We start from the raw sequence: 56404 nt of genomic DNA on the forward strand, positions 1-56404 counted from the left end.
CCCGAACCAAAGGAGGATTTCATGCCGACATTTGTAAAAACCGCAAGCATTCTCGCCGTTTCCCTGCTCACCGCCGGCAGCGCTCTGGCCGACAGCCGCCATCACGGAGGCAATACCGGCGGGGCACATATGGGGGATGAAAAGCCTCAGATGCAGGGCGACCACCACGAGATGATGATGAAACACATGATGCGAAAAATGATGCAGATGCACGGCGGCTTCGCCGGGCCGTTTCGGACCTGACACTGGACAAATTGATCCCGTCCGAGGCCGCAAAGGAAAACTTCTGAGCCCCTCCCGCCGCCGGGCCTGCATTGATCATTTGCGCAGCCAGATGAAGGTTTCCGAGCGTCGCGTTTGCCGCGTTGTGGGTCAGCACCGGTCCACAGAGCGGCGATTGCCTCAGGGGCGTGCTGACAAGGAACGCCTGGTCGCCGGTATGATCGAGCTGACACGTCAATACGGCCGATATGGCTACCGCCGGGTTGCGGCCTTGCTCCGGATCGCCTACTGAAATGAACCGCACCGGGTTTGCCGGAGTCTTCAACTCCTGAGTAGGATGAAGCCGCAATGAGCAAGACAACAAATTAGTATTCTCCTGAGGTCCGCAAGCTGCGTCAGGCGAACGAGATCCTTCGCAAGGCGTCAGCGTCGATCACGCCACTAGAACCGGTGGTGTGACGTGCTCGACTTTGCGATGGCGGAGCTCGACCGCCGGTCGAAGTGATAGTGTCCTTTATCCGCTGCCTGGCAGCGCATGCCTCCATGCGCGAGAGGCGACATGCATCGCGGTGAGCATGGGGTCGAGCCGATCTGCATTCGCCATTGCCGCTGGGACCAACGGCGCGGCATGGCTCATTCCTGACGATTGCCCCTTCCACGTATTATGAGCACCTGACGAAGCGGGCTGATCCGGCCCGGTTGTCGGACCGTGCCCGGCTGATGAAGAGCATGGGTATTCAAGGCGCTCGCCATTGTCCTCGGACCAATGGCGGACAAAGGCTCGCTCCGGGGCAAGCCGCACAAGACCACGGTGCCTGACAAGAAGGCGCCGTGCCCGCTGGACAAGGTGAACCGGCAGTTCCGTGTGCCCGCGCCCAACATGCTCTGGGTCAGCGATTTCACCTATGTTGCCACCTGGAAGGGGTTCACCTATGTCGCCTTCGTTATCGATGCCTATGCCCGTAAGATCGTTGGTTGGCGTGTCAGCACCTCGGCGCATGCTGGGTTCGTTCTCGATGCTCTGGAGCAAGCTGTTCACGAGCGGCGGCCGACAAAGGCAATGGGGCTTGTTCACCACTCCGACCGCGGCAGCCAATACCTGTCGATCAAGTACACAGAGCGGTTGGGAGAAGTTGGTATCGAGCCGGCTGTCAGCAGCGACGGAGACAGTTACGAGTTCAAGCTGGTCCGCGCAGCGGATCAAATGATCCGGGGGATAATTTGAATGCGCAGAACGCCTTGGCCGAGACGATCAACGGCTTGTTCAAGGCCGAGGTCATTCACCACAGCGGCCCTTGGCGCAACCTCGAGGCAGTGGAATACGCAGCACTCGAATGGGTGGACTGCTTTAACAACCGTCGTCTGCTTGAGACTATCGGGAACATTCCGCCGGCAGAAGCAGAGGCCAATTTCGATGCGCCTATGGAAACTGAGGAACGAGCCGCGTAACTAACCGCAATCAGCCTCCGGCAAACCCGGTGCGGTTCAAACTAAATATGGCAGAGACCCATGAACTTCGTCTCAAGATCGACGCAGGCGCAGCGCATTCCGGCGCGCGGCAGTTTAAGGGCGCAATTGAAGCTGTACGCGCGGCTGTTAGGGGCCTTGAAAAGGATAGTGCCGGGGCGTTCACGAAACTCCGCAGCATCAAGCCCGAAATTGATGTTACTCCGCTGACGCGGGCCACCACCGAAACGAACAAGCTCACCAGCGCCAGCGACAAGGCGCAGCAACCATCCTTGCGTCCGCCTGTGCCCTGCGCACGTCTGAACAGGCGGCGCAGCGCCTCGCTCTCCGCATGGGGGACCTTGGCAATACTGCCGGTATCGCTCAGCTTGAAGCCACCCTGCAGCACATGCGCATCGTCCCTGACCAATGCCACGTCTACACTCGGTGTAGTCGCAGCCAAGTCGCAGTTTGACGACCTCCGCAGCTCGCTGTTGCAGACCACCGTCACCGCCGAATATTCGCGCGGAGAACAGGCCCAGCTTGCCCGCGAGATGGAAGAGGCAAGCCGCTCGGCTGCGACGCATGGCGAGACGCTGGACCGTCTCCGCGCCAAGTACAATCCGCTCTACTCCGCTTCCAAGCAGTAGGAATCCGAGCTTGAAGCCATCTCATTTGCCGAACGCACAGGCGCGATTTCGGCGCAGTTGGCGGAACAGGCCCGCGCCCGTGCTGCCCAGCAGTTGGGGGCCGCGTCAGTGGCGGTTGATCAGCATACCGCCGCGATGCAGCGCAACTCACCGGTTCTGGCATGGCGACGAGCACCATTCCCGTGGCGGATACGAAGCCGTCTATCGCGAGGATGACGCCTGCAAGCTTGCCGATGCCGTGGCCGAACTGGCGCTGCTGTCAGATATGACCCTGGCGACCCTGTCCGCCGCTGGTGCGGTGCGCCAGGTCGGGACACTGATCGACAGCTTAAGGGGCCAACGCCCCATCCCCGTGACAGGATCACCACGGGCGGGCGTGCCGGATACTCCTTTCTGCTCCGATCAGCACGCCTCTTGACCGAGCCAAAAGAACGAGCGGATTTAGAAACCGCCCGCTATAAATGAAGTGGAGAAGGAGGTGCCGTATCATGACCCTCCCTCGCCTTGACCAAGCGGAACAGTCAGTCGTTCATACGATCCTGAGAGACGCGTTCGATGACAGCTTGGACCTCGGACAACTTCCAACGAGAGGATTTACCCAGCTTGAGGGGCTTCGGAAATGCCTTGTTCTGAATATCACGGTAAATGCTGGCACGTGACCGCTGAAGCATTTGCACGAGGGTCGAAATGCCAATCAGGGCTTCGGGCGTGGGTGATGTCGGCTGCATGATGACCTCCTTGTATCTATGCGAAAGGGAGATCGGTCCATGTTTGCGCGATGCAAAAGAACTCAGGACGGCTCAGTTAGAATTCCATTCCGTTGCTTCGCTTGCTTCGCCGACTGCTGCGAGCGGTTGCCGTCGCCACCCTGCCAGTGGACAATCTCGCCTACGGAATCGGGCGGCGCTTAACAGTCGATCAATCTCGCCACCCCGGCGCCACCCCGGAAAGGTTTCCGCGGAGCGAATACCACCCCATATAGAAGGAAGTCTCCGAAAACATTGGGGAAATAATGGTAGCGGAGGAGGGACTTGAACCCCCGACACGCGGATTATGATTCCGCTGCTCTAACCAGCTGAGCTACTCCGCCACTCGCTGTGTGGAGGCGATTTACGGAATGGGGCCGGTGGGGTCAAGCAGGAAAATCGGCTGTGCAGGATTTTCTGCTCAAAAAAATGCACCGTTTTAAAATTTTACAATATTTACAGAACCTTAAATCACCAAACAAAATGACGACAAAGACAGCCACTGTGAAACCATCGCAGCCTTGGCACCCGAGCGTTAGGCTGACTGGACGCCTCCTCCCCCACCTCACCCGCTGCGAAGCGAAACCCGCGCTTTCGCCGCGTTTTTCAGAATCGCATGCTGCGCCGAGCAGCGGCGCAGTCACCGCGCAAGCGCCGCCTTCATCGCAGGATCGGGGAAACAAGTCGGAGACTGCCCCGTGGCTTCCTGCCAGCGCCCGATTGAGCGGCGGGTCTTGTAACCGGCCAGCCCATCGGCGCCGCCAACATCATGCCCCTGCCCTATGAGCGTACGCTGCATGGCGGCAACATCCGAACGCAGCAGCCCCCCGACGGAGCCCCAGCGGGCGTGAAAGTCACCGACACCGAACTGGATACGGTCCCCCACATGCCCCACGAACAGGGCGTATAGATCGCTCATGTTGTAATCTTTCAGGACATAGAAATTTGGCGTCACCACGAAGGCGGGTCCGTATCGCCCGGCAGGCATCAACAGATACCCCTGCTGACCGCGTTCATGCTCAGGAAAGGGACGCCCGGAGACACGGGTGATCCCCATTTCCTCCCAATCGGAAATAAGGCGGCCCTGATCCGGGCCTTCCAGCGCGCAAGAGACGCTGCCCGGAACTGAAACCTCAAACCCCCAGTCGCGCCCAGTTTGCCAGCCATGCCGATGCAGATAGGTCCCGATCGAGGCGATGGTGTCGGCCTCTGACCCCCAGATATCCGCGCGGCCGTCGCCGTCGCCGTCTACGGCATGTTGCAGAAAGTTTGTGGGCATGAACTGCGGCTGGCCAAGGGCGCCAGCCCAGCTGCTCTTCATTGCATGGGCGGGCACGTGACCTGCCTCCGCGATCTGCAGCGCCGCGATCAACTCGGCCGAGAAATAGTCCGCGCGCGTGCTCATGAAGCCCTTGGTGGCGAGGACCTGAAAGGCGTCATGCGGAATGGCCGCCCGCCCATAGGCGCTTTCCCGCCCCCAGATCGCGAGGATGATCCGCCCGGGCACGCCGGTCTCCCGTTCGACCCTTGTCAGACTTGCCTTGTGGCGCCGGGCCATCTGGCGCCCGGTCACCGTGGCGCCATCAACCGTGCCACGCCCGAAGTATTTCCCAGGTTTGCCGAACTCGGCCTGCCGCTGCGTTTTCGGCGTCTTGGCCGGGGCGCCAGGGGGCACCAGATCGGGCAGCTTCCAGTTCAGTGTCACGCCGTCAAAGGCGGCCTTGAACGTGCGACGCGAGACACCCGCCTGCCGAGCCTGCGGCCAGACCTCCTGCCGCAACCAGGTCTGGAACTGGCGCTCAATGGCGGCGTGGTCCTGGGCCAAGGCCGAGCCGAGGCCGCCCAGCAGCAGAAAAACAACGAGCAGAGCACGCAAAACCATGAGGGACCTTCCGGGAAACAAACATCCTCCTGATCCCACCCGATCACGGACCCCATGACAAGGGCTGAGCCTCAGCTCTCCGCGTTAGCCTCGGCCAGAACCCGCCGGGCCACCCGGAAGCACTCCAGCGCCTGCGGTACACCGCAATAAATCCCGATCACATGAATAATCGCCCGCAGTTCATCCTGTGTGACACCATTGTTCAGCGCCCCTTTGCAGTGAGTTTCCCACTCCTGCATCTTGCCCAGCGCGCCGATCATGGAAAGGTTCATCATCGACCGGGTCTTGGCATCGATGACATCATCGCCCCAGCCAAACCCCCAGCACCAGGCGGTCATCGCCTCCTGAAAGGGGCGGCTGAAATCATCCGCAGCGGCTAGATTGGCATCTACATATTCCGCCCCAAGGGTGGCGCGGCGCTGCTCAAGCCCCTTTAGAAACAGATCTTCGTCAAATGTGCTCATGCTGCGGCTCCGTGAATGCAGGATTTGGCGCCGGGCGCAGATAGCCCGGCTCAGCCAAGATGCCACTGATCTCAGCAGTATGGCCAGCATTGTCACATCAGAACGATGGATCAGGGCAGCGGAGCAGTCCGGAACAGACGGATCTTCAACCCGCCATGTGCGACCGGTGCCCCGAAGGGCAAAAAGGGCAGTTGAGTCGCCATTGCCAGACCGGTTTCGCTGGTCACGATACCCACCTGCCAGCCGGAAAAACGCTCTTTCAGGACCTGCCCCAGCGCGCCGTAAAGCGCGAAAAGCAGTTTCTTGTTGCCGATCCGCGCCCCATAAGGCGGGTTCACGATCACCAGCCCGGGCGCCCCCTCGGGCGGCATCAGATCGCTGACCGCAGCCTGCGAAAAGGACGTGCAGCCTGCAACACCCGCACGGGCGGCATTGGCAGTGGCCATCTCCACCGCGCCCGCATTCCGGTCGGATCCGTAGAACCGCAGCGGGGTCTCCTGCGAAACGACTGCGGCTTTCATCGCGGCAAAAGCATCCGCATCAAATGTCGCAAGTTGCTCAAAGGCAAAGCTGCGGCTGCGCCCGGGCGCCAGCCCCATGGCGATCTCGGCGGCCTCGATCACGAAGGTGCCGGAGCCGCACATCGGGTCCACTACTGTCTGGCTTCCGTCGAACCCGCATTCGCGCAGAAACAGCGCCGCCAGATTTTCCCGCATCGGCGCCTTGCCCACGGCCGATTTGTGGCCACGCTTGTGAAGCCCCTCGCCCGAAGTATCGACGCTGAACTGGCACAGGTTGTCCTCAATCCGGCATTTCAGCGTCACACCTGCGCCGCTCATCTCATCACTGGCATTGGGCGGAATGATCGTGGCGCCCAGCTCTTCGGACAGGGCCCGTTCGATCCGCTGGGCGGCAGCGCCTGCGTGGTAGATTTTTGACTTCTTGTTGGTCGCCACCTCGACGCGGATCGGAACATCCGCGCGCAGTACATCCGCCCACGGAAATTTCCGGGCGCGTTTGTCCAGTTGCGCAAGGTGGAAGGCCCGGAAAGCACCGATCCGCGCCAGCACGCGCGCCGCGCCGCGCAGGTACAGGTTGGCGCGCCAGACCTCGGGCCAGCCGCCCTGCACCGTGACACCGCCGGGAACAGCCCGGGGATCGGAAAATTGCAGCTCACGCGCCTCGGCCAGCAGGGCTTGTTCAAGCCCCGGCGCCGCGGTCAGAAAGATCTCGAATGTGGATTCATCTGTCATGGCACCTTCCTTAGCCGGAAACTCAGAACACCGCGACGGGAAAACGCGATTCTCCCAGCGCCCTCGCCATCCCCACAACAAGAGCTACCAATCCGGTTGATGCTGCGGTGCGGCAGCGGATTTTCGCTGCGCCCGCACTGCAAATAGGTATCTTCAGATCAACTTTAATCACAACATTGTCAGACACTTACATCATTACTAATTTTTTAGTTTGACAATCCGCCGCACCCTATGAAACTCCTGTAGCAGTCAGGTGCGAGCAACGCACATCTGGCCTTACTGACTTTAGGGAGGAGAAAGATGCGGAAGTATCTTTTGTCCGCAGCAGCGGTTTGCGCCGTGGTTGCGGGCCAAGCAGCATATGCCGACGAGGCAGCTGCCAAGAAATGGATTGATGAAGAATTCCAGCCATCGGCCCTGTCCAAGGAAGAACAACTGTCCGAGATGCAGTGGTTCATTCAGGCGGCAGAGCCTTACAAGGGCATGGAAATCAACGTGCTGTCCGAGGGCATCCCCACGCACAGCTATGAATCGGAAGTTCTGACAAAAGCCTTTGAAGAAATCACCGGCATCAAGGTGAACCACCAGATCCTTGGTGAGGGCGAAGTCGTTCAGGCGGTTCAGACCCAAATGCAGACCAAGCGGAACCTCTATGACGCCTACGTCAACGATTCCGACCTGATCGGCACCCACTCGCGTCTGCAGCTTGCTTATAACCTCAGCGACATGATGGAAGGCGATTTCAAGGCTGTGACCAACCCCGGTCTCGACCTCGACGACTTCATGGGCACCCAGTTCACCACCGGTCCCGATGGCGATCTGTATCAGCTGCCCGACCAACAGTTCGCGAACCTCTACTGGTTCCGCAAAGACTGGTTCGACCGTGAAGACCTGCAAGCGGCCTTCAAAGAGAAATACGGCTACGATCTGGGCGTTCCGGTTAACTGGTCCGCTTATGAGGACATCGCTGAATTCTTCTCGGAAGATGTGAAGAACATCGATGGCGTCGATATCTACGGCCACATGGACTACGGCAAACGCGCGCCTGACCTTGGCTGGCGGATGACCGACGCCTGGCTGTCGATGGCGGGCGCAGGCTCCAAAGGTGAGCCGAACGGTGTGCCGATCGACGAATGGGGCATCCGCATGGAAGCAGGCACCTGCAACCCGGTTGGCGCCAGCGTCACCCGCGGTGGTGCCGCGAACGGCCCGGCTGCGGTCTATGCGATCCGCAAATGGGACGAATGGCTGCGCAAATACGCGCCTCCGGGTGCGGCGTCTTATGACTTCTACCAGTCCCTGCCCGCCCTGGCCCAAGGCAACGTGGCACAGCAGATCTTCTGGTACACCGCCTTCACCGCAGACATGGTGAAGCCGAAGTCCGAAGGCAACAACACCGTCGACGACAGCGGCACCCCGCTGTGGCGCATGGCGCCCTCGCCGCATGGCCCCTACTGGGAAGAAGGCCAGAAGGTCGGGTATCAGGACGTGGGTTCCTGGACCTTCCTCAACTCCACTCCGCTGGACCGCGCGCAGGCTGCATGGCTCTACGCTCAGTTCGTGGTGTCGAAAACCGTGGACGTGAAGAAATCCCACGTGGGTCTCACCTTCATCCGCGACAGCTCGGTCAACCACGAGAGCTTCTCTGAACGTGCCGAGAAACTCGGTGGTCTGGTGGAATTCTATCGTTCGCCCGACCGCGTGGCATGGTCGCCGACCGGTGTGAACGTTCCGGACTATCCGAAGCTGGCCCAGATCTGGTGGCAGCAGATCGGTGACGTAAACTCCGGCGCCTTCACGCCGCAGGAAGCGATGGATCGTCTTGCTCAGGAAATGGACATCACCATGAGCCGGATGCAGCGCGCTGACGAGCAGGCCAACATTTACGGCGGCTGTGGTCCGCGTCTGAACGAAGAGAAGGACGCGGAATGGTGGTACGCCAATGGCGGCGCCAAGCCGAAGCTGGAGAACGAGAAGCCTCAGGGCCAGACCGTCAACTATGACGAGCTGGTTGCCCGCTGGGCCAAGAACTAAGGGCTCCCTCCCCGCCGGGCGGCTCTCCGCCCGGCCGACCCACCCCGAAGCGGCCCATGTCCTGCTTCGGGGCATTTGCAAACCCCACGGAAGCGCGGATCGCGCTTTGGCTCTCTCGCCGACGCCCGCAGCGGCGCAGCGCAAGCGGGCCCATTCTCCGGAAAGACCAACCAAGATGGCTCTTGAACTTAAAAACGTGGTCAAGCGCGTCGGCGCGATTGAGCACATAAAAGACACGTCTCTGATACTGGAGAGCGGTCACTTCAACGTCCTTCTGGGCGCCACCGGGTCGGGCAAGACCTCATTGATCAAACTGATGGCCGGGCTGGACCCGATCGCCAGCGGCGGCGTGTGGATGGAAGGCCGGGACGTGACCCGCCTCAACACCCAGAAACGCAACATTAGCCTGGTGCACCAATTCTTTATCAACTACCCGCACATGACGGTTTTTGAAAACATCGCCTCCCCCTTGAAGGTCGCAGGCATGGCAAAATCCGAAATCGAAGGCCGGGTAGAAGACGCCGCGGATATCCTGCAGCTGCGCCCGATGCTGCACCGGCGCCCGCATGAACTCTCTGGCGGTCAGCAGCAACGCTGCGCCCTTGCCCGCGCGATTGCCAAGGAAAGCCAGGCGGTGTTCCTGGACGAACCGCTGGCGAACCTCGATTACAAACTGCGCGAAGAACTGCGCGACCAACTGCCAGAGCTTTTCGCCGGACGTGGTGCCGTTGTAGTCTATGCCACCTCGGAACCCGAAGAGGCGCTGCTGCTGGGCGGTAAGACCGCGCTGATGCGCGATGGCCGCGTTACCCAGTTCGGCCCCACCGCAGAGATCTACCGCGACCCGCAAAACGTGGCCGCGGCCCGGGTGTTCTCGGATCCGCCGATCAACACCGCCGAAATCACCAAACAGGGTAACATGGCCCGGCTGACCCCGGATGTGACCTGGGTTCTGGAGGGCGCCGCCGCAGATCTGGCGGATGGCACCTATACCGTCGCGATCCGCCCCTATCACGTGCTGCCCGTCGCCACCACGCAGGCCACAGTCCGCATCGCCGGACGCGTGCAGGTGACCGAGCTTTCGGGCTCCGAAAGCAGCGCCCATTTCGATCTGGGCCTTGGCAGCACTCAGGGCAGCTGGGTCTCCCTTTCGGCCGGGGTTCACCCCTACCAGGTCGGTGAAATGCATGATTTCTATATGGATCCATCCGCGTGCTATTTCTTTGCACCCGATGGCTCCCGCGTGGCGTGAGGCAAGACTATGGCAAAAATTACCCTTTCAAAACTACGCCACAGCTACCTTCCGGCGCCGGCCTCCGCGGCCGACTACGCCCTGAAGGAGATCGATCTCGACTGGTCCGACGGCGGCGCCTATGCGCTGCTTGGCCCCTCGGGTTGTGGTAAATCCACCCTGCTGAACATCATCTCAGGGCTTCTGGTGCCTTCCGAAGGTCAGATCCTGTTTGATGGCCAGGACGTCACCAAACTGCCCCCCGACCAGCGCAATATCGCGCAGGTGTTCCAGTTCCCGGTGATCTACGACACCATGACCGTTTACGACAACCTCGCCTTCCCGCTGCGCAATCGTGGCCGGGACGAGGCCATCGTACGCGAACGCGTCATGGCGATTGCCGAGATGCTCGAAGTGACCGAGATGCTGGATCAGAAGGCCGCTGGGTTGTCACCTGACAACAAGCAGAAGATCTCAATGGGCCGTGGCCTGGTGCGCGAGGACGTGAACGTGGTGATGTTCGATGAACCGCTCACCGTGATCGATCCGCATCTGAAGTGGAAGCTGCGCTCCAAGCTGAAAGAGCTGCACCAGCGCGTGAAGGCGACGATGATCTACGTCACCCACGACCAGACCGAGGCACTGACCTTTGCCGATCAGGTGGTGGTGATGCAGCTTGGCGAAGTGGTGCAGATCGGCACGCCGGTTGAGCTGTTCGAACGCCCCGCGCATACGTTTGTCGGCCATTTCATCGGCTCGCCGGGTATGAACATCCTGCCCTGCACCTTTGACGGAGAGGCAAAGATCGAAGGCCAGCACGTCGCCCTCGAAGGCCCCGTGCGCGGCACCCCTAATGGCAAGACCGAGATCGGCATCCGCCCGGAGTTCGTCTCGCTCTCAGACAGCGGCCTGCCCGCCACCGTAACCAAGGTGTCCGACATCGGCCGCCACACGGTGGTCGAATGCAACTGCCTTGGCCACAAGGTCAACGCCGTGATCGAGGAAGGCGCCGCCCCGCACAAAGGCGATGAAACCCACCTCGCCTTCCGCCAAGACCAGACCCGCCTTTACGTGGACGGCTGGCTCGCCACAGACCCGGAGTAACAGCAAATGAAAACCGAAAACCAAAAAGCATGGTTCTTTGTGCTGCCGGTCCTGTTGCTGGTGGCCTTCAACGCGCTCATCCCGATGATGACCGTCGTCAACTACTCGGTGCAGGAGACCTTCGGCGACAACGTCTTTTTCTGGCAAGGGCTCGACTGGTTCGAACAGATCCTGCGCTCCGACCGGTTCCACGCCGCCCTTGGACGACAGTTCCTCTTTACCTTCCTGATCCTGATCATCGAGGTGCCCTTGGGCATCGCGATTGCGCTGTCGATGCCACGCAAAGGGTTCTGGGTGCCGGTCTGCCTCGTGCTGATGGCGCTGCCGATGCTGATCCCCTGGAACGTGGTGGGCGCGATGTGGAACATCTTCACCCTCCCCGATATCGGCCTTCTGGGCTATTTCCTGAACCACACGCTCGGCATCAACTACGACATGACGCAGGATCCGGTCGCGGCCTGGGTGACCATCGTCACCATGGACGTCTGGCACTGGACCTCGCTGGTGGTGCTTCTGTCCTATGCGGGTCTCGTCTCGATCCCCGACGCCTATTATCAAGCGGCCAAGATCGACGGCGCCTCTAACTGGGCGGTGTTCCGGTTCATCCAGCTGCCCAAGATGAAAACCGTCCTGACCATCGCGATCCTGCTCAGGTTCATGGACAGCTTCAACATCTACACCGAGCCTTTCGTTCTGACCGGCGGTGGCCCCGGCAACTCCACCACGCTCCTGTCGATCGATCTGGTGAAAATCGCGCTGGGTCAGTTCGACCTTGGCCCTGCCGCCGCGATGTCGCTCATCTACTTTGCAATCACGCTTCTGGTCAGCTGGCTGTTCTACACGCTGATGACCAAAGACGATCAGAATTAAGGGAGGGATCAGATGCAGAAACGTTCCATCGTCCCCATCGTCTATATCCTGTTCCTCATGCTGCCGATCTACTGGCTGGTGGCGATGAGCTTCAAGACAACCAATGAAATCCTCGCAGGATTCTCGCTCTTTCCGCAGACCTTCACGCTGGAGAACTACAAGGTCATCTTCACCGATCCGACCTGGTACTGGGGTTATATCAACTCGATCCTCTACGTGACGATCAACACGGTGATTTCGGTCGCGGTGGCCCTTCCGGCCGCCTATGCCTTCAGCCGCTACCGCTTTCTCGGTGACAAGCAGCTGTTCTTCTGGCTGCTCACCAACCGGATGGCCCCGGCAGCGGTCTTCGCCCTGCCCTTTTTCCAGCTCTATTCGGCCGTCGGGCTGTTCGACACTCATCTGGCTGTGGCGCTGGCGCACTGCCTGTTCAACATCCCGCTCGCGGTCTGGATTCTCGAAGGTTTCATGGGCGGCATTCCCAAGGAACTCGACGAGACCGCCTATGTGGATGGCTATTCCTTCCCGCGGTTCTTTGCCGTGATCTTCATCCCCTCGATCAAGGCCGGGGTCGGCGTTGCTGCCTTCTTCTGCTTCATGTTCTCCTGGGTGGAGTTGCTGCTGGCCAAAACCCTGACAGCCGTGGCGGCCAAACCCATCGCCGCCACCATGACCAAAACCGCCTCCAGCGCCGGCTATGAGCTGGGCCTTCTGGCGGCGGCGGGCACATTGACAATCATTCCGGGCGCCATCGTGATTTGGTTCGTCCGCAACTACATCGCAAAGGGTTTTGCGATGGGGAGGGTTTGACATGCTATCATGGATGGCCTGGACCTGGCCGACGGCGCTGGTCTTTATCGGTATCTTTTCTGCAATCGGCGTTCTCATCGCGCTTGAGATCCGCCACCCCGGCGGCGACCTGCGCAAGGGGGTCCTGGGGCTCGAAACCACTCGCGGCGACCGGCTGTTCATCAGCCTCCTCGGGACCGCCTATATCTTTCTGGCCTGGCTCGGTCTGATCGGCATGCCCCTGTGGATCCCGCTCGGCCTGTCTATCGCCTGGGGCGTCTTCTGCTTCTGGAAGGTGTGACGGCGGGCCCGCCCGGCGGGTCAAGGAGGCCGAAGGCCCCGCCAAAGGCGGCTTGTCCTTGACGCGCAAACCTTCAATACCCTTGAAAACGGCCTTGAGAGGCAGATCTGCCCCTCAAGGCCTTCTCAGCAAATCGGGCCTTTTCTGCTGGTGCACAGAGGTCTCTGCCCTACGAACCCTGGCAACCAGAAATCTGCGCGCCTGGCTTCTGCTAAAAAAATAGTTTTCAACCCCTCCCCCTTTCCCCTAGCATAAGCGGAAGACCAAAATGGATCAGGCAACTGCGCGCATGCGAAAGAAACAGGACAAATCGCTCCTCACCGAAGTGGAACTGGAGTTCATGACCGTGGTCTGGGAAACCGGCGGCGGCACCGTGCGCGATATTCTGGCCGAGCTGAACAAAGTGCAGGAACGCGCCTATACCTCGGTCGCAACGGTCTTGAAAATCATGGAGCAGAAGGGTTTTCTTACCAGTGAACGGGCTGACCGGTCGCTGGTCTACCGCCCCGCTGTTCCCAAGGCAGAGTACCAGAAAACATCTCTGAAAAACCTTTCGAGCAAACTCTTCAACGGAGCCCCGGCCGCCCTTGTTGCCCGGCTTGTCGATGATGAGGACGTGACCGACGAAATGCTCGAAGAGATGAGAGCGCTTCTGGAGGAAAGGCTGGGGGACAATGCAACCTGATGCTCTACTGAATGCCTATCTTGATCTGAACCTGCTGCTGTTTGCGGGCGCGGCGCTCTGGCTGGTCGCGCGAAAACTGCTGTCCCGCAGCGCTTTCGGCTCAACCTACCGTCCGCAATTGCAGCTGCTGAACACGGTGACGCTGCTGCTCGCACTGTCTCCGCTGCTGGTATTGGCCCTGACCAGCCTGGTCTTTGCCCATCCACCCAACCTGTCGGACCTTCTGGTTGCGCAATATCTGCAGGGTCATGTCGGGATGAGCGCAACCCGGTTCGAGGATCTTCTGGGCCTGCGCGAGGATCTGGTTCGCACCCTGACCAGCGATCGACCTCTCTGGGCACAGGCGACGCTGGCCGCTCTGGCAGCTGGCGCGGCCTTCTGCACGGCGCAATTGGCGGTGTCGGTCCTGCGCCTGCGGAGCAGCCTGCGGCAGGCCTTTACCTGGAAACGCATCGGCAGCGTGCGGGTGCTGTTGTCTGATGAGGCCCGCGTCGCCTATTCCACCCGCAGTCTTTTTTCGCGCTACGTGGTTCTGCCGACCGCCCTGCTGGAGGATCCGCAGGATCTGCGCCTGACCGTCGCGCATGAATTGCAGCACTTCCGGCAGCGCGACATCGAATGCGAATTTCTCCTCGATGCGCTGCGACCGCTGCTGTTCTGGAATCCCGCCTTCTACCTGTGGCGCCGCGAAGTGCGGCTGCTGCGTGAATTTGCCTGCGATCAGGCGATGATGGCACGGCCTCATTTCGATCTGCGCGCCTATTGCGAATGCCTGATCCGCGCCTGCGCCCATGCGGCCAAGGACCCGGTACTGTTTGCCCGTCGCAGCCCTGCGGTGGCCCTGGTGGATCGCCGCGAAACAGGTCGTGGCGCATCAGCGCTGGAACGCCGCCTGCTCGCCGTGACCGCTGACCAGAGCGCAAAAGCCAGCCCGCTGGGCTGGGCCATCATCTCGGGCCTGATGGTTGCTGCGGTGATGACAACAGCGCTGTTGCTGCAACGCCCTGCCGACTGGAGCCATGATCGGATCATGCTCTCAACCATCGTGAACCTTGAGCGCATGGCCAGCCGAGCGGCCACCACGCCGCAGACCGCCTCCGCCGCCCTGACAGGCAGCTTCACGACCGCTGGTTTTGGCACGGACCGCCCGTAAAAGGCAGGCACGTCCCTCCACCGCCTTTCCTCCCTGCTTGCCTCTGCAAGCGATTTCCGCACGCGACCTGTCCTGGGTCTGCAGCGGATAATTGCGGCCAAACCTTTGCAGAACCCACAAAAGATCCTATCAAGGCTTCAGGAGGAGCCAAATCGAATGAAGCTGAACCCCGTCGATATCTCGAAAACCGCCTCGGCCTCGTCGATCGTTTTCGAAGCCCTGCGCAAGGCCATCATCGAAGGTGACCTGAAAGAGGGCGAACCGCTGCGGCAGGATGAAATCGCCGGGCTGTTCAACACCAGCCGGATCCCGGTCCGCGAGGCGATCTCGCGGCTTGAGGAACAGGGGCTGGTCAAGACCCAACGGTACAAGGGCGCGGTTGTGTCTGGCCTTTCCCCGGAAGAGGCGCAGGAGATCTTTGATCTGCGGGCGCTGATCGAACCCGAAGTGATCCGCCGCGCGGTCCCGCAGATGACGCCAGAGGTCCTGGAGCAGGCCCGCCAGTGTCTGGAAGCGTTTTCCGCATCGGACGATCCCCTGACCTGGGGTCAGCTGAACCGGGATTTCCATTCGCAGCTCTACGCGGCTAGCGGCCTGCAATATCATCTCGATGTGATCGACAATGCCATGGACCGGGTCGACAGATATTTGCGCGCACAGCTGGTGCTGTCCAACGGCATGCAGCGCGCCCATGAAGAGCATCTTGCCATTCTTGAGGCCTGCAGCACCGGCGATGCTGCCCTCGCTGCGGAACTGACCCGGGCGCATATCGCAGATGCCTGCACTTCGCTGGTGGAAAACATCGCCAACCTGCGCTGACGCCCAGCACACCAATGAACTGTCCAAAGTTTACCGGCAGTCATGGCCTCCGCAGTGCCCTGAAATTGCTCTGAACCTCGGCAAATCGGGCGTTTGCGCAGCATCACATCAGCCTATGAACCAATATTTTACCGCAAAACGGGAAAATATTTCCGCGGAACGGTGAATGATTGTAGAACTACCGCACGGCGCGTCAGGGGGCAGAGCGCGCTATTCACTCATTCTTCCACTGTCTGACCTGGCCTCGGTCTGGAGAACGCTCGATTGAACGTGACACCCCGCAGAGTTGTCTTTCTGGGCGCCGGAGCGATCGGGTGTTTCCTCGGTGCGCATTGGGCAGCGGCCGTGCAGGCGGCGGGCGGGCGTATAGGCCTGATCGGACGGGCCGCCACTTGGGCACAGATCGGTGCCGGACCGCTGCGACTGACCGGCGGCACGGCGGCGGACACTGACTTGTCGCTTCTGGATCTGCACGACAGCCCCGAGGCCTTGTCAGAGGCCGATCTTATCGTGCTGACGCTCAAATCCATCGGGCTGGAGCGGGCGATCGAAGAGATCCGCGCCTACGCCACCGAAGGAACGCCGATCCTCTGCCTGCTGAACGGAGTGTCCGCGGTGGAGCAGCTGCGTGCCGCCCTTCCCGCTCATCCGGTCATCGCCGGTATGGTGCCCTTCAATGTAGTCTGGGCATCCGGCAACCACCTGCATCGGTCCAGCGCCGGGCAGCTGAAGTTGGAACGCACGCCAGTCAGCGCTGCCCTTGCCGAGATCATTGCGGCCACCGGCGCCCCGGCAGAGCTGCAGGATGCGCTGAAGCCCATTCAATACGGCAAGCTGCTGTTGAACCTGATCAATCCGATCAACGCCCTCAGCGGCCTGCCACTTCATGCCATGCTCTGCCAATCGGGGTACCGCCGGATATACGCGGCCACGCTGCGCGAAGCGCTCCGGGTCTATGACGAAGCAGGGGTTACCTGGCAGACCGTCGGTCCCCTCTCCCCGCGGCTGGTGCAATGGTTGCTGCGTTTGCCGGACGCGCTGTTCAATAGGACATTGCTGCGGCTTCAGAAACTCGATCCGGCGTCGATGACCTCCATGGCCGTCGATCTGGCCGCGGGCAGGCCCACCGAAATCGATGCGATCACCGGCGAAATCCTGCGCCTGGCCGCAGCTGCCGACTGCCCGGCGCCCATCAACACTGCCCTGTTCAATCTGATCAAAGCCCAAGAGGCCGCGCCGACGCCAAAGCAAAGCCATTCGGCAGCTGCCCTGGCCCAACTGCTGAGACTGTAAGATGACCCCGTCCGCACAAACACCCATGGTCTTTGGTCCGCTGAAAACACGGAACACGCCGAAACAGGCCCGCGCTGTCCAGCGGATCCACATCATTCTGACCGCGACGGCAGATCTCTTGTCAGATCATCCCGTGCAAACGATCACGACCACACAGATTGCCACTCATGCCGGGATCCCGGTCAGCTCCATTTACCGCTATTTCTCCGATGTGGAGCATGTGTTGCGCGAGCTCTACCTGCAAAGCGCGCAGGAACTGCGGGACAAGGTTCTGGAGACGCTGGAAAACACCGAAACAAGACCGGGCTGGCGCGACAGGTTGCATCACATCATCCTTACCCAGAGAGACTATGTACGGAACAATCCTTACTACCGTTTGCTGCTGATGTATTTCGTCTCGGCCCGCCCAGCAGTCGCTGCCCGAGACCGGGAACGTGAATACACCACCGAACTGATGGAAATGCGCTGGAAACGCGGTCAGGACGGGTTTCATGGTGGCGATCCAAAGGTGGTGGCCCAGACGGTACTGCAGATCGCGGTTGCCATGGAGGATATGATCGCGGCTCAGTCCAACCCAGAAAACGCGGATATCTACGCGCAGGAGTTTCTCACCCTGCTGGATTCCTATCTGGCGAATTACTTAGAGGACTAATCCCGGTCATCAGGCAATGCTGTCCGCCCGCCCCACTTGGCGGCCCGAAAAAATACAGCCGCCCAGAAACGTGCCCTCGAGCGCGTTATAGCCATGATAGCCACCGCCGCCGAACCCGGCGACCTCCCCCGCGGCGAAAAGGCCGGGAATGGTCTTGCCATTGGCATCGACCAGTTGCCCATTCAGATCGGTCTGAAGCCCGCCCAGCGTCTTGCGGGTAATGATGTTAAGCCGGACCCCGATCAACGGACCGTTGTCGGGATCCAGGATCCGGTGCGGCTTTGCCGTGCGCATCAGCCTGTCGCCGCGATAATTGCGGGCCGCGTGGATCGCCATCATCTGGGCGTCTTTTGAGAACGGGTTGTCGATCTGCGCGTCCCGGGCAGTGATTTCGGCCCGTATTTTTCCGGCATCCAGCAGGCTGTTCCCTTGCAGCGCATTCATCTTAGCGATCAGAGCCTCCAGCCGGACAGCAACGACAAAATCCTCGCCGTGCTCCTTGAAGGCTTCCACGTTGGGGGTCGCCTTCTTGTTCAAGAGCCGCTGTTTTAGGACCTGTTTCCAGCTTTTGGAGGCAAGGTCCGGGTTCTGCTCTGATCCGGATAACGCAAATTCCTTCTTGATGATTTTCTGCGTGGTGATGAACCAGGAATAATCATAGCCCGTGGCCAGAATGGCCTTCAGCGTGCCAAGACTGTCGAAGCCCGGCATGGCAGGCGGCGCGAAACGGTTGCCGGTCGCATCGAACCACATTGAGGAAGGTCCCGGCAGGATCCGGATGCCATGGTTCGGCCAGATCGGATCCCAGTTCTTCACGCCTTCGGTGTAATGCCACATGCGGTCGGCGTTGATCACATGGCCACCGGCCTGCTGGGTGATCGCGACCATACGGCCGTCCACATGGGCGGGAACGCCTACGATCATGTGTTTTGGCGCGGCCCCCAGCCGGTCCGTCGGCCAGGCCTTGCGCACCAGTTCCAGGTTGCCACCGATCCCGCCCGAGGCCACCACCACGCTGGCGGCGCGCAGTTCAAAATCGTCAAGGACCTCGCGGTTGGTCTTCTGCCCGCGGGCGCTGGTGTCTTCGGCAAGAACCTCGCCGCTGATGCCCGTGCAGGCGCCGTTCTGCATCAGCAGATGTGAACAGCGGTGGCGGAACTTCAGGTTGATGCGCCCCGCCTTTTCATGCTCCCTGACGCGGCGCTCGAACGGCTCCTGCGTGCCGGGACCCACGCCCCAAGTCAGATGGAACCGTGGCACCGAATTGCCATGCCCCGAAGCAAAGGAGCCGCCCCGCTCGGCCCAGCCGACGATCGGAAACCAGCGCATGCCCATGTCATGCAGCCAGGGCCGCATCTCACCGGCCGCAAAATCGATATAGCTTTCGGCCCATTTGCGCGGCCAGAGGTCTTCGTCACGGTCGAAACCGGCGCTGGCCATCCAGTCAGAATAGGCCAATTCACGGCTGTCACGGATCCCCATGCGGCGCTGTTCGGGGCTGTCGATCAACATCAGCCCGCCCAGCGACCAGAAGGCCTGGCCGCCAAGAAAACCTTCGGGTTCCTGATCGACGATCATGACCGTCTTGCCCCGGTCCGCCAGTTCGGCGGCGGCCACCAGTCCGGCCAGCCCCGCCCCGACGATAATGACATCTGCCTGTTGCTCAGCGTGTTTCATCGTTTCCCCTCCCGACGCGCGGCAGGCTGCGCAACTCCTCAATTGCACCCGGATTCCCCGATCCCTGCCCCGCTGTGCCCCGCATTTGCGATTGAAACCCGAGGCTTCGATCAGGCTAGCAGCTCAATCCGCGACTGCCCAGAATAACCACAGGGCAGCCATCCCGCCCGATTTTGGCCTTTTTGACACAGGTCGCGACCGACGTATTCATGCTCTCGACGGCGGTCGTAAACACGGCATAAAATCCCGCCAAACGGGAACTCTAAACAGGTGAATAACTGGTGGGAAGCAAGGCAGAGTTGGTGCGGTTTTGGTTCGAGGAAATCTGGTACCGGAACAACGACCAAATACAGGACGAGATGTTTTCAACCGGTGCAAAGGCGAGTGGCCCGGTGTCCAATCTGGCAGACAAGGATTTCAGGTCCATCGATATCGTCTCGGCCCTGAAAGCGCGCCTTGAATGCACACCAGAGGTTTCCTTTTCCGTCTTCGAAGAGCTAGGCGACTGTGTAATCACCTGTTTCACGGTAGCTGTCACGAAACACCCCACACGCCCGCCTTTTGATTTTGACGGCCAGATGATGTTCCGGATTAAAGACGACAAGATCGCCGAAATTCACTCGAACCTCAATTATATCAAGATGTTCGAAGGCCTTGGCCAGATGCCGCAGGATACGTTGCTGATTTCCCTGACCGGGGCCGAAATGCAATGGAAATGACGCGTAGCGCGTCCTGACCTTCCGGGATCAGTCCTCTGGATCCGGAGAGTTCGGCGCCTCGTATGATCCCCCCATGGCAGCGCGCGTCTGTGCGAAATCCAGCAGTTTGACCTCGATATTGGCATTGACCGACCCGTCTTCAAAGGCACCGTGCAGATCGCGCAGCCCGGCAGGCAGGCCGGTCAGCTGTTCGATGGCCTCATCCACATGGCTGACCGCGTGGATCTGGAACTGCCCGGCGCGCACCGCCTCCACCACCTCGGGTTTCAACATGAGGTTCTCCACATTGCTGCGCGGGATCAGAACCCCCTGACGGCCTGTCAGCCCCTCGGTACGGCAGACCTCGAAAAACCCTTCGATCTTCTCATTCACGCCGCCAATGGGTTGCACATCGCCCATCTGGTTCACCGATCCGGTCACCGCAAAGGACTGTGAGATTGGCACCTCGGCAAGGGCCGACATCAGGGCGCAGAGCTCTGCCAACGACGCGCTGTCGCCTTCGACGCCGCCATAACTTTGCTCGAAAACGAGACTGGCCCAAAGCGACAGGGGTGCGTCCGGCACATAGCGCGCCGCCAGATAGCCAGAAAGGATCAGCACCGCCTTGGAATGGATCGGACCGCCCAGCTTGGCCTCGCGCTCAATATCAACAACACGTCCGGACCCTACGCGAACGCGGGCGGTGATCCGCACCGGCGCGCCAAAGCTTTCTTCGCCCAGCGCCGAAACGGTCAGCCCGTTGATCTGACCGATTTCACTGCCCCGGGTGGAAATCAGGATCTGCTCCCGCGCGATCATCTCGCGCATCCGGTCGCGGATCAGACCACGGCGTTCTTCGGCAGCAGTGATGGCGCCATTCACATGTTTTGCCGAAATGGCCTCAGCGCCCTCCTGGCGGGCGTAGTGATTGCCTTCACGCAGGATATCCCACAAGGTCTCGATCCGAAGGCTCAGCTTTTCCTGATCTGCCGAGGCGCGCGAGGCAGCATCGATCAGCGCCGCCACACCATCAGCCGTCACCGGGCGCAGCGCCTCTTCCTTCACCAGCGCCGCAACCCGGCGGGCAAACAGCGCAACGCTGTCCGCATCGCGCACCATGTCAGGCCCGAAATCAGCGGTCACGCGGAAAAACTTGTCGAAATCTGGATCGTATTCCGCCAGCAGCATGTGCAGCATACGATCCCCAACCAGCACAACGCGTACATCCAGAGGGATCGGTTCGGGTTTCATCGTGGTGGTCGAAATCAGCCCCAGCCGGTCGGCCGGGGTGATCACATGCACCGCCTCTGTTTCCAAACAGCGCTTCAGCGCATCCCAGGCCAGGGGCTCCGCCAGCACCCGGCGGGCGTCCAGCACCAGAAACCCCCCGTTCGCCCGGTGCAGCGCCCCCGGTTTGATCTGGGTGAAATCGGTGACCAGCACCCCCTGCATCGCCATATAGTCGATCTGCCCGGTCAGATTGGCGAGAGTCGGCAGGCTTTCCTCGACCACCGGCGCCCGGTCGGCATCGCCATCATGGGTCACCACCACATTGACATGATAGCGGTGAAACTGCGGATCCTCGCGTAGGGCAGCCAACCCGGCGGGAAACGGCGCCTTGGAGCGCCCCAGGTCCAGTGACAGGAAAAGATCCGCATGGGCCACCAGATCATCCCGCAAAGCCGTGAAATACGGACCAAGCTCGTCGATCTCGACGAAACCGCGACAGGCCCTGTCGACGGCCGCATCCACTGCGATCCGCGCCATTTCCGCATTGAGCCGGGTCAGCGCATCGCGCTGTTCCCTCTCCAGTTCGGGCTGGTCCAGAAGGAAATCCTCCAGCTCGCTCTGAATTTCCGCAACGGCGTCGCGGATCTGTATCCGCTCTTCTTCGGGCAGCTTTTCGATCACCTCCGGTTTGACGATCTCATCGTCGCGTTTTGCGGCCAGGGAAAACCCCATCGGCGTACTCAGGATCGCGACATTCCTGGCTTCGGCCTTCTGACGCAGCGCATCAAAGGCCTCTTCGCGCCGCGCATTGTAATCCTGCTCCAGCGCCATCCGCTTGTTCTGATAGTCTTCGGACACCAGCAGCGCCGGGATATGATTGGCCAACTCCTCAAGCAGCCGGGCCATCGCGTTGCGCAGCCGCACGCCCTGCCCACGCGGCAGACAAATGGCGTTGGGCTGATCGGCGTCCTCAAAGTTTTGCACATAGACCCAGTCCTTTGGAATGGGGCGGCTGGCGGCCTCTTCCTCCAACACGCGCAGCACGGCGGATTTACGGCCACTGCCCCGCGGGCCTTGCACATAAAGATTGAACCGGCGGTGTTTCATCTGCGCCGACAGGCGGATCGCCTCCATTCCCCGGCCCTGCCCCAGCGGCCCTTCAAGCGGCTCAAGATCGGCGGTGGTTGCAAACTCGAACTCGGCCGGATCGCAGACCCGTCTCAGCTCATCGGGCGACAGTGCCGTATCAGACATGCAGGCTCCTGATTTGGTTCAGCATGATTGTGGGAAAGGTGGCATACTTGCGATCCCCCCGCCAGTGCCCAAGCACAAGCCGTAGGTGAAAACGCAGATAGATACGATCCTTGAAGTACCCACCGGGCGTATTGCCTTGAACCCGTCTCAGGACGTTTCTGCGGAGGCTGCCTTTGCCGCCGCATCCAGAAGGCGGACGACCTCTTCATCCGAGGTCTGCGAAAAATCGCTGTAAAAACGCCCAATTGAGCCGAAAGGAAAGGGCATTTTCAGACAGATCAACTCGTCCACCTCGTCACGCAACGCCTCAGCGACATCCCGCGGGGCCACCGGAACCGCCAGCACCAAACGCGCCGGTTTGCGCGCACGCACAGCCCGCAGCGAGGCCCGGACCGTCGCGCCGGTGGCGATGCCATCATCCACGACAATCGCCGTCCGCCCCCTGAGCGGCACCTGCTTGCGTCCTTTCAGATAGACCTCCCGGCGGCGCCTAATTTCCTCCAGCCGGGGCCGGGACATCCGTTTGATATCCGCCGCGGCAAGTCCAAAGGATCTGGCGATTTCCGGGTTGGTGACGATCTTTGGATCAGAGCCATTCACCACCGCTGCCACAGCGAGTTCGGGCTGTTCCGGGGCACCGATCTTGCGGACCATGATCAGATCCACCGGGGCATTCAGCACGCGAGCAACTTCAGCCGCGACCGGAACACCGCCGCGTGGCAGCGCAAGGATCACCGGGTCTTCATACGCTTTGCCGGACAGTTCGGCCGCAAGGGCCTGTCCCGCATCTGTTCGATCTTTGAAAAGCGTCATTGCAGCCGCCTCCTGTCGCATGCCCGTATCCGCATTCGCTGGCTATGAACCGAATGTGGATACAGGAATACTAGGGTCGGGCTGCGCTGTCCTTGATCGACCTCAATCCGCCCTGACAGCTGCCACTGAGAGCTGCTCTGCCCCTTGCCACCATACCTCACAGTCCTGCACCGTGACCTGAGCGGAGAGGCCGATCCCGACCAGATGCGTGTCACCGGGCACGTCAGCCGGAGTAATGCTAACGTCCTGCCCAACCACCTGAATAAGCCAGCCCCGCCCCGGCCTGCCACGCACGAACCCCTTGATCCGGAACAAGCCGGGTGGGCGGGTTTCAACGATCCGGGCGAGTTCCTCCCGGCTGAGAACGATATCCGCACTGTGATGCCAATGCATGTAATCCGGATGTGCCCTGCCCCCCCGCTGCGGCTTGCTGCCGGGGTCCGGCTGCAACAGCAGCAGTTCGGCCACATGGGCTGCATCGCTCAGCAGAACCGGGGCCGACCGGCTGTCGGCGGCCAGCCCAAGGGCCACCGCCGACGGAATTTCTTCGGTCTTGCTGACCAGCACCAGATCAGCGCAAGCCACCTGATCGCGGATCTGCGGGCCGATCAATGTATCGCTGGAAAGGCTCTGATAGCTGCCCGCATCGACCACGGTCACGATGCCGCCAAAACGCATCTCTGGCTCTGCCACGGCGGCATTGGCAATCTTTTGCGGATCAGCAATGCCGCTGGCCTCGACGATCAGGTGATCCGGGCGCGGATTGCGGTCGAGCACATCGGCAATCGCCATGAAAAGGTCCGCGCCCATGGTGCAGCAGACACAGCCATTGGTCAGGGTCAGCGTGTCCTCATCGGCGCTGTGCAGCAGTTCGGCATCGATATTGATGGCGCCGAAATCATTGACCAGAACCATCAGACGCTGGCCATGCGGCGCCGACAGAAGGCGGTTGATCAGCGTGGTCTTGCCCGCGCCGAGGTACCCCCCGATCACGGTCATTGGCAGGCAGCTGTCAATCATGGCGGATCACAGCAGATGCACCTGACCGCCCGACACCGTGCCCAGAACCGGCACGTCCTTCAGCGCCATCGGGTCCACCGCGGTCGGGTCCTCCCCCAGCACTGCGAAATCGGCTTTCTTACCAGTCTCGATACTACCGATCTCATCATCGAGCCGCAGCGTATAGGCCGCGCCAAGGGTGATCGCATGAAGCGCCTCTTCCACGGTGATCTGTTGCGCCGCGCCCAGGGTTCGGCCGCTCATGGTCTGGCGATTGACGGCACACCAGGCGGTAAACAACGGCGCCAGCGGCGTTACCGGCGCATCGGAATGGATCGTCATATGCACACCTGCGTCCAGCGCGGCTCGGCAGGCATCCATCCGCGTGGCGCGATCCTCACCAATGGTTGCAGCCGCGTGCTGATCGCCGAAGTACCAGATATGATTGGCAAAGATATTGGTGCAGATCCCCAGCTCCGCGCAGCGTTCGAACTGATCACGTCCCATCATCTGGCAATGTTGCAGCACATGGCGATGCCCCTGCCCCGGCGCCCGGCGCAGAGCCGCCTCGATGGCGTCGATGGCGACCTGCGAAGCTTCGTCGCCGTTGACGTGGATATGCATCTGCACGCCTTCACGCTGCATCACTTCGCACAGGGCGTAGATCTGATCGGGTGCAGTGTTCCAGATGCCATTAGGCTGTCCGCCCACGTAGCCGGGCCATTTCACCCGCGCGGTCCAGCCCTGGATCGAGCCATCGGTCATCAGCTTGACCGCCCCGAGGCGCAGCTTGTCGGTGGAGCGGGCGCGCAGATCCTTGGCCCGGGCGGCGATCAGTTCGGGCGTTGCCCCCATTGCACCCTGCGCAGGCACGATGCGGACCGGGAAATCCGGTGCGCCCGTCACCTCCAGCATGACATCCAGATCGCTGTCTTCCATGGTAGAGAAGAGATCTGCGATGGTGGTGACGCCCGCGCGTTTGGCGACCTCACCATAGGTCCGGATCGATGGCGCCTGCTGGGCCAGGCTGCGGAAATCGATGCCAAGCCGACGCATTACCGGGAACATTGCTGCCATTTCCTGCAACTCGCCAGTCGGGCTGCCGTCGGGACCCTTTAGAACCCCCTCGGCATTGGTCTCCCGGCTGTATCCCGCCAGTTCCAGCGCCTTTGAGTTCACACACATCAGGTGGAAGTTGGAATAAATGATGGCAATCGGGCGGGTGGTGCTGATCTCATCCAGATGGTGCCGATTCAGCCGCTCGGTGGGCAGGAAAATCGGATCAAATCCCCAGCCGATCAGTGGCACGTCCTCACCCAGAGATCCGGCGTACTCCGTGAGGCCGGAAATCACCTCGCCTATGTCCGTCATGCCCGACCACATACGCCCGTCGGGGTCGATCCGGTCGTGATATCCGGCATAGGCATAGTTCCACATCGCCCCAGCCATCATATGAGCATGACCTTCGACAAAACCGGGCATCAGCACCGCATGACTGAGGCTGTCATCGCGTTCGACAGCGCCCCATTGCTGCGCGCAATCGGCATCGCCAACAGCCAGAATTTTACCGTCCTGCACCGCGACATGGGTCGCTACCGGAGTGTTCGGATCCTGAGTGATGATTTTTTTTGCTTTGAAAACAGTGATTTTTGACATGGAGCACCTTTGGGTTCCCCTTTGGGATATCCAAGCTTTGAACATTGGAAAAATGTAATTACTGTCGAGGTAACCCGCAAAAAATGCAGGAATTGATATGCGTTTCACGCTCAAACAACTTCGCTACTTCGATGCGGCGCTGCGGACCGGTTCCATCGCACGGGCCGCTGTCGAGATGAATATTTCGCAATCCTCGATCACCGCAGCCATCGACATGATCGAGCAAACGACAGGCACCGAACTGTTGCGGCGGCTGCCGGCGCGCGGGATCGTCCCGACCAGCAGCGGACTGGCAGTGGGCGAGCGGGTTCAGGAGTTTCTTGAACAATCCAGGATTTTTGAATCGGATCTGATGTCCCTGACCGGTGATCTGGCAGGGACTCTGCGGATGGGTTGTTATGCCCCGACCGCACCCTATGTGCTGCCGCCGATCCTGAAGCGGATTTCCGAAGACTACCCGTCAATCAGCATCGAGCTGAAAGAGGGCGACATGCAGTCGATTGCTGATCTGCTGAGTTCGGGGGCCATTGATGTGGCGCTGACCTACCGGCGCACCACGCCAGAGGCGCAGCCTTTCATTCCGATGTTCCGGGCCACACCGATTGCACTGATCCCCGACGAGTCACCCTTGGCCCAAAAGCCGGAGGTCGACCTTCAAGATCTGGCGGAACTGCCGATGATCCTTCTGGACCTGCCGGGAACGCGTGCCTATTTTTGCAGCCTTTTCGAAGCTCGGGGCCTGCGCCCGAATATTGCACATACCACCAAAAGCTCGTCTGTCCTGCGGGGGCTTGTTGCCGCGAACTTTGGCTATGCGCTGATGAATATCTGCGGCCCTAACGACCGCGTCGGACAAAGCGGCTATGTCGCCCGCCCGATCAAGGGCGATCTGGAATCACCACAATATGGAGTGGCTTACACGCCTGCGTCACAAAAATCTGCCATCGTGAAATCGGTTCTGGCCTCCTGCCGCGAGGTGGCGGAGCGCGGGGATTTTGATGATTTACTGTTTTCCAACCCGCAGGAAACACCCTCCTCTGCTCACATCTTCCGCTAAAAAATGAGACTTTCACCCCTGCAAAAGACTGTTTTCTGAGACGAGTGAGCGAGACTAGCCTGATTGAAACAGCAAAAAAACGATCAGGGAGATCCAGATGAAACTCATGTCACGCCTCTTGGGCGCGGCCGCATTTGCCGCACTATCCTCTACCGCCCTGCCCGCATTTGCCGACGGCGGCACGCTGGTCATCGCCTCCAGTCAGGTGCCACGACACCTGAACGGCGCGGTGCAATCGGGCATCGCAACCGCCGTGCCGTCGACGCAGATTTTTGCCTCGCCCATCCGTTATGACGAAAACTGGGAGCCGCAGCCCTATCTGGCAAAAAGTTGGGAAACCTCCGAGGACGGCTTGACCGTCACGCTGAACCTGGTCGACAATGCCACCTTTCACGACGGAGAGCCGATCACCTCGGAAGATGTGGCCTATTCTATCCTGACCACAAAGGAAAACCACCCTTTCAAATCCATGTTCGCACCGGTCGAAAGCATCGACACGCCGGATGCGCATACGGTTGTGATCAACCTCAGCAATCCGCACCCGGCGCTGCTGCTGGCGCTGTCGCCCGCGCTGGCTCCAGTCCTGCCCAAGCACGTATTCGACGATGGGCAGGACATCAAATCCCACCCGATGAATTCCAAACCTGTCGGCTCCGGCCCCTTCATGCTGGAAGAATTCAAGGCAGGCGAGGCCATCGTTCTGAAGAAGAACCCGAATTTCTTCCTGGACGGGCGCCCCAAGCTGGATGAGATCATCGTCCGCATCATCAAGGATCCCTCGGCGCTGCTGATCGCGATGGAAAACGGCGAAGCGGATATGTACCCCTTCATGGCCGGCAGCCAGGAAATCCGCCGCCTTGAAAAAGCCGACCACCTGGGTGTCACCGCCGAAGGCTATGCTGCAGTTGGTCCGCTCAACTGGCTGGCCTTCAACACCGCCTCGCCCAAGCTGAGCGACGTGCGGGTGCGTCAGGCGATTGCCTATGCGGTGGATCGCGACTTCATCACCAAGGCGTTGCACAGAGGCGTTTCCACGCCGCAACGGGGTCCGATCATCGAAAGCTCGCCCTTCTTTGACGAGAGCATCCCCGCCTATGATGCCGATCTGGACAAGGCAAAGGCCCTGATGGCCGAAGCCGGGTTTGCTGACGGGATGGAACTGACCATTGATTTCATCCCCGGCCCCAAGGAACAGCAGCAGTCGATTGCCGAATACATGAAATCGCAGCTGAAAAAGATCGGTATTGCCGTCACCGTGCGCGCTGCGCCAGATTTCCCGACCTGGGCCGGCCGGGTTGGCGGACATGACTTTGAACTGACGATGGATATCGTGTTCAACTGGGGCGATCCGGTGATCGGGGTGCACCGTACCTATCTCAGCGACAACATCCGCCAAGGTGTGATCTGGTCCAACACCCAGCAATACGCCAATGCAAAGGTTGATGAACTGCTGAACGCCGCCGCCATCGAAAGCGATCCGACCAAGCGTAAGGAGCTTTATGCCGAGTTCCAGCAGATCGTCGCAAAGGACCTGCCGGTCTACTGGATCAACGCGCTGCCCTATCACACGGCCTACGACAAGAAACTGATGAACGTTCCCACTGGCATTTGGGGCACCATGCACCCGATGGACATGGTCTCCTGGGGCGAATGAGTCCGGGCCTGATCGGCTGGACCGGCGGGCGCCGACAAACAGAATACTGGCGCCCGCCCTCTTTCTTTCTGCCGGGGACATGTAATGAATGCTTCGTTTTTGATACGCCGTATTGGCTATGGGCTGGTCCTGATGCTGGGTGTGGTGGTCCTGAACTTCCTGCTGATCCGCCTGGCGCCGGGTGATCCGGCAGTGGTGATTGCCGGAGAAATGGGCGGCGCCACCGAAGAGATGCTGGAAAGCATCCGCGAAGAATACGGGCTGAACAAGCCGCTGATCACGCAGCTGGGCATCTATGTCGGCAACGTGGTGACAGGCGACCTTGGCGAAAGTTTCTTCTTCAACCAGCCTGTTGCCACCCTGATCGCCCAGCGCATCCTGCCGACCATCCTGTTGGTGGTCACGGCTCAGGTCCTGTCGATCATCATCGGGGTTTTCCTCGGCGTAATTGCTGCCCGCAAGCCCAATGGCGTGATGAGCGCCTTCGTCTCGGTCTTTGCCACCATCGGATATGCGGTACCGGTGTTCTGGACCGGCATCATGCTGATCATCCTCTTTGCCAGCGTTTTGCCGATCTTCCCTGTCGAAGGCATGCAATCGGTCAAGCTGCGCGATGCGGGGATCTTTGTGCAGGCGCTGGACGTGCTGCATCACCTCGCCCTTCCGGCCTTTACGCTCGCCATCATCTATCTGGCGCAATACGCCCGGCTATCGCGTGCCTCGATGCTTGAGGTGCTGGGATCCGATTACATTCGCACCGCCAAGGCCAAGGGCGCCTCGCAGCGCTCGATCCTGTTCAAACATGCGCTGCGCAACGCGGCCCTGCCGATCCTGACGGTGGCCGGCCTGCAATTCGGCAACCTGATCTCGGGCGCGCTGCTGGTGGAGACCGTGTTCAACTGGCCCGGCATGGGGCGGCTGGCCTTCGATTCCATCCTGCGCCGCGATTACCCAACCATCATGGGGGTCCTGTTCTTTGCTAGCGCCATGGTGGTGATCGCCAATATCCTGACGGACATGAGCTACCGGCTGGCCGATCCGCGACTGAGGGGGAAAAGCTGATGTCCGACAACACCGCAACCGACACGTCTGCGGCCGAGCATCAGGCCCAAAGCCCGGCACTGGAAGCCTGGCGGATGTTCCGCCGCAACATTCCGGCCTTGTTCGGGGTGATGCTGCTGACCCTAATCATCGGCGCGACGCTTTACGGCACCTTCTTTTACAGCGGCGATCCCTTCGACATCGTCTGGGCTCCGCATGAACCGCCCGGGGTGACGCCCGAGTTTGCCCTTGGCACCGACTATCTGGGCCGGGACATCATTGCGGGCATGCTGACCGGGGGCGGGCCGACCCTGGCGGTCGGGGCGGTTGCGGCTGCGATCACCATGGTGATCGGCATCGCGATGGGCGCCTTGGCGGGGTACTATGGCGGCTGGGTCGACAACCTCTTGATGCGCGTCACCGAGTTCTTTCAAGTGCTGCCCGCCCTTTTGTTTGCCATGGTGCTGGTGACGCTGCTGTCGCCCACCCTGTTCACCATCGCCTTTGCCATTGGGGTGGTTAGCTGGCCGCAGACCGCGCGCCTGACACGGGCCGAGTTCCTGAAGATCAAGAACCTTGAGTACGTCACCGCCGCCCGTGCGATCGGCGCCCGGGACAAACGCATCATCTGGACCGTGATCCTGCCCAATGCCCTGCCGCCGCTGATCGTCTCAGCCACGCTGACTGTGGGAGTCGCGATCCTGTTCGAAGCAGGGCTGAGCTTCCTTGGCCTTGGCGATCCAAATGTCATGAGCTGGGGCCTGATGATCGGCGCCAACCGCGAATACATTCTGGACGCCTGGTGGCCGGTCACTTTCCCGGGGCTTGCGATCTTCTTTACCGTCTTTGCCGTCAGCCTGATCGGAGACGGGCTCAACGATGCCTTCAATCCAAAGCTGAGGGAACGATGAACCACCTTCTCGAAATCGAAGACCTGCGCGTCACCTTCAATACCCGCTATGGCGAAGTCACCGCGCTGGACAGCATTTCGATGCATGTCAGCGCCGGTGAAACCCTGGGCGTGGTGGGCGAAAGCGGCTGCGGAAAATCCATCACCGCCCTGTCGGTCATGGGGCTGATCCCAACCCCGCCCGGCCGCATCGCCGGTGGCGCGATCCGCCTCAATGGTGAGGATCTGACCCGTGCCTCTGAATCCCGGATGCGTGCCCTGCGCGGCTCGGAAATGGCGATGATCTTTCAGGAGCCGATGACCTCGCTCAACCCGGTGTTCACTGTCGGGGATCAGATTGCCGAGGCCATTATGCTGCACCAGAACGTCAGTCGCGATCAGGCCCTGCGGGATGCGGTGGCGCTGCTGGACCGGGTCGGTATCCCGTCGCCCGATGCACGGGCGCGGGATTATCCGCACCAACTGTCTGGCGGCATGCGCCAGCGCGTGATGATCGCCATGGCCGTAAGCTGCCGCCCAAAAGTGCTGATCGCGGATGAGCCGACAACCGCGCTGGATGTGACGGTGCAGGCGCAGATCTTTGACCTGCTGAACGAAATCCAGCGCGATTTCGGCTCCGCCATCATCCTGATCACCCACGACATGGGCGCAATCAGTGAAATGGCGGACCGGGTGGCGGTCATGTACGCCGGGCGGGTCATCGAGGAAGCCAGCGCCGACGATGTGCTGGACTATCCGCAGCACCCCTATGCGCGCGGGCTGATCTCCTGCATCCCGGCCCTCGGCAAAGGCGATATGCCGGAGACCTTGGCGGAAATCCCCGGCGTGGTGCCGCCGCTGCATTTGCTGGGGGCGGGCTGCGCTTTTGCTGATCGCTGCGCCCATCGCACCGATCGCTGCACCCGTGAAAAGCCGCTTCTGACCACCCATGGCCACCATCCCGCGGCCTGCCACGCGGTCGAGGAGAACCGGATATGACAACGCTTCTGGATGTACGGGATCTGAAGGTCCGCTTTGCCCTGCCGAAACCTTCGCTTTTTGCACCGCAACCCTTTCTGGAGGCGGTGCGGGGCGTGTCCTTCACGCTGGAGCGGGGCCGTGCCCTTGGCATTGTCGGCGAAAGCGGGTCAGGCAAGACCACCGCGGCCATGTCGACGATCCGGCTGGTGCCTGCGGCTGGGGGCGAGATCCTGTTCGACGGTGAAGACCTGCTGCAACTGGATGACGAGGCGATGCGCGCTCGTAGGCGTGATATTCAGCTGATATTTCAGGATCCCTATTCCTCGCTCAACCCGCGGGCACGGGTGGTGGACATCGTGCGCGAGCCAATGGACCTGATGAATATCGGCGATGCCGACAGCCGTCTGGCCCGGGTCAAGGAGCTGTTCGAACTGGTCGGCCTGCGCCCTGATCAGCTGAACCTCTTCCCGCACCAGTTTTCGGGCGGGCAGCGGCAGCGGATTTCCATCGCGCGCGCACTGACCACCAATCCCCGGCTGCTGGTCTGTGACGAACCTGTCAGCGCCCTCGACGTGGCCATTCAAGCGCAAATCCTGAACCTGCTGGCGCGGCTGAAACGGGAACTTGGTCTGTCCTACCTGTTCATCAGCCACGATCTGGGCGTGGTCCGGCACCTCTGCGATGATGTGGCTGTGATGTATTTGGGCCAGATCGTGGAGCAAGCCAGCCGGGAGGAGCTGTTCGACAGTCCGAAACATCCCTACACGCAGGCCCTGCTGGCAGCGGCGCCCTCTCTGGCGCGGCGCAAGTCCAAAGGCTATGTGCGACCGCTGAAACTCTCCGGCGATCCGCCCAGCCCGATCAATCCGCCAAAAGGCTGCGCCTTTGTGGACCGCTGCCCGCTGGCGCAAGACCTGTGCCGACAGGAGCAGCCTGTCCTGAAACCCAATGGGGCCAGCCAGGTCGCCTGCCATTTCGCAGCCGTATAAGGCCCGCAACCCCGTTACGGGGCTGCAGAGCTCCGTCTCTCTTATCCCGCTGCCGGGATCATGAAGCCGTCAAAGAACTGGCTGAGCGCCTCATGGGCATCCAGTGGCAGAACCTGGGCCACGTGCTGATCCGGACGCACCAGCACCATGCAGCCCTGGCTCCGATCAATACCGCGCATGTCAAAGATATCCTGCCCCGATTTCAGATCCGGGCAGAAGACCTTCTCGTAATCGCGCAGCCCGTAGCGTCCCTTTAGAGGCCGCAGGAGTGAGGGCATGTCCCCCGGCGTCAGGCTGCGGTGCTCCTGCTGCAGCACGGCGCGCAAATCCAGAACGGAATCGATATCTGCCCCCTCTGCCGTGTAGCGTCGTAAGGGTGAGGCAGCGTCGCTTTCCAAATACTGACATAGCGCATCCAAAGCGCCGCCTTCCTGTCCCCGGTCATCGGCCGCGGCAAAGGCGAAGAGACGCCAGCGCCCATCGGCCCGCACCACATGGCCCAGCTGCAGGGGACGCGCATCCGCCAGCCGGATCACCGGCGCCGAATGGAACCGCATGCCCAGAGGAAAACCGCTGGCCAGTGCCTGATGGGTGTCCGCTCCGGTCAGAACCGAGGGCGCGTATTGGATGGCCGTGCCGGCAGTGAACCGCCCATGCCGCACGAAATATTTCTGGAACTCCTCGGGATCGACGCCGCCCTCAGAATCGCCGGTCTTGGGCTTGGCGCTAAACATGCGGGCGAATTCACGGTCGAAATCGATCAGCATCTTTGCTACCCCCTGCCGTTCGGCAGAGTAGCTGTGCAGGATTTCGGGCACCGCCTGCTTGCGCAGGACAGCGGCCAGCTTCCAGCCCAGATTGAACCCGTCGCGCATGGAGACGTTCATGCCCTGCCCCGCCTTGGGACTGTGCGTGTGGCAGGCATCCCCGGCGATGAAGACGCGCGGAAGCTGACTGTCGATGTTTTCGGCCGGAACGTCGTCGAACTTGTCGCACAACCGCTGACCGATCTCATAGACCGACCACCATGCGGTTTCCTTCACCTCTAGGGTATAGGGATGCAGGATCCGCTGCGCCGCCGCGACCAGTTTGTCCAGAGTGATATTGCGGCTGGCGACCCGCTCATCCTCTTTCAGCTTGTCCAACTCGATATAGAGCCGGACCATGTAGCCGCCCTCGCGCGGGATCACCAGAAGGTTGCCCTCTTCCGCCGAATGCACGGTGGCCTTCATGCGGATGTCGGGAAAGTCGGTGACGGCCAGAACATCCATCACGCCCCAGGCCTGATTGGCGGAATCGCCAGTCAGTTTGCGCCCGATCGCCTCGCGCACGCTGCTGCGGGCACCATCGCAGCCCACCACGTATTTTGCACGCAGCTCATGGGTTTCGCCCTCATGGCCGGGCGCGGTGCTTTCCAGCGTCACGGTAACCGGGTACTCCGCGTCCCCGGTCACCGTCAGATCCTTGATGCGCTGGTTATACCAGGGCGCCATCGCCGTGGGCGCATTGGCCATGGTCTCCAGAAAAAAATCATGCACCCGCGCCTGATTGAGGATCACATGGGGGAATTCCGACAAGCCATCCTCGGTATCCTGAATGCGGCCACTGCGGGTGATGCAGCCGGGGTTTTCTGCATCCGGGCGCCAGAACGAGGTTTCATTGACCCAGTAGGCTTCCTTCAGAACCTTCTCGCTGAAGCCAAACGCCTCGAACATCTCCATCGAGCGGCAGGCAATCCCATCCGCCTGCCCCACCTGGATGGGGCCGGCGCGTTGTTCAACGATCCCGGTGCGGATGTCCGAAAACGCAGCCAGCTGGCTGGCAAGCACCAGCCCCGTGGGGCCGGTACCGACAATCAAAACGTCCAGCGTGTCGGGCAACGGCGCCGTATCCCCCCCGTTTTGGGTAAGGTCCGTGTGCACCGCGGGGTCGCCCGGGCGAAATCCGTTCAGGTGATATTGCATGCGCTTTCCTCCACGAGCTCGGCACTTGATAAGCTTACTTACATTTTGAAGGCGCCGCCTGTCAATTATTATATGCATACTTACTTTATGCCGAACAACGTGCCGAAATCCCAAGTGTACGCAGCAGAAAGCGCCCCGCCGGGGTCCCCCAACAGGCCGAATGCAGGCTTTCAATGTCCTTGAAGTGGTGGGTTACCAGCGCTTCAGCGCGTCTTCATCGGCGTCCTTGGCAGCGACCCATTCGGCCTCGCCATCCCGCAGGACCTCTTTCTTCCAAAACGGAGCCCGGGACTTCAGGTAATCCATCAGGAACTCGGCCGCCTCAAAGGCGTCCTTGCGGTGGCGAGCGGCGGTTGCGACCATCATGATACGCTCTCCGGGTTCCAGCCGCCCGTAGCGGTGGATCACCAACGCATCCGCAAGATCCCAGCGCGTCATCGCCTCGGAGGCGATTTTTTCCAGCGCCTTCTGCGTCATGCCGGGATAATGCTCAATCTCCATCGCGGCCATGTCGCCGGTGTCTGCATCGCGCACGACGCCAGTGAATGTCACCACAGCCCCGGCCCCGGCCACTGCATCGGCAAAAGCTTCGGTGACCGACCCAAGATCAAAAGACGCTTCCTGCACCAAAACGCGCATCGCTTAGCCCCCCGTCATCGGCGGGAAAAAGGCTACTTCCCGAACACCCTCAAGCGGGGCATCAAAATCGGAAAGCTCCTGATCCAGCGCCACCCGCAGGGCCGAGATATCGGCAAAAGCTGCCGCATAGCGCGGCTCCCGTGCGCGCAATTCCTCGACCAGATCCGACACGGTTGCCGCCGTGGTTTCAACGCGCTCGCGCGGCAGGCCGATCCGTTCACGCACCCAGGCAAAATACAAGACATCCATCAGCGCGTCTCCTTCAGAAATGGCAGGGCCTTTTTCAGATAGTCGGCCCCGGTGATCAGGGTCAGCGCCGCTGCAATCCACAGCAGCCACAGCCCGATGCGGCCGGTCCAGACCATGCCTTCGAATTTCCACCTGAGGCCGGTTACATCTTCGACCTCTCCTGCAAGGATCTGCCCCAGCAGCTCATCATCCATCCCGAAGGAGGACATCACCAGATAGTGCTCGAACACCCCTTGGCAAAACAGGGTGGCGATGGCCGTCATCTGGGCCGTCGTCTTCCACTTGGCCAGTTTGGTGACCTTCAGCGTGCCAGCCGTATCCCCCAGGTATTCCCGCAGGCCAGAGACGAAAACCTCACGAAACAGGATGACCGTCGCGGGCAGCACCAGCCAGGGAGCCCAATGCTCGGCCGCGTAGCCAACAAGGATCATCAGCGCGATCACCACCATCGCCTTGTCCGCAATCGGATCCAGCATCGCGCCGATCTTGGTCTCCTGCTTCCAGGCACGAGCCAGATAGCCGTCGAACCAATCGGTCACCGCCGCGCCGACAAACAGCAACAGCGCAAACCAGTCCGCAAGCGGACGGCTGAAGTAGAGAAACATGATGGCAAGACCGGGCGCAGCAAGCAGCCGCACGATGGTCAGGATATTGGGCAAGGTCCACGTCATGGACGCACATTATCCGGCTGTTTCACAAGTGGAAAGCAGGCTTAATCAAATTTTGACGTGGTCCGGCAAAGACCGGCCGCGACCAATTGTGTCGCTGCAGATCCGCTGCGCCGGGAATGTGGTCCGATCACCCAACCGAAGTATCCAAAAGTGCGCCCTTCTTTTCACCGTGGTGACTGGAATGATCGAACTTCCGGTGCACCTCGTTCAGGCAATTGCGGTCATCAAAGATATGGATATTGATGGCCCGCATCAGATCTTCCTGAGCAAGCTTAAGAGCTTCCGCCTCGGTCTCTGCCAGACCGCTCCCTTTGAGCTTGTCGAGCTCCTTGGCGATCTTCTCGCATTCCTTCTTGGCCTTGATCAGATGTTCCCCCTCATGCGCGAGGCAACAGGCATAAAAGCGGTACCATTCGATCAGTGCTCGGGGGGACAACCCGCTGACCGAGCGTTTCGGGCAACGCACCGTGGTGTGCAGGGTCAACTTCAGCGTTGAAACCTTGGTCGTGACCTCGAACCAGCCGGTCTTCTTGTCGATCTTTGCCTTGCCATCCGCCACGTATTTGCCCTTGGCGGTCAGGCACTCCAGCTCCGTGGTGGTCAGAAAGGTAACCTTCTTGTTGTCGTTGGGATCCTTTGGTCCCTTGCTCTTGATGCTTTTAGCAATATCCGGCAGCGTCTTTCCGGACACAGAATACGTGTCGTAGGCGACGGGCTTTACGGTCAGGGAAACAGCCATGGCTCCTCCGGGCGGCTAGGGACGCGCGCCCAGAATAGCATGTTTCCCCCCTACCCCAAAATCAGACGCCTAGCCTTGCGCGTGGAAGTGGTCGTAGATCCGCTCTGCCAGCGCCTCGGAAATGCCGTCCACCGCCTTGAGGTCAGCCAGATTGGCGCGGCTCACCGCCTTGGCGCTGCCGAAATGAGCCAGCAGTGCACGTTTCCGGCTGGCGCCGACACCAGCCACCTCATCCAGCGGTGTCGCCCCCATCGCCTTGGCCCGTTTAGCCCGGTGGGTACCGATGGCAAATCTGTGCGCCTCGTCCCGTAGACGCTGGATGAAATAAAGCACCGGATCGTTGCGCTGCAGGGCAAAGGCATTCTCGCCCAGCCGGTGGAACTCTTCCTTCCCGTGGTCGCGATCCACCCCTTTGGCGACGCCGACCATGGGAATATCCTGCACGCCGTGTTCTGCCATGATCTCCGCCACCGCCGACACCTGCCCGGCGCCGCCGTCGATCAGCAGCAGATCCGGCCACAGCCCCTTTTCCCGGTCGGGATCCTCTTTCAGCAAGCGAGAGAACCGGCGGTTCAGCACCTCTTTCATCATGCCAAAGTCATCGCCAGGTGTCAGGTCGTCGCCCTTGATGTTGAATTTGCGATAGGCATTCTTCATCAGCCCCTCGGGGCCCGCGACGATCATGCCACCGACCGCATTGGTGCCCTGGATATGCGAGTTGTCATAGACCTCAATCCGATTTGGCGGACCGTCTAGGCCAAAGGCTTCGGCCAGCCCTTTCAGCAGCTTGGCCTGCGTCGCGCTTTCAGCCATGCGGCGGGCCAGGCTTTCGCGGGCATTGCGCACGGCACCAGCCACCAGTTCAGTCTTTTCACCGCGTTGAGGGACCATCACCTCGACCCGGCGCCCAGCCTTCTCGCTCAGCGCCTGCTCCATCAGATCGCCATTCTCGATATCATCAGACAGGATCAACTGCCGCGGCGGCTCCTTGTTGCTGTAGAACTGGCCAAGGAAGGCCTCCATCACCTCGGCGGGGCTGTTGTCGGCATCGACGCGGGGATAGAAATCCTGATTGCCCCAGTTCTGGTTCGCCCGGATGAAGAAGACCTGAACGCAGGCCTGCCCCCCCTCCATGTGCAGACCGATGACATCCGCCTCGGCCACACCGCGCGGATTGATGCCTTGCGCCGTTTGCACCTGTGTCAGCGCCTTGATCCGGTCGCGCAGGGCGGCCGCGCGCTCGAACTCCATCGCTTCGGAGGCCGCCATCATCTGTTCCGCCAGCTCCTCCTGGATCCTGGTGGAGCGCCCGGACAGGAACCGCTCGGCATCACGGACGCTGGCGGCGTACTCTTCGGCGCTGATTTCCCCGGTACAGGGGGCCGAGCAGCGCTTGATCTGATATTGCAGACAGGGGCGCGTGCGGCTCTCGAACATTGCGTCCGAGCAGTTGCGCAGCAGGAACGCCTTTTGCAGCTGGTTCAGCGTTCGGTTCACCGCGCCTGCGCTGGCAAAGGGTCCGAAATAGCTGCCCTTTTCCTTGCGGGCGCCCCGATGCTTCTTGATCTGCGGATAGGCGTGATCCTTGGACACCAGGATATTGGGAAAGCTTTTGTCATCGCGCAGCAGCACGTTGTACTTCGGCTTCAGCTGCTTGATCAGATTCTGCTCCAGCAGCAGCGCCTCGGTTTCCGTCCGCGTGGTCAGGAACATCATCGAGGTGGTAAGCGCGATCATCCGTTCGATCCGCGGACTATTGCCCGGCCGGGTATAATTCGACACCCGCGCCTTCAGATTGCGCGCCTTGCCCACATAAAGAACCCGGCTGTCGGCATCGAGCATGCGATAAACGCCGGGCGAGGAATCCAGCGTTTTCACATAGCCCTGAATGACGGCATAACCGCTGCGCGGCGGTTCCGCGGGCGATGCATCTGATGTCTGATCAATCATGTCCTGACACATATGATTCTACGCATGCCGCTGCAATGTTTCCCAGCCTGTTTCAAGAGCGGACAAATCCACCACTCCTGTGGATAAGTGTGAAGATATCTTCGGGCTATCCAGCGATTTCCCTTGTTTTCGACCGGTTTTGGAAGAATGCCTAAAATTTAGGCGAATATATAAGATATTGGTTTTGCTTGGAAATTTTTCCGATGCCTGACAAGGTTTTGAAAACAAAGACACTTTTGTAACGGGTTTGTGATCATCGCGCTGGTGGTGCAAAACTTTTCGCAAAGACCGGTCCGGCAGGGGCTATTCAAGCCCGACAACGTCCGGCGTTTCCCAGGCCAGATGCTGCCCGCCATCGACACAGATCAGCTGTCCGGTAACCGCGGGCGCCTCCAGAAGATAGCCTAGTGCGGCCGTGATATCGCCCAGATTGGCGCCCCGCTGCAGCACGGTTCTGGCCCGCTGATCGTTGAACTGCTGCGGGCTCTGGCGCGATCCCTGTAGGGTTGGCCCCGGCCCGATGGCATTGACCCGGATCCGGGGTGCCAGCCCCTGTGCAGCCGTCTGTGTCAGCGTCCAGAGGGCGGATTTTGCCAACGTGTAGCTGCTGAACTCAGGCGTCAGCCGCCGTACCCGCTGATCGATCATGTTGACCACCAGCCCCCAGGCCTGCGGCTCATTGTTCTCATCAAACGGCTGCTCGACCTCTTGTGCGGCCATCGCTTGCATCAGCACGAAGGGAGCACGCAGGTTGCTGCCGAAATGCCGGTCCCAGCTTTCCCGCGTCGCGGTTTCAAAACTGTCATGCTCGAAGATGGAGGCGTTGTTCACAAGGCAGGTGATCGGGCCGCCCAATGCCTTGGCAGCCACAGGCAGTAGTTCTACGGCTTCAGCCTCATACAGAAGATCCGCCTGCACCAGTTCAGCGCGCCGCCCCAGACCTCGTATCGCATCGGCAGTGGCTTTCGCCTCAGCCTCAGAGGTCGCGTAATGGACGGCAACGTCGAACCCCTGCCGGGCCAGTTTCAGGGCCATCGCCTGCCCCAGACGTTTGCCCGCTCCTGTCACCAAAGCCCGCATGGATGCCTCCCTGATTGCCTGCCTGCTTCTGTGGTCAGAGCAGAACCCACAGATAGAGCACATAAAGCCCGGTCAAGAGACCACCCCACCGGCGCGTGATGTCCATCTTGAAAAAGACAAAAGGAAAGATCAGCAGCGAGGCCGCCAGCATCACCCAAAGGTCAAAGCGCAGGAATTCGGGATCGACCGAGATCGGCCCGACAAAGGTTGCCACACCGATGATGGCCAGCAGGTTGAACATGTTGGAGCCGATGACATTGCCCAGCGCGACATCCGCCTGCCGCCGCAGCGCCGCCATGACCGTGGTGGCGAGTTCCGGCAGGGAGGTTCCTATCGCCACCAACGTCAGACCAATAACGGTTTCGCTGATGCCATACATCCGCGCGATGATCGTGGCATTGTCTACAAGCAAATCCGCGCCCAGTGGCAGGCCGACCAGCCCGAGGACAAGGTAGACGCCGATACGCCAGAACGGCATGTCGGGGTCGGCTTCCTCGATCTCTTCCAGATCATCCGCTGCCTCCGCGTTCCCATTCCGGTTGCGCCGGTGTGCCCGTGCCTCGCGGAATGCGCCGCCCAGTACAATCGCCAGCGCCGCCAGCAGGATCAGCCCCGACCACAGGGTGAACACCCCGACAAAAGCCAACGCGATGAACAGCACCGAGGCGATGAGCATGTAAACATAGTTCTCCTGCGTCGCGCATTTGCTGGTATCCAGCCGCATCAGGATGGCAGGCACGCCCAGTACCAGAAGGATATTGGCTGTATTGGATCCTACGACGTTGCCCATCGCAATGCCGTCGGCACCTTCCATAACCGCGCTGATGGCGATCAGAAGTTCCGGCGCCGAGGTACCAAAGGCCACGATGGTTAGACTGACGATCAGGGCCGGAACGCCAAGGCGCAGCGACAGGTTCACCGCCCCGCGCACCAATGCGTCCCCGGCCAGCAGCAGGATCACCAGGCCCAGTCCACAATACAACCAAGGCATCATCGCCGTGGTCCTCCTTTTCCGCAGGCGCAGGGCCCTTTGCCAATCCTAAAGCGTCCGCAGGACGGGCAACGCGCAGATTTCAGCTGCTTGTGCCCGGGCAGCCGGAGCTTTCCGAACATGGCCATAACCGCCATAACAACCAGGAAAATGGAAACGATTTTGAGCAGCACGTCAGAGGCCAAACCGCGCGAATTCCGCGCGTTCCTCAAGGCCACCCAGGGCATCCTGTGCCATCTGCATGCCGAACCGGCTCAGAAACGGGCGTTTCATGCCATAACGGCGGATCCGCACCTTGTCGCCGTAGCGCTGCTTCAGTTTCGGCAGCAGATGCGCGATCCCGTCAATCAGGCCCAGTTCGGTTGCCCGCCGGGCCAGCCAGACCTCGCCGGTGAACAGCGGTTCATCCTTGCTCAGCGCATCGCCGCGACGGCTGGTCACGTGATGGATGAAATTGGTGTGAATGTCGTTCAACAGTCTTTTCAGGCGCGCCACGTCTTCGGGGTTTTCAGGACGGAACGGATCCAGCATCGATTTGCTTTCGCCTGCCGTGTAGACCCGGCGCTCCACCCCCTGACGGGCCAGCAGTACATGGGCACCAAAGCCCGCGGAAATCACGCCGATCGAACCGACGACGGAACTGTCATCTGCCCAGATTTCATCCGCCGCGGCCGCCAGCCAATAACCGCCAGAGGCCGCCACATCCTCGACAAAGGCAATAACGGGGATCTCTTTTTCCTCGGCCAGGCGCCGGATGCGCGCGCCGATCAGCGAACTTTGCACCGGTGAGCCGCCCGGAGAATTGATCTCCAGCGCCACGGCGGCGGGCTTGCCCTTGCTAAAGGCGCGCTCCAGCACAGGGGCCAACGCCGCATCGCTCAGGCTGCCGCGTCCCGGCATTCCGATCGCGCCGGACAGGCGGACCACAGAAACAAGAGGCGGCTTTTTGACAAAGGGTATGCGCAGGATCATGGCGCCGATGTAGAATGCCCCCCGCCCCGAAACAAGGTCCCCGGGGCAGGGAAACGACCGCAAAGGGAAAAAGCACCTGTGCGCAGGCAATTTTGCAACGCACCACCCCGGGCAAACGTCCAAATGTTGCGGCCCGCCTGCCTGCGCTGTATCGCCCAGCGATCAGGACCGGATGCGCCAGCCGGTTTTGAAAATCCACCAGATCACCGCAAGGCACAGGCAGGTAAAACCGCCGATGGCCAAGAGACTGGTCCCCACCGGAACATCTGCGGTGCCAAAGAAGGACCAGCGGAAGCCCGAGATCAGATAGACCACCGGATTGAACATGGTGATTTTCTGCCAGAGCGGCGGCAACATCGAGATCGAGTAGAAAGATCCGCCCAGAAACACCAGCGGCGTCACGATCAGCAGCGGCACCAGTTGCAGCTGTTCAAAATTCTTCGCCCAGATCCCGATGATGAAGCCCAACAGCGCAAAGCTGAGGCAAGTCAGCAGCAGGAACAGCACCATGGCAAGGGGATGCGCGATGGTCAGATCCACGAACAGCGACGCGGTGCACAGGATCACCACCCCGATGAACAGCGCCTTGGTCGCGGCCGCCCCGACATAGCCGAGGACGATCTCAAGGAAATTGATCGGCGCCGACAACAGCTCGTACACCGTGCCGATGAATTTGGGAAAGTAGATCCCGAAGGAGGCATTCGAAATGCTCTGCGTGATCACGCTCAGCATGATCAGCCCGGGCACGATGAAGGCGCCATAGGCGATGCCTTCGACCTGATCGATCCGGCTGCCGATGGCGGCGCCAAAGACCACGAAGTAAAGCGAGGTCGACAGGACCGGCGACAGGAAGCTTTGCATCAGCGTGCGAAAGAAACGCGCCATTTCAAAGCGATATATTGATGCAACCGCCGTCCAGTTCATAACTCTTCTCCCGCGACAAGACCGACAAAGATATCTTCAAGGCTGGATTGGCGTGTCACCACATCTGACAGCACCAGCCCGGCCGCAGCCACATCGTTGAGCAGCGCGGTGATGCCGGTCCGCTCACCCCTTGTGTCGTAGCTGTAGATGAGTGACCGCCCGTCCGCGCCCAGTTCCAGCCCATGTGCTGCCAACGCCTCGGGCACTTCGGTGATCGGCGATGTCAGCTGCACTTCCAGCTGCTTGCGGCCCATCTGCGCCATCAGATCAGCCTTCTCCTGCACCAGCAGGATCTGCCCCTTGGTGATCACCCCGATCCGGTCGGCAATGGCTTCGGCCTCTTCGATGTAATGGGTGGTCAGGATAATGGTGACGCCATCGGCCTTCAGCTCGCGCACCACCTCCCACATGTCCTTGCGCAGTTCCACATCGACACCGGCGGTGGGCTCATCCAGGAACAGCACGCGCGGCTCGTGGCTTAGCGCCTTGGCGATCAGCACCCGGCGTTTCATGCCGCCGGACAATTCCTTGATCTGGCTCTTGCGCTTGTCCCAGAGGGACAGTTTCTTCAGGATCTCTTCAAGCAGCGCGTCATTCTTGGGCTTGCCGAACAGGCCGCGTGAAAACCGCACCGCATTCCAGACCGTTTCAAACGGTTCCAGATTGATTTCCTGCGGCACCAGCCCGATCAGCCGCCGCGCCGCGCGGAACTCTTGCAGGATATCATGCCCGGCGACGGTGACACTGCCTGATGTGGGCGTGGTGATACCGCAGACGGTTGAAATCAAGGTTGTCTTGCCCGCGCCATTCGGCCCGAGCAAGGCAAGGATTTCGCCCTCTTCAATCTCCAGAGAGGCCCCTTTCAGCGCCTCGAACCCACCTTCGTAGGTCTTGCGCAGATCGCGTATAGACAGGATCGCTGACATGGCCTCTCCCCATATTTTCGTTGAGCGCAGGCTATCCAGCCACTGATCCAGCCACCAGTGGTCAGGCGCGCAGTTGCATGTGCGCCAGCGCAGAGAGAAAGGCTACGGCTGCTACGGTCAGGCGCCGATCAGCCGCCCGTCATTTTCTTGAACCAGCCTTTTTTGCCTTCACCCTCTTCGCCGCCATCCTCGGCGCCGTCTTCCCCAGCGTTTTCCGCTTCGGGCGCCAGATGGGTCTGCAGGTTGACGAAGAACTGATCGGCCATCTTCTTGGCAAAGCCGTCGATGATCCGGCTGCCCAGTTGCGCCAGCTTGCCGCCTACCTTGGCCTCGACCTCATAGCTCAGCATGGTGCCGCCATCAGAGGGTTCCAGGCTCACCTTTGCGCCGCCCTTGGCAAATCCGGCCGCGCCACCCTTGCCTTCACCGGCGATGGTCAGCTTTTCGCCCGGAACCAGATCCGACAGGGTCACCTGCCCCTTAAAGGTCGCCTTGACCGGCCCGACCTTCTGGGTAACAGAAGCCTCGAAGCCTTCCTCCGGGGAGCCGGTTACCTCGGTGGCGCCAGGCACGCAGGCTTTCAGCACCTCGGGGTTCAGCAGCGCGGCGTAGACCTCGGTCGGCGGGGCGGCAATTTCCTTCTGATCACTCATCTGCATGGCGGGTCCTCCGTTATGGCCGGGTGTCGGCAGTCTCTTATCCCTTACAGACCTAGCCGCCACCCTGCCGTCTGCCAAGACGGAAGCGTCACGCGGGTGCAAAGGGCACCCCCTGATCACTCCTCTTCGACCGACGCGACCTCAGGTGTCAGATGTTCGACAACCCGGGCGATCACACTGTCATCCCGCAGGATCTTGCCATGTCCCAGCCCCGCGGTCACATGCAACCGCGCCCCCGGCCAGCTGTCCGCCAAGGCACGCCCTTCCGAAGCCGGCACCACACGGTCCGCATTGTCATGCACGATCAGGGACGGTTGCGCCAACCCACGGGCAAGATCGGTGCCGCGCAGCGCATCGAATGGAAGACCATAACGTTTTTCCAGCAGGGTCTGCGCGCCTTTTGCCACCTTCGGCCCAAAGCCCAGAAGCCGAGCGATCTTGCCCAGATAGGCCTCCAGATCCGTCGGCGGCGCCAATAGCGCAACCCGTCGCACCCGGAGGCCCCGCGACAGTGCGGCCACCGTGGCTGCCGCGCCATTGGAGTGGGCGATAATCCCGGTCAACGGCCCCAGATGCGCCGCGACCTCCTCGGTTACCCACAGCATTTCCGGCAACGAACTGCGACGCCCGGGGGCCGCCCCATGGCCGGGCGCATCAAAGGCCACAACCCGGAACCCCGCCTTGACCAGTGGCCCAGCGAAACCGCCCAGCTGCCCGGCCCGGCCCGACATGCCATGCACCAATAGGATGGTCGGCAGCGGCGCCTCGTCCAGGACCCCACGTCCGCGCGGCGTCGCGCGCCATTCATAAAGTGGAATCTCGACCCCCGATTGCAGCCTCAGGGGCCGCGCAGCCGCTGCCAGCAGCCAGTCCCGTTCCCGTTTCGGCAACTTTTGCCGTCTTGGCCGGGTAAACAGCGTCGCCAGCAGCAAAGAAGCTGCTGCCGGAGAAATAGCCTCCAACATGCCCGATGCCCGCTGGAGCATCGCCAGGGCGGGCGGCGGGCGGCGTTTGGGCGTTGCATTCGATGTGACACTGACCATGGCTGGTCCTCCTGATGTCGGCGCGCGGCGGCTGCAGCCCGGGATTTCACGAGGCCTGCGTGGCTGCCGCAATAGTTAGTTCTTATTTGGAACTCATTATCAGTTCCATTTGAGAACCTTGTCAATCCATGCTAGAACTGCCTCATGAAATGGCATGACATGAAAGAGGCCGCCTGCCCGGTGGCACGGGCGATGGGGGTGGTGGGTGACCGCTGGACCCTTTTGATTTTGCGGGAATGTTTCCTGGGTGTGCGCCGGTTCGACGACTTCCAGAAAAGCCTCGGGATCACCCGGCATCTGCTCGCCGAACGGCTGAAACGGCTTGAAGCGATGGGCCTTCTGGAGCGCCGCCCCTATCAGGAACGCCCCCTGCGTCACGAATACCGACTAACCGAATCGGGCAAGGCCTTTGCCCCGGTGATGCTCGCCTTGCAGGACTGGGCGCGCAGCAATCTTCCCAGTGAGGCCCCCTCTCCCCTCTCCTTTATCCTCAGGGACGGCGGCGAGGAGATCGATCCGGTGGTGACCGACCGACACACCGGACAGGAGTTGAACCACCGGACGGTTCTGATGCGCTACCGCGACCCGGCCAAGCCCATCGACTGATACTCTGCACAGCACCTGTGCAAAGAGAGCGGACTGCTTTGGACGACACTTATCTTGACGTCGAGATTCCCACAAAGTATCTCGACGGCGAGACAAAAGGAGTTCACTTATGAAAATCATTCTTTTCGGCGCCACCGGCGATGTCGGAAGCGCGACCCTGCGCGAAGCCGTGAGCCGCGGCCACCACATCACAGCCGTAGCGCGGGATACCGGCCGCCTTGGCAGCCTGCCCTCCAGCGTCGACGCCCTGTCGCTCGACCTTCTCGGCAACCCCGACGCGGCAGCGGATGCCGCAGCCGGACATGATCTGGTAATCAGCGCCCTGCGCCCCGCTGCAGGGCACGAGGGTGACCTGGTTCCCCTAACCCGCGCCGCGCTGAACGCGGCTGCATCAGCGGGGAGTCCCGCGCTGATCACTGGCGGCGCGGCGCTGCTGAAACTGGCAGATGGCAGCGGCCACACGGTTCTGAGCGCCCCCGATTTCCTGCCGGACGCGGTGCGCCCCATCGCGCAGGCCTGCGCCGATCAGGATTCCCTTCTGGAACAGGACACCTCTGCCACCTGGACCTGCCTGCGCCCGCCCGCGATGCTGTTGCCGGGGCCACGGACCGGCCACTATGAATTTGGCACCGATACGCTGGTCACCGACGCAGAAGGCCAGTCGCAGATCACCTATGCGGATTTCGCGGTGGCGATGCTGGATCTTGCCGAAGCGCCTCAAATCGCCCGTCGCCGCCTGACTGCGGCGTGGACGGCGCCCGCACCGGCCATGCAGCCCGGCTGACGCCAAACCACACTCTATTGCGCCGCCGCGCCGTGCCCCCCCGAGGGCATGGCGCCCGGCCGTTACCGGTTGCCCTTCGGGATTTCCTCCTGCCGGGTCCAGTCGTATGTGCCTTCGTCGCGTTCCCGGACCGCCTGTTTCCACCCCTTTTCCTCAGAACGTTCCTTGAAGGCGATGCCTTCCGGCGAATGGCGGGTGATACCGTCGAATACCGTCGCCAGCCGTTGGGTCTGCATCAAACCGGTCTGCTCGATCGCCTGATTGATCACCATCTTCTGCATGGCCAGTTGGTTGATCGGAACCGTGGCCATGCGGGCCGCCATCTCCTCTACCGCATCGTCCAGCTGCTCTGCTGGCACCGCCTTGAGGACCAGCCCCATATCCGCTGCCTCGCGCCCCGAAATCTTGTCACCGGTGAACAGCATCCGCTTGGCCCGCTCGGCGCCAAGGCGATAGACCCACATGGCCGTGGTCGGGCAGCCCCAGACGCGGGCGGGCATGTATCCGATCTGCGCATCCTCGGCCATGATCGTCATATCCGCGCACAGCGCGATATCCGATCCGCCCGCCACGGCAAAACCGTGCACCTTGCAGACCACAGGCTTCACCGCACGCCACATCGACATAAAATGCTGGGTGTTTTCCCACATGAACCGGTAGTCCTTGATGGGGTCCCATGGCATCGGCTGGGTGGCCTCACCCGACCCGTTGCCCTCAGCATAAAAGGTCAGATCGTAACCTGCGCAAAACGCCTCTCCCGCGCCGGAGAGCACCATCACATGCACGCCCGGATCCGCATCTGCGCGCGAGACGGCCGCCGCAAGATCCCGCGGCATCTGGTCGTCGATGGCGTTCATGGCCTCCGGCCGATTCAGCGTGATGCGCGCGATCCGACCGTCTTTTTCATAGGCAACTGTCGTCATCTCTTCCTCCCTCATTTCCTGAGGGAGGAAAGCACGCCCGGAGGCTAAGACCTAGCCGTGCGAACGCGACGTCAGTAGGGCAGACCCACATAATTTTCGGCGAGCGAAGCCTGCGCCGCATCCGAAGAGAACAGGTAATCGAGATCGGTACACTGCAGGCGCTGATCCACTTCCTGCGCATCCGGGAAGAGATGCAGCAGGTTGGTCATCCACCAGCTGAACCGCTCTGCCTTCCAGACGCGGGCCAGTGCCTTTTCCGAGTAGCCATCCAGCCCGGCGCTGTCGCCATTGAGGTAGTGATCCATAAAGCCATGGTAGAGATAGTAGATATCCGACGCCGCCGAATTCAGCCCCTTGGCCCCGGTGGGCGGCACGATATGCGCCGCATCCCCGGCCAGGAACAGATTGCCATAGCGCATCGGCTCGGCCACGAAACTGCGCAGCGGCGCGATGGATTTCTCGATCGACGGGCCGGTTTCCAGACCAGCGGCCACATCCTCAGGCAGGCGACGCTTCAGCTCTTCCCAGAAAGCATCATCCGACCAGTCCTCGGGCTTGTCCGTCAGCGGCACCTGAATGTAATAGCGGCTCAGCACCTGGCTGCGCATCGAGCAAAGCGCAAAGCCGCGCTCGTGACGGGCATAGATCAGCTCGGGCGAGACGGGTTTGGTTTCCGACAGGATTCCCAGCCAGCCAAAGGGATAGACCTTTTCGTATTCCTTCAGCACATCGCCGGGAATAGATTTGCGGCTGACCCCGTGGAACCCGTCGGCGCCGACGATGAAATCGCAGTCAATTCGGTGCTCGGATCCGTCTTTTTCGTAGGTGACATAGGGGCTTTCGGACTTCAGATCATGCGGCTGCACATTGGCGGCCTCGTGAATGACGGCCCCATCCATGGCATCGCGGGCGGCGTATAGATCGCGCGTCACCTCGGTCTGGCCATAGACCATGACCGTGGCGCCATCTGCGTATTTTTCCAAATCGATACGATCGCTGCGCCCCTGGTGGGCGATATAGAAACCTTCGTGCACCTCGCCTTCGGCATCCATGCGCTCTCCGCAGCCTGCCTCGCGCATCAGATTGACGAAACCATGCTCCAGCACACCTGCCCGGATCCGGCCCAACACATAGTCGCGGGATTGCCGTTCCAGTACGATGCTATCGATCCCCTTGCGGTGCAACAGCTGCGACAACAGCAGGCCCGAAGGACCGCCTCCGATGATTGCGACTTGGGTTTTCTGCACGGTCATAAGCGCGTCTCCGTTTCATGGTGACGGGCAATATGACGCGGGGTCCGGGTTTTGCGAATGGACCATGCGCGCAAGTTCTTGTACATTTCGCACATGACCAGCGCTCTTCAGATCCGCAGCTACAACCTGTTCGGGGAAACCGATGAACTGGCGGACGTGCTGCATGTGGAGACGATCCGCTCCCGCTCCGAGCAGCATGATTGGCAGCTGTCACCGCACCGGCACGCCCGGCTGCATCAGGTCCTGTTCATGACCAGTGGCGGCGGCGTGGTGGATCTGGACGGCGACGCCCATAGCCTGCCCGCCCCCTGTTTCGTCAATATCCCGCGCGGGGTTGTTCACGGTTACACGTTCGAACCAGAGACCAGCGGCTGGGTTGTCACCCTGCCCTCAGACCTTGTTGATCATTGCATCCGCAGCGGCGAAGGCGTGCGCGGCCCGCTGGATCATGCCTGCGTTTTGCCGCTGCCGCCCGACCTGCGCAGCATGGCCGAAACGCTTTATCAGGAATACCACGGCCAGAATTTTGCCCGCGCTCAGCTGCTGCGTTCGCTCGCCGGAACTCTCACCGCCCTTGTCGCCCGCCATATTCACACTGCTGAGGGCGGCGACCGTCAGAATGGTGGCAACCCGATCTTTTCCCGCTTTGAAACCCTCGTGGAGCAACATTTCCGCAGCCGCCGCCCGCTGGCGGAGTATGCACGCGATCTCGCCGTCTCCCCGACCCATCTGAACCGGATCGTGCATCAGGTCACGGGCCAGTCCGCATCGCATCTGGTGAATGAACGCATGCTGCGCGAAGCCCGGCGGATGCTGCTCTATACGTCGCTCAGCGCGGCGCAGATCGCCTATGATCTTGGGTTCAGCGATCCCGCCCATTTCAGCCGCGTCTTCACCAAGGGCACCGGCATGCCGCCGCGCGCCTTTCGCAAACAATTGGGCGACAGCGCCTGACACCGATCAGCGCTTGCTGCCCCCGGCGCCTGGCAGCAAACCATTCAGGATCATTGCAAGATACTGTTCGGCAATTTCTTCGTGGGGAACCGGCCGGTCAGTGCGGTTCCAGAAAGGGATCCAGTTCAGCGCGCCAAACACCCCGGCCGCCACAAGACGCGGATCACAATGGCGGATGACGCCTTCGCGAATACCCTTCTCAATCAGCATCCGCAGCTGAAAATCCACCCGCGCCTTACCCTCGTGCAGGGCCTCGCGCCGCTCGGGCGACAGGCTGTGCGCCCGCACCATGGCCAGGCTGGCGCCAAGATCGGTGGACACCCACTCGCAATAGCCGCGGATCAGTCGCGAAATCCGCTCTGCCACTGGCAGACTGTCATCGCGGCTGATCTCCATCACCTCGCCCAGGAATTCCAGGCTCAGCTGGTGGCAACCGAACAGGATGTCCTCCTTGCTTTGCACATAATAGTAGATCGTGCGCTTGGTGATGTTGAGCGCGGCAGCGATATCCTCAAGCGAGGTCTGCTCATAACCCTGATCGTTAAACAGCCGCGCACCGGCCATCAGCACTGCGCGGCGCTTGATCTCGCGCTGCGCACTGCGGCTGTCTGCCGTTTTCGTCCAGGTTTTATTGCCCATCGTCGCTCTTCCCCCGGCCTGCCCCATACAAGGTCTGACCTATTGACGCCCGGTAATTACACTCATGAGTTACACTCTTCTTGACAGTTTGCCCAGCCCGAACCGAAAGTAACCCGGAAGTGTAATTCCGACTCGCGCAAGGGAGAGAGCCAATGTCTGCACATGTGATGGTTGCCGGGGTGGGTATGACCAAATTCGCCAAACCCGGCCAGAATGAACCCTATACCGAAATGGGCGCTGCCGCCGTGCGCGATGCGCTGCAGGATGCGGGCCTGCCCTATGACGCCGTGCAGCAGGCCTATGCGGGCTATGTCTATGGGGACAGCACCTGTGGCCAGGCGGCGCTCTACAAGGTTGGCATGACCGGAATTCCGGTGATGAACGTCAACAACAACTGCTCGACCGGATCGACCGCCCTGTTCATGGCGCGTCAGGCGGTGGAATCGGGTGTTGTCGATGTGGCGCTGGCGCTTGGCTTTGAACATATGAAACCCGGCGCACTGACCTCGCACTGGGATGACCGGCCCAGCCCGTTTGATGCCTTTGACGCGGAAACCGACGATCTGGTCGGCCAGCCCGAGATCCCGCTGGCGCTGCGCTATTTCGGCGGTGCGGGCAAGTCGCACATGGAGAAATACGGCTCCACCATGCTGGACCTCGCGCGCATCCGCGCCAAGGCGAGCCGCCATGCGGTGAACAACCCGCTGGCCCTGTTTCGAAATGAGCTGTCGCCCGAGGATGTGCTGGAAAGCCCCACCATCTGGGAAGGCGTGATGACCCGCCTCATGGCCTGCCCGCCCACCTGTGGCGCGGCGGCCGCAGTGGTGGTCAGCGAGGCCTACGCCAAGAAGCACGGGCTGAACAGCAATGTGCGCATCGTGGGTCAGGCGATGACAACCGATTACGCCAGCACCTTTGACGCCCACGACATGATGAAGGTGGTGGGCTATGACATGACCGCCGCGGCCTCTAAACAGGTGCAGGAGCAGACCGGCATCGGCATTGAAGACGTCGATGTGGTCGAACTGCATGACTGTTTCGCCCATAACGAGATGATCACCTACGAAGGTCTGGGCCTCTGCCCCGAAGGCGGCGCATCCAAATTCATCGCCGATGGCGACAACACCTATGGCGGTAAATATGTGACCAACCCCTCGGGCGGGCTTTTGTCCAAGGGACATCCCCTTGGCGCGACCGGCCTTGCGCAATGTTACGAGCTGACCCGCCAGCTGCGCGGCACCGCAGGCAGCACGCAGGTGAAGGGTGCCCGCACCGCGCTGCAGCACAATCTTGGTCTTGGCGGCGCCTGTGTCGTCACCATGTATCAGGCGCAGTGAGGCAGCGATGATCGACACCTCATACATCGGCCATGTCACTGAACCTTTCGAGGTGACGGTGGAACAGGGGCGGCTGCGGGATTTTGCCCGCGCCACCGGCCAAAGCGACCGTATCTATTTCGACAGGGATGTGGCGCAGGCGGTAGGCTATCGCGGCGTTCTGGCGCCGCCCACATACCTGTTCTCGCTGGATCTGGACCGCGAAGATTCGTTCTACTTCATCACGCTCTTGAATATCGACATTGCCAAGGTCCTGCATGGCGAGCAGGCCTTCACCTATGGCGCGCCGATCTGTGCCGGGGACACCGTGACGCTGGTGAGCGAGGTCACCGATATCTACGCCAAGAAGGGCGGCGCCATGGAATTCGTGCATCTGAAGACCACGGCGACCAACCAGCTGGGTGAAAACGCAGGCAGCATGACCCGCACAGTGATCGTGAGGCATCCGCAATGACCATGCCAACCTATGCAGAGATCGAGGTGGGCGATCAGCTGCCGCCCCTCACCACCAAGGAGATCACCCGCACCACGCTGGCGCTGTTCGCCGGCGCCTCGGGCGATCACAACCCGATCCACATCGACATCGATTTCGCGAAACGCGCAGGCATGCCGGACGTCTTTGCCCACGGCATGCTGAATATGGCCTATCTGGGCCGCCTGTTGACGGGTTGGGTACCGCAATCGGCCTTGCGCGAAGTCACCACCCGGTTTGTATCGATCACCCAGATTCACGCGGTGATCACCTGCACCGGCAAGGTGGTGGAAAAACGCGACGGCAATCTGGTGGCGCTTGAGATTGAGGCTGCCGATCAGAACGGTGAGGTCAAACTGGCCGGGACCGCCCTGATTGAGCTGCCATAACGACAAAGGACACTGAAGAGATGAGCAAACTTGCAGGCAAGACCGCCTATGTCACTGGCGCCGGACGCGGTATCGGCCGTTCCATCGCGCTGAAACTGGCCGAGGACGGCGCCAATGTGGTGCTGAACGATCTGGACGCGGAACCCGCAAACGCCGTCGTTGCCGAGATCGAAGCGATGGGCCGCAAGGCGCTGGCCATTCCCGGATCAGTCACGGCGGCAGGCTTTGCCGATGATTTTATCCAGGCCGGGATCGACAAGTTCGGCAGCATCGACATCATCGTCAACAATGCCGGCTACACTTGGGACAGCTTCATCGGCAAGATGAGCGACGAACAGTTCGATGCCATGATCGACGTGCATCTGAAGGCGCCCTTCCAGATCCTGCGCGCGGCGTCGCCCTTTATCACGCAAGCCGCAGCAGCCGAGGCTGCCGAGGGGCGCGAGGTCTTCCGCAAGGTGGTAAATATCTCGTCGATTTCGGGCACCGGTGGCAATCCCGGACAGGCGAACTATTCCGCCGCGAAATCCGGCGTCATCGGCCTGACCAAGACGATGGCCAAGGAATGGGGCCGCTTCAAGGTAAACGTCAACGCGGTGGCCTTTGGCATGATCTCCACCCGCCTGACAGAGGCCACGGACGAAAAGAAATCGATCGAGGTCGAGGGCAACAAGATCGGCATCGGGATCCCCAAGAAACTGGTGCAGGGCATGGAGATGATGATCCCCGTGGGCCGTGCGGGCACGCCGGAAGAGGCGGCGGGCGGCGTCTACCTCTTCTGCATCCCCGAAAGCAACTACGTCTCGGGCCAGACCCTGATCGTGGGCGGTGGCCTGTCCGGCACCTGACCCACGCCACACTCTGAAACAGCGCACAGGCCCGCCCCACACCGGGGCGGGAGTTACTACGGGAGACGACATAAATGCTGGAAGGTACCCGCATCATCGAGGTCGAAGGCCTTGGCCCCGGCCCATTCGCCGCGATGACACTGGCCGATATGGGCGCCGATGTGATCTGCATCCACCGCAAGGGCGGCGGCGTCACCCCGGGCATGCCGGAGCGTTCTGTACTGGACCGCGGCAAGCGCTCGATTGAGCTGGACCTGAAGGATTCCGAAGACATCAAGACCTTCATGGCGCTGGTGGAAACCGCCGACGGGTTGATCGAAGGTTTCCGCCCTGGTGTGATGGAAAAGCTCGGCATCGGCCCCGAGGCCTGCCATGCGGTGAACCCGGCCCTTGTCTTTGGCCGCATGACCGGCTGGGGACAGGACAGTACCCTGTCCCATGCGGCAGGGCATGACCTCAACTACATCTCCCTGTCCGGCGCGCTTTGGTATGGATCAAATCCCGGCGATGCGCCGCTGACACCGGCCACGCTGGTCGGCGACATCGGTGGTGGTGCCATGTATCTGGTGGCGGGTATGCTCGCCGGTATCCTGCGCGCCCGCACCAGCGGCGAAGGCTGCGTCGTCGATGCGGCGATCTATGACGGCTCGGCCCATATGATGAACCTGTTGATGAGCATCCGTCAGGCCGGGAACTTTGGCGATGCGCGCGGGCAGAATCTGCTTGATGGCCCGCACTGGAGCCGCACCTACGCCTGCGCCGATGGCGGCTTCATGTCGGTGCAATGCCTGGAACCGAAATTCTATGCCCAGTTCCTGTCATTGCTGGATCTTGCGGAGGATACCGAATTCCAGCGTCAGTTTGACAAATCACTCTGGCCCGCGCTGACCGGGCGTCTGGCCGGTATCTTTGCCAGCCAGCCCCGCGATCACTGGGCAGGTATTTTTGAGGGCACCGATGCCTGCGTCGCGCCTGTTCTCAGCCCCGGCGAGGCGCTGACCCATCCTATGAACGCCCGCGGCACCTGGGTCGAGGCACATGGCGCGCTTCAGGCCGCCCCCGCCCCGCGGTTCTCTGATGCGGGCGACTGGACAGCGCCCGAAAGCCCAGCACGGGGGCAGCACGCGACCGAAATTCTGACCGAACTGGGCCGAAAGAAGGACTGATCCGATGACCGCGCATAGCTCCCCCTGGATGACGGACGAACTGGCGATGCTGCAGGACAGCTGCCGCAGTTTTTTCACCGCCGAGATGACCCCGCACGAGGAACGCTGGCAGAAGCAGGGCCATATCGACCGGGAGTTCTGGAACAAGGCCGGGGAATTCGGCCTCCTCTGCGCATCGGTCCCCGAGGAATACGGCGGCATGGGCGGCGATTTCCGGCACGAGGCGGTAATCACCACCGAACAGTTCCGCGCCGCCGGGTTTTCCGGCTTTGGCAATTCCGTCCATAGCCAGATCTGCGCGGGATATATCCTTGATTATGGCACCGAAGATCAGAAACAGCGGTGGCTGCCCAAGATGGCCAGCGGCGAAATGGTCTGCGCCATCGCCATGACCGAACCCGGCACCGGGTCGGACCTGCAGAACATCAAGACAAACGCCCTGCGCGACGGCAACGATTACGTGCTGAACGGCTCCAAAACCTTCATCACCAATGGTCAGCAGGCGGATCTGATCATCGTTGTCTGCAAAACCGATACCACGCAGGGCGCCAAGGGGATCTCGCTTCTAGTGGTGGAAACCGAGGGCGCCGAAGGCTTTGCACGGGGTCGCAACCTCGAAAAGCTGGGCCTCAAGAGCCAGGACACCTCAGAATTGTTCTTTGACGATGTGCGCGTGCCGCCCGAGAACCTGCTCGGCGGGGTCGAAGGCAAAGGGTTTTACCAGCTGATGAAGGCCCTGCCGCAGGAACGGCTGGTGATCGCGCTTGGCGCCGCCGCTGTGATCGAAAAAGCGCTGGAAGACACCATCGCCTATACCTCGGAGCGGCGCGCCTTTGGTCAGGCGCTGATCGAAATGCAGAACACCCGGTTCAAACTGGCCGAGGCGAAAACCATCGCCCATATCGCCCGGGTATTCCTGGATGACTGCGTCGCCAAGCACCTGCGCGGAGAGCTGGACGCCGCCACCGCGTCAATGGCGAAATGGTGGGTGACGCAGATGCAATGCGATGTGGTGGACGAATGCCTGCAACTGCACGGCGGCTATGGCTACATGCTGGAGTACCCAATCGCCAATATGTACGCCGATGCCCGCGTGCAGAAAATCTATGGCGGGTCGAACGAGATCATGAAAGAACTGATCGCCCGCACTCTGACAGAATAAGGGCTAAAGCGCTGGCTCAGCCGTCCTTCTGGGCGGCTGCGGCCTTCTTCATGCGGGCCAGCAACTCTGCCTTGGTTTCGCGCTTGCTGTAGGGGTTCTTGTCGGTGCCCTTGGCGTTATGCTCGCTGTGGCGGGGTTCGTTGCGGCCGGGTTTCTGGCCGCCTTGTTTGCTGTAATCCATTACTCTCGCTCACATATTGATTGGCAGAACGCGACGCACGATCAGGCTTCGCGAACCGTATCGATCATCAGCTGCACATTGTCCGGGTCGGCGTCCGGGGTGATCCCGTGGCCAAGGTTGAAGATATGCGGGCCGCCGCGCAGGGCGTTGACGATGCGGCGGGTGTCATCGATCAGATCCTGACCACCGGTCACCATATGGCGCGAAGCCAGGTTACCCTGCACGCAGCCGTCAATCTGCACATGTTCAGCGACCCATTCCGGGGTCACCGAATTATCCACCGCTACGCAATCGACACCTGTTGCCTTGGCAAAACCGATATACTTATCGCCCGCCTCACGCGGGAAACCG

57 protein-coding genes, 1 tRNA gene and 2 pseudogenes (1 of these 60 cut by a window edge) are annotated in these 56404 nt (G+C 61.1%); 32 read left to right on the top strand and 28 right to left on the bottom strand.

What is annotated here, in order from left to right:
• The 5 genes and pseudogenes from C6W91_RS04020 to C6W91_RS04040 all read left to right on the top strand — a co-directional run.
• The coding region (locus C6W91_RS04020) for a hypothetical protein (protein WP_370570454.1) at positions 1 to 243 on the top strand (243 nt) is incomplete at its 5' end.
• A pseudogene (locus C6W91_RS04025) lies at positions 216 to 508 on the top strand (IS3 family transposase); the annotation flags it as partial. The gene C6W91_RS04020 and the pseudogene C6W91_RS04025, both read left to right, overlap by 28 nt.
• Positions 509 to 600: 92 nt before the next feature.
• Positions 601 to 1671, top strand: a pseudogene (locus tag C6W91_RS04030) (IS3 family transposase); the annotation flags it as partial.
• Positions 1672 to 1718: 47 nt separating this feature from the next.
• The gene (locus tag C6W91_RS04035; RefSeq protein WP_370570455.1) at positions 1719 to 2318 is read left to right on the top strand and encodes a hypothetical protein; all 600 of its coding nucleotides are present in this window, start codon (positions 1719 to 1721) and stop codon (positions 2316 to 2318) included.
• 79 nt (positions 2319 to 2397) lie between these two features.
• Positions 2398 to 2736: a hypothetical protein gene (locus tag C6W91_RS04040; RefSeq protein ID WP_274866717.1), complete on the top strand. Its 339-nt coding sequence runs from the start codon at positions 2398 to 2400 to the stop codon at positions 2734 to 2736.
• 103 nt (positions 2737 to 2839) lie between these two features.
• On the opposite strand, the gene C6W91_RS04045 is transcribed toward C6W91_RS04040, so the two are convergent.
• From C6W91_RS04045 to C6W91_RS04065, 5 genes are all read right to left on the bottom strand, one after another.
• Positions 2840 to 3046 carry an AlpA family transcriptional regulator gene (locus C6W91_RS04045; RefSeq protein WP_274866718.1) on the bottom strand — a complete coding sequence of 69 codons (207 nt, stop codon included), beginning with the start codon at positions 3044 to 3046 and terminating at the stop codon, positions 2840 to 2842.
• Between the two features lie 285 nt (positions 3047 to 3331).
• Positions 3332 to 3408, bottom strand: a tRNA-Met gene (locus C6W91_RS04050).
• A 296-nt stretch (positions 3409 to 3704) separates the two neighbouring features.
• The gene (locus C6W91_RS04055) at positions 3705 to 4946 is read right to left on the bottom strand and encodes a lytic murein transglycosylase (protein ID WP_274866719.1); all 1242 of its coding nucleotides are present in this window, start codon (positions 4944 to 4946) and stop codon (positions 3705 to 3707) included.
• Positions 4947 to 5017: 71 nt separating this feature from the next.
• Positions 5018 to 5410, bottom strand: a complete 393-nt coding sequence (locus C6W91_RS04060; RefSeq protein ID WP_369000992.1) for a carboxymuconolactone decarboxylase family protein — start codon at positions 5408 to 5410, stop codon at positions 5018 to 5020.
• 110 nt (positions 5411 to 5520) lie between these two features.
• The gene (locus tag C6W91_RS04065; protein WP_274866721.1) at positions 5521 to 6663 is read right to left on the bottom strand and encodes a class I SAM-dependent RNA methyltransferase; all 1143 of its coding nucleotides are present in this window, start codon (positions 6661 to 6663) and stop codon (positions 5521 to 5523) included.
• Positions 6664 to 6963: 300 nt separating this feature from the next.
• On the opposite strand from C6W91_RS04065, the gene C6W91_RS04070 reads away from it, so the two are divergent.
• The 11 genes from C6W91_RS04070 to C6W91_RS04120 all read left to right on the top strand — a co-directional run bounded on the left by C6W91_RS04070 (position 6964) and on the right by C6W91_RS04120 (position 17594).
• Entirely contained in the window at positions 6964 to 8697 is a 1734-nt protein-coding gene (locus C6W91_RS04070; protein WP_274829672.1) for an ABC transporter substrate-binding protein, read from the top strand.
• Between the two features lie 175 nt (positions 8698 to 8872).
• A complete protein-coding gene (locus C6W91_RS04075; protein WP_274866722.1) occupies positions 8873 to 9949 on the top strand; it encodes an ABC transporter ATP-binding protein in 1077 nt (358 codons plus the stop codon).
• Between the two features lie 9 nt (positions 9950 to 9958).
• Positions 9959 to 11032 (top strand): ABC transporter ATP-binding protein, encoded by a 1074-nt coding sequence (locus tag C6W91_RS04080; protein ID WP_274866723.1) that lies wholly within the window; start codon positions 9959 to 9961, stop codon positions 11030 to 11032.
• Between the two features lie 6 nt (positions 11033 to 11038).
• Entirely contained in the window at positions 11039 to 11902 is an 864-nt protein-coding gene (locus C6W91_RS04085) for a carbohydrate ABC transporter permease (RefSeq protein ID WP_065271224.1), read from the top strand.
• Positions 11903 to 11914: 12 nt separating this feature from the next.
• Positions 11915 to 12712: a carbohydrate ABC transporter permease gene (locus C6W91_RS04090; RefSeq protein WP_065271225.1), complete on the top strand. Its 798-nt coding sequence runs from the start codon at positions 11915 to 11917 to the stop codon at positions 12710 to 12712.
• A 1-nt stretch (position 12713) separates the two neighbouring features.
• On the top strand, positions 12714 to 12992 hold the full coding sequence (locus C6W91_RS04095; protein WP_065271226.1) for a DUF2160 domain-containing protein: 279 nt from the start codon (positions 12714 to 12716) through the stop codon (positions 12990 to 12992).
• A gap of 289 nt (positions 12993 to 13281) precedes the next feature.
• Positions 13282 to 13677: a BlaI/MecI/CopY family transcriptional regulator gene (locus tag C6W91_RS04100; protein WP_274829675.1), complete on the top strand. Its 396-nt coding sequence runs from the start codon at positions 13282 to 13284 to the stop codon at positions 13675 to 13677.
• Positions 13667 to 14830, top strand: coding sequence for a M56 family metallopeptidase (locus C6W91_RS04105; RefSeq protein WP_274866724.1), 1164 nt, complete (start codon positions 13667 to 13669; stop codon positions 14828 to 14830). The genes C6W91_RS04100 and C6W91_RS04105 overlap by 11 nt, the downstream gene beginning before the upstream one ends.
• A 156-nt stretch (positions 14831 to 14986) precedes the next feature.
• A complete protein-coding gene (locus C6W91_RS04110; RefSeq protein WP_065271228.1) occupies positions 14987 to 15649 on the top strand; it encodes a GntR family transcriptional regulator in 663 nt (220 codons plus the stop codon).
• A 270-nt stretch (positions 15650 to 15919) separates the two neighbouring features.
• On the top strand, positions 15920 to 16942 hold the full coding sequence (locus tag C6W91_RS04115) for a 2-dehydropantoate 2-reductase (RefSeq protein WP_274866857.1): 1023 nt from the start codon (positions 15920 to 15922) through the stop codon (positions 16940 to 16942).
• 1 nt (position 16943) lies between these two features.
• Complete coding sequence (locus tag C6W91_RS04120) at positions 16944 to 17594, top strand: TetR/AcrR family transcriptional regulator (RefSeq protein WP_065271230.1); 651 nt, start codon at positions 16944 to 16946, stop codon at positions 17592 to 17594.
• 9 nt (positions 17595 to 17603) lie between these two features.
• Here the strand turns inward: C6W91_RS04120 and C6W91_RS04125 are convergent, their stop codons facing one another.
• On the bottom strand, positions 17604 to 19271 hold the full coding sequence (locus tag C6W91_RS04125) for an FAD-binding dehydrogenase (RefSeq protein ID WP_274866725.1): 1668 nt from the start codon (positions 19269 to 19271) through the stop codon (positions 17604 to 17606).
• 281 nt (positions 19272 to 19552) lie between these two features.
• Here C6W91_RS04125 and C6W91_RS04130 point away from each other — a divergent pair, with 281 nt between their 5' ends.
• Entirely contained in the window at positions 19553 to 19990 is a 438-nt protein-coding gene (locus C6W91_RS04130; protein WP_370570456.1) for a nuclear transport factor 2 family protein, read from the top strand.
• A gap of 27 nt (positions 19991 to 20017) precedes the next feature.
• Here C6W91_RS04130 and C6W91_RS04135 read toward each other — a convergent pair whose 3' ends face one another.
• The 4 genes from C6W91_RS04135 to C6W91_RS04150 form a co-directional block, all read right to left on the bottom strand.
• Positions 20018 to 22453 (bottom strand): Lon protease family protein, encoded by a 2436-nt coding sequence (locus C6W91_RS04135; protein ID WP_274866726.1) that lies wholly within the window; start codon positions 22451 to 22453, stop codon positions 20018 to 20020.
• Between the two features lie 147 nt (positions 22454 to 22600).
• A complete protein-coding gene (locus tag C6W91_RS04140) occupies positions 22601 to 23266 on the bottom strand; it encodes a phosphoribosyltransferase (RefSeq protein WP_370570457.1) in 666 nt (221 codons plus the stop codon).
• Between the two features lie 102 nt (positions 23267 to 23368).
• On the bottom strand, positions 23369 to 24286 hold the full coding sequence (locus C6W91_RS04145; protein WP_370570458.1) for a GTP-binding protein: 918 nt from the start codon (positions 24284 to 24286) through the stop codon (positions 23369 to 23371).
• 6 nt (positions 24287 to 24292) lie between these two features.
• On the bottom strand, positions 24293 to 25921 hold the full coding sequence (locus tag C6W91_RS04150; protein ID WP_274866729.1) for an amidohydrolase: 1629 nt from the start codon (positions 25919 to 25921) through the stop codon (positions 24293 to 24295).
• Between the two features lie 97 nt (positions 25922 to 26018).
• Between C6W91_RS04150 and C6W91_RS04155 the strand changes: the two genes are divergently transcribed.
• The 6 genes from C6W91_RS04155 (at position 26019) to C6W91_RS04180 (ending at position 32532) form a co-directional block, all read left to right on the top strand.
• Positions 26019 to 26978, top strand: a complete 960-nt coding sequence (locus tag C6W91_RS04155; protein WP_274866730.1) for a LysR family transcriptional regulator — start codon at positions 26019 to 26021, stop codon at positions 26976 to 26978.
• 97 nt (positions 26979 to 27075) lie between these two features.
• Positions 27076 to 28632 carry an ABC transporter substrate-binding protein gene (locus tag C6W91_RS04160; RefSeq protein ID WP_274866731.1) on the top strand — a complete coding sequence of 519 codons (1557 nt, stop codon included), beginning with the start codon at positions 27076 to 27078 and terminating at the stop codon, positions 28630 to 28632.
• An 84-nt stretch (positions 28633 to 28716) separates the two neighbouring features.
• The gene (locus C6W91_RS04165; RefSeq protein ID WP_065271238.1) at positions 28717 to 29694 is read left to right on the top strand and encodes an ABC transporter permease; all 978 of its coding nucleotides are present in this window, start codon (positions 28717 to 28719) and stop codon (positions 29692 to 29694) included.
• Positions 29694 to 30584, top strand: a complete 891-nt coding sequence (locus C6W91_RS04170; RefSeq protein ID WP_274866732.1) for an ABC transporter permease — start codon at positions 29694 to 29696, stop codon at positions 30582 to 30584. The genes C6W91_RS04165 and C6W91_RS04170 overlap by 1 nt, the downstream gene beginning before the upstream one ends.
• Positions 30581 to 31561, top strand: coding sequence for an ABC transporter ATP-binding protein (locus C6W91_RS04175; protein ID WP_370570459.1), 981 nt, complete (start codon positions 30581 to 30583; stop codon positions 31559 to 31561). Before C6W91_RS04170 ends, C6W91_RS04175 begins: the two co-directional genes overlap by 4 nt.
• A complete protein-coding gene (locus C6W91_RS04180; protein ID WP_274866734.1) occupies positions 31558 to 32532 on the top strand; it encodes an ABC transporter ATP-binding protein in 975 nt (324 codons plus the stop codon). The genes C6W91_RS04175 and C6W91_RS04180 overlap by 4 nt, the downstream gene beginning before the upstream one ends.
• 41 nt (positions 32533 to 32573) lie before the next feature.
• On the opposite strand, the gene C6W91_RS04185 is transcribed toward C6W91_RS04180, so the two are convergent.
• The 13 genes from C6W91_RS04185 to C6W91_RS04245 all read right to left on the bottom strand — a co-directional run bounded on the left by C6W91_RS04185 (position 32574) and on the right by C6W91_RS04245 (position 45339).
• On the bottom strand, positions 32574 to 34496 hold the full coding sequence (locus tag C6W91_RS04185; protein ID WP_274866735.1) for an FAD-binding monooxygenase: 1923 nt from the start codon (positions 34494 to 34496) through the stop codon (positions 32574 to 32576).
• Between the two features lie 192 nt (positions 34497 to 34688).
• On the bottom strand, positions 34689 to 35135 hold the full coding sequence (locus tag C6W91_RS04190) for a molybdenum cofactor biosynthesis protein MoaE (RefSeq protein ID WP_065271243.1): 447 nt from the start codon (positions 35133 to 35135) through the stop codon (positions 34689 to 34691).
• A 3-nt stretch (positions 35136 to 35138) separates the two neighbouring features.
• Entirely contained in the window at positions 35139 to 35384 is a 246-nt protein-coding gene (gene moaD / locus C6W91_RS04195; RefSeq protein WP_065271244.1) for a molybdopterin converting factor subunit 1, read from the bottom strand.
• Positions 35384 to 36055, bottom strand: coding sequence for a CDP-diacylglycerol--glycerol-3-phosphate 3-phosphatidyltransferase (gene pgsA, locus C6W91_RS04200; RefSeq protein ID WP_065271245.1), 672 nt, complete (start codon positions 36053 to 36055; stop codon positions 35384 to 35386). The genes moaD and pgsA overlap by 1 nt, the downstream gene beginning before the upstream one ends.
• Before the next feature lie 127 nt (positions 36056 to 36182).
• Complete coding sequence (locus C6W91_RS04205; RefSeq protein ID WP_274866736.1) at positions 36183 to 36794, bottom strand: DUF922 domain-containing protein; 612 nt, start codon at positions 36792 to 36794, stop codon at positions 36183 to 36185.
• 69 nt (positions 36795 to 36863) lie between these two features.
• The gene (gene uvrC, locus C6W91_RS04210) at positions 36864 to 38744 is read right to left on the bottom strand and encodes an excinuclease ABC subunit UvrC (RefSeq protein WP_274866737.1); all 1881 of its coding nucleotides are present in this window, start codon (positions 38742 to 38744) and stop codon (positions 36864 to 36866) included.
• 303 nt (positions 38745 to 39047) lie between these two features.
• The gene (locus tag C6W91_RS04215) at positions 39048 to 39887 is read right to left on the bottom strand and encodes an SDR family oxidoreductase (RefSeq protein ID WP_274834845.1); all 840 of its coding nucleotides are present in this window, start codon (positions 39885 to 39887) and stop codon (positions 39048 to 39050) included.
• Positions 39859 to 40818 (bottom strand): calcium/sodium antiporter, encoded by a 960-nt coding sequence (locus C6W91_RS04220; RefSeq protein ID WP_274866738.1) that lies wholly within the window; start codon positions 40816 to 40818, stop codon positions 39859 to 39861. Before C6W91_RS04220 ends, C6W91_RS04215 begins: the two co-directional genes overlap by 29 nt.
• Before the next feature lie 171 nt (positions 40819 to 40989).
• Entirely contained in the window at positions 40990 to 41787 is a 798-nt protein-coding gene (locus C6W91_RS04225) for a S49 family peptidase (protein ID WP_065271249.1), read from the bottom strand.
• Positions 41788 to 41949: 162 nt separating this feature from the next.
• The gene (locus tag C6W91_RS04230) at positions 41950 to 42711 is read right to left on the bottom strand and encodes an ABC transporter permease (RefSeq protein WP_274866739.1); all 762 of its coding nucleotides are present in this window, start codon (positions 42709 to 42711) and stop codon (positions 41950 to 41952) included.
• Positions 42708 to 43637 carry an ABC transporter ATP-binding protein gene (locus C6W91_RS04235; RefSeq protein WP_274866740.1) on the bottom strand — a complete coding sequence of 310 codons (930 nt, stop codon included), beginning with the start codon at positions 43635 to 43637 and terminating at the stop codon, positions 42708 to 42710. The genes C6W91_RS04230 and C6W91_RS04235 overlap by 4 nt, the downstream gene beginning before the upstream one ends.
• 128 nt (positions 43638 to 43765) lie before the next feature.
• Positions 43766 to 44296 carry a CoxG family protein gene (locus C6W91_RS04240; protein ID WP_065271252.1) on the bottom strand — a complete coding sequence of 177 codons (531 nt, stop codon included), beginning with the start codon at positions 44294 to 44296 and terminating at the stop codon, positions 43766 to 43768.
• A 116-nt stretch (positions 44297 to 44412) separates the two neighbouring features.
• Positions 44413 to 45339, bottom strand: coding sequence for an alpha/beta hydrolase (locus tag C6W91_RS04245; RefSeq protein ID WP_274866741.1), 927 nt, complete (start codon positions 45337 to 45339; stop codon positions 44413 to 44415).
• 144 nt (positions 45340 to 45483) lie between these two features.
• Here C6W91_RS04245 and C6W91_RS04250 point away from each other — a divergent pair, with 144 nt between their 5' ends.
• Together C6W91_RS04250 and C6W91_RS04255 are read left to right on the top strand one after the other, a co-directional pair.
• Complete coding sequence (locus tag C6W91_RS04250; protein WP_274866742.1) at positions 45484 to 45945, top strand: helix-turn-helix domain-containing protein; 462 nt, start codon at positions 45484 to 45486, stop codon at positions 45943 to 45945.
• A 109-nt stretch (positions 45946 to 46054) separates the two neighbouring features.
• Positions 46055 to 46729: an NAD(P)-dependent oxidoreductase gene (locus C6W91_RS04255; RefSeq protein ID WP_274866743.1), complete on the top strand. Its 675-nt coding sequence runs from the start codon at positions 46055 to 46057 to the stop codon at positions 46727 to 46729.
• 62 nt (positions 46730 to 46791) lie between these two features.
• On the opposite strand, the gene C6W91_RS04260 is transcribed toward C6W91_RS04255, so the two are convergent.
• Positions 46792 to 47667, bottom strand: coding sequence for a crotonase/enoyl-CoA hydratase family protein (locus C6W91_RS04260; protein ID WP_274866744.1), 876 nt, complete (start codon positions 47665 to 47667; stop codon positions 46792 to 46794).
• 56 nt (positions 47668 to 47723) lie between these two features.
• Positions 47724 to 48905 (bottom strand): 4-hydroxybenzoate 3-monooxygenase, encoded by a 1182-nt coding sequence (pobA, locus tag C6W91_RS04265; protein ID WP_274866745.1) that lies wholly within the window; start codon positions 48903 to 48905, stop codon positions 47724 to 47726.
• Positions 48906 to 48998: 93 nt separating this feature from the next.
• On the opposite strand from pobA, the gene C6W91_RS04270 reads away from it, so the two are divergent.
• Positions 48999 to 49859, top strand: a complete 861-nt coding sequence (locus C6W91_RS04270) for a helix-turn-helix domain-containing protein (RefSeq protein ID WP_274866746.1) — start codon at positions 48999 to 49001, stop codon at positions 49857 to 49859.
• Positions 49860 to 49865: 6 nt separating this feature from the next.
• Here the strand turns inward: C6W91_RS04270 and C6W91_RS04275 are convergent, their stop codons facing one another.
• A complete protein-coding gene (locus C6W91_RS04275; RefSeq protein ID WP_065271258.1) occupies positions 49866 to 50498 on the bottom strand; it encodes a TetR/AcrR family transcriptional regulator in 633 nt (210 codons plus the stop codon).
• A 152-nt stretch (positions 50499 to 50650) separates the two neighbouring features.
• On the opposite strand from C6W91_RS04275, the gene C6W91_RS04280 reads away from it, so the two are divergent.
• From C6W91_RS04280 to C6W91_RS04305, 6 genes are all read left to right on the top strand, one after another.
• A complete protein-coding gene (locus C6W91_RS04280) occupies positions 50651 to 51835 on the top strand; it encodes a lipid-transfer protein (protein ID WP_274866747.1) in 1185 nt (394 codons plus the stop codon).
• Positions 51836 to 51842: 7 nt separating this feature from the next.
• Positions 51843 to 52289, top strand: coding sequence for a MaoC family dehydratase N-terminal domain-containing protein (locus C6W91_RS04285; protein ID WP_274866748.1), 447 nt, complete (start codon positions 51843 to 51845; stop codon positions 52287 to 52289).
• A complete protein-coding gene (locus C6W91_RS04290; RefSeq protein WP_370570460.1) occupies positions 52286 to 52696 on the top strand; it encodes a MaoC family dehydratase in 411 nt (136 codons plus the stop codon). Before C6W91_RS04285 ends, C6W91_RS04290 begins: the two co-directional genes overlap by 4 nt.
• Positions 52697 to 52716: 20 nt before the next feature.
• Positions 52717 to 53544, top strand: coding sequence for an SDR family NAD(P)-dependent oxidoreductase (locus C6W91_RS04295; RefSeq protein ID WP_065271262.1), 828 nt, complete (start codon positions 52717 to 52719; stop codon positions 53542 to 53544).
• Between the two features lie 74 nt (positions 53545 to 53618).
• Positions 53619 to 54710, top strand: a complete 1092-nt coding sequence (locus tag C6W91_RS04300; protein WP_274866750.1) for a CaiB/BaiF CoA-transferase family protein — start codon at positions 53619 to 53621, stop codon at positions 54708 to 54710.
• 4 nt (positions 54711 to 54714) lie between these two features.
• Positions 54715 to 55872 carry an acyl-CoA dehydrogenase family protein gene (locus tag C6W91_RS04305; protein ID WP_274866751.1) on the top strand — a complete coding sequence of 386 codons (1158 nt, stop codon included), beginning with the start codon at positions 54715 to 54717 and terminating at the stop codon, positions 55870 to 55872.
• Between the two features lie 16 nt (positions 55873 to 55888).
• Here the strand turns inward: C6W91_RS04305 and C6W91_RS04310 are convergent, their stop codons facing one another.
• Both C6W91_RS04310 and hemE read right to left on the bottom strand, forming a co-directional pair.
• Complete coding sequence (locus tag C6W91_RS04310; RefSeq protein WP_165832675.1) at positions 55889 to 56053, bottom strand: hypothetical protein; 165 nt, start codon at positions 56051 to 56053, stop codon at positions 55889 to 55891.
• Between the two features lie 41 nt (positions 56054 to 56094).
• Positions 56095 to 56404: the end of a uroporphyrinogen decarboxylase gene (gene hemE / locus C6W91_RS04315; protein ID WP_274866752.1), read on the bottom strand. The gene runs 725 nt beyond the window's last position; only the last 310 of its 1035 coding nucleotides appear in the window; its start codon lies off the right edge, out of view; the stop codon is at positions 56095 to 56097.

It is taken from the genome of Phaeobacter sp. SYSU ZJ3003 (assembly GCF_041300735.1).
Taxonomy (GTDB): Bacteria; Pseudomonadota; Alphaproteobacteria; order Rhodobacterales; family Rhodobacteraceae; genus Phycobacter; species Phycobacter gallaeciensis_A.

Bases quoted from the DNA above. Each gene is read 5' to 3' on its own strand.
- uvrC (WP_274866737.1), bottom strand. From the start codon at position 38,744: ATGATTGATCAGACATCAGATGCATCGCCCGCGGAACCGCCGCGCAGC.
- C6W91_RS04060 (WP_369000992.1), bottom strand. From the start codon at position 5,410: ATGAGCACATTTGACGAAGATCTGTTTCTAAAGGGGCTTGAGCAGCGC.
- C6W91_RS04100 (WP_274829675.1), top strand. From the start codon at position 13,282: ATGCGAAAGAAACAGGACAAATCGCTCCTCACCGAAGTGGAACTGGAG.
- C6W91_RS04095 (WP_065271226.1), top strand. From the start codon at position 12,714: ATGCTATCATGGATGGCCTGGACCTGGCCGACGGCGCTGGTCTTTATC.
- C6W91_RS04035 (WP_370570455.1), top strand. From the start codon at position 1,719: ATGGCAGAGACCCATGAACTTCGTCTCAAGATCGACGCAGGCGCAGCG.
- C6W91_RS04055 (WP_274866719.1), bottom strand. From the start codon at position 4,946: ATGGTTTTGCGTGCTCTGCTCGTTGTTTTTCTGCTGCTGGGCGGCCTC.
- C6W91_RS04280 (WP_274866747.1), top strand. From the start codon at position 50,651: ATGTCTGCACATGTGATGGTTGCCGGGGTGGGTATGACCAAATTCGCC.
- C6W91_RS04255 (WP_274866743.1), top strand. From the start codon at position 46,055: ATGAAAATCATTCTTTTCGGCGCCACCGGCGATGTCGGAAGCGCGACC.
- C6W91_RS04110 (WP_065271228.1), top strand. From the start codon at position 14,987: ATGAAGCTGAACCCCGTCGATATCTCGAAAACCGCCTCGGCCTCGTCG.
- C6W91_RS04215 (WP_274834845.1), bottom strand. From the start codon at position 39,887: ATGTGCTCTATCTGTGGGTTCTGCTCTGACCACAGAAGCAGGCAGGCA.
- C6W91_RS04085 (WP_065271224.1), top strand. From the start codon at position 11,039: ATGAAAACCGAAAACCAAAAAGCATGGTTCTTTGTGCTGCCGGTCCTG.
- pobA (WP_274866745.1), bottom strand. From the start codon at position 48,905: ATGACCGTGCAGAAAACCCAAGTCGCAATCATCGGAGGCGGTCCTTCG.
- C6W91_RS04105 (WP_274866724.1), top strand. From the start codon at position 13,667: ATGCAACCTGATGCTCTACTGAATGCCTATCTTGATCTGAACCTGCTG.
- C6W91_RS04220 (WP_274866738.1), bottom strand. From the start codon at position 40,818: ATGATGCCTTGGTTGTATTGTGGACTGGGCCTGGTGATCCTGCTGCTG.
- C6W91_RS04135 (WP_274866726.1), bottom strand. From the start codon at position 22,453: ATGTCTGATACGGCACTGTCGCCCGATGAGCTGAGACGGGTCTGCGAT.
- C6W91_RS04185 (WP_274866735.1), bottom strand. From the start codon at position 34,496: ATGCAATATCACCTGAACGGATTTCGCCCGGGCGACCCCGCGGTGCAC.
- C6W91_RS04250 (WP_274866742.1), top strand. From the start codon at position 45,484: ATGAAATGGCATGACATGAAAGAGGCCGCCTGCCCGGTGGCACGGGCG.
- C6W91_RS04290 (WP_370570460.1), top strand. From the start codon at position 52,286: ATGACCATGCCAACCTATGCAGAGATCGAGGTGGGCGATCAGCTGCCG.
- C6W91_RS04045 (WP_274866718.1), bottom strand. From the start codon at position 3,046: ATGCAGCCGACATCACCCACGCCCGAAGCCCTGATTGGCATTTCGACC.
- C6W91_RS04180 (WP_274866734.1), top strand. From the start codon at position 31,558: ATGACAACGCTTCTGGATGTACGGGATCTGAAGGTCCGCTTTGCCCTG.
- C6W91_RS04230 (WP_274866739.1), bottom strand. From the start codon at position 42,711: ATGAACTGGACGGCGGTTGCATCAATATATCGCTTTGAAATGGCGCGT.
- moaD (WP_065271244.1), bottom strand. From the start codon at position 35,384: ATGGATGTCTTGTATTTTGCCTGGGTGCGTGAACGGATCGGCCTGCCG.
- C6W91_RS04305 (WP_274866751.1), top strand. From the start codon at position 54,715: ATGACCGCGCATAGCTCCCCCTGGATGACGGACGAACTGGCGATGCTG.
- C6W91_RS04300 (WP_274866750.1), top strand. From the start codon at position 53,619: ATGCTGGAAGGTACCCGCATCATCGAGGTCGAAGGCCTTGGCCCCGGC.
- C6W91_RS04285 (WP_274866748.1), top strand. From the start codon at position 51,843: ATGATCGACACCTCATACATCGGCCATGTCACTGAACCTTTCGAGGTG.
- C6W91_RS04090 (WP_065271225.1), top strand. From the start codon at position 11,915: ATGCAGAAACGTTCCATCGTCCCCATCGTCTATATCCTGTTCCTCATG.
- C6W91_RS04225 (WP_065271249.1), bottom strand. From the start codon at position 41,787: ATGATCCTGCGCATACCCTTTGTCAAAAAGCCGCCTCTTGTTTCTGTG.
- C6W91_RS04205 (WP_274866736.1), bottom strand. From the start codon at position 36,794: ATGGCTGTTTCCCTGACCGTAAAGCCCGTCGCCTACGACACGTATTCT.
- C6W91_RS04125 (WP_274866725.1), bottom strand. From the start codon at position 19,271: ATGAAACACGCTGAGCAACAGGCAGATGTCATTATCGTCGGGGCGGGG.
- C6W91_RS04275 (WP_065271258.1), bottom strand. From the start codon at position 50,498: ATGGGCAATAAAACCTGGACGAAAACGGCAGACAGCCGCAGTGCGCAG.
- C6W91_RS04235 (WP_274866740.1), bottom strand. From the start codon at position 43,637: ATGTCAGCGATCCTGTCTATACGCGATCTGCGCAAGACCTACGAAGGT.
- C6W91_RS04080 (WP_274866723.1), top strand. From the start codon at position 9,959: ATGGCAAAAATTACCCTTTCAAAACTACGCCACAGCTACCTTCCGGCG.
- C6W91_RS04145 (WP_370570458.1), bottom strand. From the start codon at position 24,286: ATGATTGACAGCTGCCTGCCAATGACCGTGATCGGGGGGTACCTCGGC.
- C6W91_RS04155 (WP_274866730.1), top strand. From the start codon at position 26,019: ATGCGTTTCACGCTCAAACAACTTCGCTACTTCGATGCGGCGCTGCGG.
- C6W91_RS04270 (WP_274866746.1), top strand. From the start codon at position 48,999: ATGACCAGCGCTCTTCAGATCCGCAGCTACAACCTGTTCGGGGAAACC.
- C6W91_RS04260 (WP_274866744.1), bottom strand. From the start codon at position 47,667: ATGAGGGAGGAAGAGATGACGACAGTTGCCTATGAAAAAGACGGTCGG.
- C6W91_RS04295 (WP_065271262.1), top strand. From the start codon at position 52,717: ATGAGCAAACTTGCAGGCAAGACCGCCTATGTCACTGGCGCCGGACGC.
- C6W91_RS04170 (WP_274866732.1), top strand. From the start codon at position 29,694: ATGTCCGACAACACCGCAACCGACACGTCTGCGGCCGAGCATCAGGCC.
- C6W91_RS04175 (WP_370570459.1), top strand. From the start codon at position 30,581: ATGAACCACCTTCTCGAAATCGAAGACCTGCGCGTCACCTTCAATACC.
- C6W91_RS04070 (WP_274829672.1), top strand. From the start codon at position 6,964: ATGCGGAAGTATCTTTTGTCCGCAGCAGCGGTTTGCGCCGTGGTTGCG.
- pgsA (WP_065271245.1), bottom strand. From the start codon at position 36,055: ATGACGTGGACCTTGCCCAATATCCTGACCATCGTGCGGCTGCTTGCT.
- C6W91_RS04065 (WP_274866721.1), bottom strand. From the start codon at position 6,663: ATGACAGATGAATCCACATTCGAGATCTTTCTGACCGCGGCGCCGGGG.
- C6W91_RS04075 (WP_274866722.1), top strand. From the start codon at position 8,873: ATGGCTCTTGAACTTAAAAACGTGGTCAAGCGCGTCGGCGCGATTGAG.
- C6W91_RS04240 (WP_065271252.1), bottom strand. From the start codon at position 44,296: ATGCAGATGAGTGATCAGAAGGAAATTGCCGCCCCGCCGACCGAGGTC.
- C6W91_RS04245 (WP_274866741.1), bottom strand. From the start codon at position 45,339: ATGGTCAGTGTCACATCGAATGCAACGCCCAAACGCCGCCCGCCGCCC.
- C6W91_RS04165 (WP_065271238.1), top strand. From the start codon at position 28,717: ATGAATGCTTCGTTTTTGATACGCCGTATTGGCTATGGGCTGGTCCTG.
- C6W91_RS04310 (WP_165832675.1), bottom strand. From the start codon at position 56,053: ATGGATTACAGCAAACAAGGCGGCCAGAAACCCGGCCGCAACGAACCC.
- C6W91_RS04190 (WP_065271243.1), bottom strand. From the start codon at position 35,135: ATGCGCGTTTTGGTGCAGGAAGCGTCTTTTGATCTTGGGTCGGTCACC.
- C6W91_RS04140 (WP_370570457.1), bottom strand. From the start codon at position 23,266: ATGACGCTTTTCAAAGATCGAACAGATGCGGGACAGGCCCTTGCGGCC.
- C6W91_RS04150 (WP_274866729.1), bottom strand. From the start codon at position 25,921: ATGTCAAAAATCACTGTTTTCAAAGCAAAAAAAATCATCACTCAGGAT.
- C6W91_RS04160 (WP_274866731.1), top strand. From the start codon at position 27,076: ATGAAACTCATGTCACGCCTCTTGGGCGCGGCCGCATTTGCCGCACTA.
- C6W91_RS04120 (WP_065271230.1), top strand. From the start codon at position 16,944: ATGACCCCGTCCGCACAAACACCCATGGTCTTTGGTCCGCTGAAAACA.